Annotated in this window: 50 protein-coding genes and 1 pseudogene (1 of these 51 running past the window's edge); 10 read left to right on the top strand and 41 right to left on the bottom strand. The window is 40.6% G+C overall.

The window, feature by feature from the left end:
• Window positions 1-158 carry the 3' portion of a YciI family protein gene (locus ACFSBH_RS04525; protein ID WP_379596246.1) on the top strand. The gene continues 109 nt to the left of window position 1, outside the view, so 158 of the gene's 267 nt are visible here — the last part of the coding sequence; its start codon lies beyond the left edge, outside the window; its stop codon occupies window positions 156-158.
• Between the two features lie 104 nt (window positions 159-262).
• On the opposite strand, the gene hxlA is transcribed toward ACFSBH_RS04525, so the two are convergent.
• From hxlA to ACFSBH_RS04470, 11 genes and pseudogenes are all read right to left on the bottom strand, one after another.
• Window positions 263-880 (bottom strand): 3-hexulose-6-phosphate synthase, encoded by a 618-nt coding sequence (gene hxlA, locus ACFSBH_RS04520; RefSeq protein ID WP_251512675.1) that lies wholly within the window; start codon window positions 878-880, stop codon window positions 263-265.
• Window positions 877-1,827 carry a sugar kinase gene (locus ACFSBH_RS04515; protein ID WP_379596244.1) on the bottom strand — a complete coding sequence of 317 codons (951 nt, stop codon included), beginning with the start codon at window positions 1,825-1,827 and terminating at the stop codon, window positions 877-879. Before ACFSBH_RS04515 ends, hxlA begins: the two co-directional genes overlap by 4 nt.
• Window positions 1,828-1,850: 23 nt before the next feature.
• Entirely contained in the window at window positions 1,851-2,516 is a 666-nt protein-coding gene (gene rpiA, locus ACFSBH_RS04510; protein WP_379596242.1) for a ribose-5-phosphate isomerase RpiA, read from the bottom strand.
• A 23-nt stretch (window positions 2,517-2,539) separates the two neighbouring features.
• The gene (locus ACFSBH_RS04505) at window positions 2,540-3,826 is read right to left on the bottom strand and encodes a TRAP transporter large permease (RefSeq protein WP_251512681.1); all 1,287 of its coding nucleotides are present in this window, start codon (window positions 3,824-3,826) and stop codon (window positions 2,540-2,542) included.
• Entirely contained in the window at window positions 3,826-4,311 is a 486-nt protein-coding gene (locus tag ACFSBH_RS04500; protein ID WP_379596239.1) for a TRAP transporter small permease, read from the bottom strand. The genes ACFSBH_RS04505 and ACFSBH_RS04500 overlap by 1 nt, the downstream gene beginning before the upstream one ends.
• Window positions 4,312-4,330: 19 nt before the next feature.
• Window positions 4,331-5,347: a TRAP transporter substrate-binding protein gene (locus tag ACFSBH_RS04495; protein ID WP_251512684.1), complete on the bottom strand. Its 1,017-nt coding sequence runs from the start codon at window positions 5,345-5,347 to the stop codon at window positions 4,331-4,333.
• A gap of 1 nt (window position 5,348) precedes the next feature.
• Window positions 5,349-5,993 carry a bifunctional 4-hydroxy-2-oxoglutarate aldolase/2-dehydro-3-deoxy-phosphogluconate aldolase gene (locus ACFSBH_RS04490; RefSeq protein ID WP_379596236.1) on the bottom strand — a complete coding sequence of 215 codons (645 nt, stop codon included), beginning with the start codon at window positions 5,991-5,993 and terminating at the stop codon, window positions 5,349-5,351.
• Window positions 5,994-6,004: 11 nt separating this feature from the next.
• Window positions 6,005-6,562: a 6-phospho-3-hexuloisomerase gene (hxlB, locus tag ACFSBH_RS04485; RefSeq protein ID WP_251512688.1), complete on the bottom strand. Its 558-nt coding sequence runs from the start codon at window positions 6,560-6,562 to the stop codon at window positions 6,005-6,007.
• Window positions 6,555-7,583: a LacI family DNA-binding transcriptional regulator gene (locus tag ACFSBH_RS04480; protein ID WP_379596234.1), complete on the bottom strand. Its 1,029-nt coding sequence runs from the start codon at window positions 7,581-7,583 to the stop codon at window positions 6,555-6,557. The genes hxlB and ACFSBH_RS04480 overlap by 8 nt, the downstream gene beginning before the upstream one ends.
• A 278-nt stretch (window positions 7,584-7,861) precedes the next feature.
• Entirely contained in the window at window positions 7,862-9,319 is a 1,458-nt protein-coding gene (locus ACFSBH_RS04475; RefSeq protein WP_251512691.1) for an aminoacyl-histidine dipeptidase, read from the bottom strand.
• Between the two features lie 24 nt (window positions 9,320-9,343).
• A pseudogene (locus ACFSBH_RS04470) lies at window positions 9,344-10,734 on the bottom strand (YfcC family protein).
• 236 nt (window positions 10,735-10,970) lie between these two features.
• Here ACFSBH_RS04470 and ACFSBH_RS04465 point away from each other — a divergent pair.
• The 5 genes from ACFSBH_RS04465 to ACFSBH_RS04445 all read left to right on the top strand — a co-directional run bounded on the left by ACFSBH_RS04465 (window position 10,971) and on the right by ACFSBH_RS04445 (window position 17,228).
• Window positions 10,971-11,420, top strand: a complete 450-nt coding sequence (locus ACFSBH_RS04465; protein WP_379596232.1) for a hypothetical protein — start codon at window positions 10,971-10,973, stop codon at window positions 11,418-11,420.
• Entirely contained in the window at window positions 11,408-11,695 is a 288-nt protein-coding gene (locus ACFSBH_RS04460) for a YxcD family protein (RefSeq protein WP_379596230.1), read from the top strand. Before ACFSBH_RS04465 ends, ACFSBH_RS04460 begins: the two co-directional genes overlap by 13 nt.
• A gap of 389 nt (window positions 11,696-12,084) precedes the next feature.
• Window positions 12,085-13,794 carry a serine hydrolase gene (locus ACFSBH_RS04455; RefSeq protein ID WP_379596228.1) on the top strand — a complete coding sequence of 570 codons (1,710 nt, stop codon included), beginning with the start codon at window positions 12,085-12,087 and terminating at the stop codon, window positions 13,792-13,794.
• 21 nt (window positions 13,795-13,815) lie between these two features.
• Window positions 13,816-15,882, top strand: coding sequence for a glycoside hydrolase family 3 protein (locus ACFSBH_RS04450; RefSeq protein ID WP_379596226.1), 2,067 nt, complete (start codon window positions 13,816-13,818; stop codon window positions 15,880-15,882).
• 80 nt (window positions 15,883-15,962) lie between these two features.
• Window positions 15,963-17,228 carry an exo-beta-N-acetylmuramidase NamZ family protein gene (locus ACFSBH_RS04445; RefSeq protein WP_251512702.1) on the top strand — a complete coding sequence of 422 codons (1,266 nt, stop codon included), beginning with the start codon at window positions 15,963-15,965 and terminating at the stop codon, window positions 17,226-17,228.
• 194 nt (window positions 17,229-17,422) lie between these two features.
• Here the strand turns inward: ACFSBH_RS04445 and ACFSBH_RS04440 are convergent, their stop codons facing one another.
• From ACFSBH_RS04440 to ACFSBH_RS04415, 6 genes are all read right to left on the bottom strand, one after another.
• Complete coding sequence (locus tag ACFSBH_RS04440) at window positions 17,423-18,982, bottom strand: hydantoinase/oxoprolinase family protein (RefSeq protein ID WP_251512703.1); 1,560 nt, start codon at window positions 18,980-18,982, stop codon at window positions 17,423-17,425.
• Complete coding sequence (locus ACFSBH_RS04435; protein WP_251512704.1) at window positions 18,982-20,076, bottom strand: DUF917 domain-containing protein; 1,095 nt, start codon at window positions 20,074-20,076, stop codon at window positions 18,982-18,984. The genes ACFSBH_RS04440 and ACFSBH_RS04435 overlap by 1 nt, the downstream gene beginning before the upstream one ends.
• An 18-nt stretch (window positions 20,077-20,094) precedes the next feature.
• Window positions 20,095-21,411: a purine-cytosine permease family protein gene (locus tag ACFSBH_RS04430; protein ID WP_251512705.1), complete on the bottom strand. Its 1,317-nt coding sequence runs from the start codon at window positions 21,409-21,411 to the stop codon at window positions 20,095-20,097.
• Window positions 21,412-21,560: 149 nt separating this feature from the next.
• Window positions 21,561-22,166 carry a TetR/AcrR family transcriptional regulator gene (locus tag ACFSBH_RS04425; RefSeq protein ID WP_379596223.1) on the bottom strand — a complete coding sequence of 202 codons (606 nt, stop codon included), beginning with the start codon at window positions 22,164-22,166 and terminating at the stop codon, window positions 21,561-21,563.
• A gap of 493 nt (window positions 22,167-22,659) precedes the next feature.
• Window positions 22,660-24,729, bottom strand: a complete 2,070-nt coding sequence (locus tag ACFSBH_RS04420; protein ID WP_379596221.1) for a catalase — start codon at window positions 24,727-24,729, stop codon at window positions 22,660-22,662.
• A gap of 261 nt (window positions 24,730-24,990) precedes the next feature.
• Window positions 24,991-25,341, bottom strand: coding sequence for a hypothetical protein (locus ACFSBH_RS04415; RefSeq protein WP_251512709.1), 351 nt, complete (start codon window positions 25,339-25,341; stop codon window positions 24,991-24,993).
• A gap of 179 nt (window positions 25,342-25,520) precedes the next feature.
• Between ACFSBH_RS04415 and ACFSBH_RS04410 the strand changes: the two genes are divergently transcribed.
• Window positions 25,521-26,096 (top strand): low temperature-induced protein, encoded by a 576-nt coding sequence (locus tag ACFSBH_RS04410; protein ID WP_379596219.1) that lies wholly within the window; start codon window positions 25,521-25,523, stop codon window positions 26,094-26,096.
• A gap of 57 nt (window positions 26,097-26,153) precedes the next feature.
• On the opposite strand, the gene ACFSBH_RS04405 is transcribed toward ACFSBH_RS04410, so the two are convergent.
• The 3 genes from ACFSBH_RS04405 to xylA all read right to left on the bottom strand — a co-directional run bounded on the left by ACFSBH_RS04405 (window position 26,154) and on the right by xylA (window position 30,166).
• Window positions 26,154-27,203, bottom strand: a complete 1,050-nt coding sequence (locus tag ACFSBH_RS04405; protein ID WP_379596217.1) for an aldose epimerase family protein — start codon at window positions 27,201-27,203, stop codon at window positions 26,154-26,156.
• Between the two features lie 69 nt (window positions 27,204-27,272).
• On the bottom strand, window positions 27,273-28,772 hold the full coding sequence (xylB, locus tag ACFSBH_RS04400; RefSeq protein ID WP_379596215.1) for a xylulokinase: 1,500 nt from the start codon (window positions 28,770-28,772) through the stop codon (window positions 27,273-27,275).
• 71 nt (window positions 28,773-28,843) lie between these two features.
• A complete protein-coding gene (gene xylA, locus ACFSBH_RS04395) occupies window positions 28,844-30,166 on the bottom strand; it encodes a xylose isomerase (protein WP_379596213.1) in 1,323 nt (440 codons plus the stop codon).
• A 260-nt stretch (window positions 30,167-30,426) separates the two neighbouring features.
• Here xylA and ACFSBH_RS04390 point away from each other — a divergent pair, with 260 nt between their 5' ends.
• A complete protein-coding gene (locus tag ACFSBH_RS04390; protein ID WP_379596211.1) occupies window positions 30,427-31,044 on the top strand; it encodes a YesL family protein in 618 nt (205 codons plus the stop codon).
• A 43-nt stretch (window positions 31,045-31,087) separates the two neighbouring features.
• Here ACFSBH_RS04390 and ACFSBH_RS04385 read toward each other — a convergent pair whose 3' ends face one another.
• From ACFSBH_RS04385 to ACFSBH_RS04375, 3 genes are all read right to left on the bottom strand, one after another.
• Window positions 31,088-31,909 (bottom strand): carbohydrate ABC transporter permease, encoded by an 822-nt coding sequence (locus ACFSBH_RS04385; RefSeq protein ID WP_251512715.1) that lies wholly within the window; start codon window positions 31,907-31,909, stop codon window positions 31,088-31,090.
• Window positions 31,910-31,923: 14 nt separating this feature from the next.
• Complete coding sequence (locus tag ACFSBH_RS04380; RefSeq protein ID WP_251512716.1) at window positions 31,924-32,802, bottom strand: carbohydrate ABC transporter permease; 879 nt, start codon at window positions 32,800-32,802, stop codon at window positions 31,924-31,926.
• Window positions 32,803-32,914: 112 nt separating this feature from the next.
• Complete coding sequence (locus ACFSBH_RS04375) at window positions 32,915-34,225, bottom strand: extracellular solute-binding protein (protein WP_251512717.1); 1,311 nt, start codon at window positions 34,223-34,225, stop codon at window positions 32,915-32,917.
• 155 nt (window positions 34,226-34,380) lie between these two features.
• Between ACFSBH_RS04375 and ACFSBH_RS04370 the strand changes: the two genes are divergently transcribed.
• Both ACFSBH_RS04370 and ACFSBH_RS04365 read left to right on the top strand, forming a co-directional pair.
• Window positions 34,381-35,586, top strand: a complete 1,206-nt coding sequence (locus tag ACFSBH_RS04370) for an ROK family transcriptional regulator (protein WP_251512718.1) — start codon at window positions 34,381-34,383, stop codon at window positions 35,584-35,586.
• 110 nt (window positions 35,587-35,696) lie between these two features.
• A complete protein-coding gene (locus tag ACFSBH_RS04365) occupies window positions 35,697-37,310 on the top strand; it encodes a glycoside hydrolase family 43 protein (RefSeq protein WP_379596207.1) in 1,614 nt (537 codons plus the stop codon).
• A gap of 219 nt (window positions 37,311-37,529) precedes the next feature.
• Here ACFSBH_RS04365 and arfA read toward each other — a convergent pair whose 3' ends face one another.
• The 18 genes from arfA to ACFSBH_RS04275 all read right to left on the bottom strand — a co-directional run bounded on the left by arfA (window position 37,530) and on the right by ACFSBH_RS04275 (window position 57,255).
• Window positions 37,530-39,041, bottom strand: coding sequence for an arabinosylfuranosidase ArfA (gene arfA, locus ACFSBH_RS04360; protein ID WP_379596205.1), 1,512 nt, complete (start codon window positions 39,039-39,041; stop codon window positions 37,530-37,532).
• A 115-nt stretch (window positions 39,042-39,156) separates the two neighbouring features.
• Complete coding sequence (locus tag ACFSBH_RS04355) at window positions 39,157-39,774, bottom strand: YesL family protein (RefSeq protein WP_251512720.1); 618 nt, start codon at window positions 39,772-39,774, stop codon at window positions 39,157-39,159.
• Between the two features lie 37 nt (window positions 39,775-39,811).
• On the bottom strand, window positions 39,812-40,651 hold the full coding sequence (locus ACFSBH_RS04350; RefSeq protein WP_251512721.1) for a carbohydrate ABC transporter permease: 840 nt from the start codon (window positions 40,649-40,651) through the stop codon (window positions 39,812-39,814).
• Window positions 40,652-41,629 carry a carbohydrate ABC transporter permease gene (locus tag ACFSBH_RS04345; protein ID WP_251512722.1) on the bottom strand — a complete coding sequence of 326 codons (978 nt, stop codon included), beginning with the start codon at window positions 41,627-41,629 and terminating at the stop codon, window positions 40,652-40,654.
• Between the two features lie 65 nt (window positions 41,630-41,694).
• Complete coding sequence (locus ACFSBH_RS04340; RefSeq protein ID WP_251512723.1) at window positions 41,695-43,038, bottom strand: ABC transporter substrate-binding protein; 1,344 nt, start codon at window positions 43,036-43,038, stop codon at window positions 41,695-41,697.
• 604 nt (window positions 43,039-43,642) lie between these two features.
• On the bottom strand, window positions 43,643-44,863 hold the full coding sequence (locus ACFSBH_RS04335; RefSeq protein ID WP_251512724.1) for a Zn-dependent hydrolase: 1,221 nt from the start codon (window positions 44,861-44,863) through the stop codon (window positions 43,643-43,645).
• Window positions 44,856-45,563, bottom strand: coding sequence for an L-2-amino-thiazoline-4-carboxylic acid hydrolase (locus ACFSBH_RS04330; RefSeq protein WP_251512725.1), 708 nt, complete (start codon window positions 45,561-45,563; stop codon window positions 44,856-44,858). The genes ACFSBH_RS04335 and ACFSBH_RS04330 overlap by 8 nt, the downstream gene beginning before the upstream one ends.
• 300 nt (window positions 45,564-45,863) lie before the next feature.
• Complete coding sequence (purU, locus tag ACFSBH_RS04325; protein WP_251512726.1) at window positions 45,864-46,763, bottom strand: formyltetrahydrofolate deformylase; 900 nt, start codon at window positions 46,761-46,763, stop codon at window positions 45,864-45,866.
• A 213-nt stretch (window positions 46,764-46,976) separates the two neighbouring features.
• Entirely contained in the window at window positions 46,977-47,840 is an 864-nt protein-coding gene (gene dpaA, locus ACFSBH_RS04320; RefSeq protein ID WP_379596200.1) for a dipicolinic acid synthetase subunit A, read from the bottom strand.
• A 120-nt stretch (window positions 47,841-47,960) separates the two neighbouring features.
• Window positions 47,961-48,218 (bottom strand): (2Fe-2S)-binding protein, encoded by a 258-nt coding sequence (locus ACFSBH_RS04315; RefSeq protein ID WP_251512728.1) that lies wholly within the window; start codon window positions 48,216-48,218, stop codon window positions 47,961-47,963.
• A 65-nt stretch (window positions 48,219-48,283) separates the two neighbouring features.
• Window positions 48,284-49,435, bottom strand: coding sequence for an NAD(P)/FAD-dependent oxidoreductase (locus ACFSBH_RS04310; RefSeq protein WP_251512729.1), 1,152 nt, complete (start codon window positions 49,433-49,435; stop codon window positions 48,284-48,286).
• A gap of 42 nt (window positions 49,436-49,477) precedes the next feature.
• Window positions 49,478-50,830 (bottom strand): TRAP transporter large permease subunit, encoded by a 1,353-nt coding sequence (locus tag ACFSBH_RS04305; protein ID WP_379596197.1) that lies wholly within the window; start codon window positions 50,828-50,830, stop codon window positions 49,478-49,480.
• A 36-nt stretch (window positions 50,831-50,866) separates the two neighbouring features.
• The gene (locus tag ACFSBH_RS04300; RefSeq protein ID WP_251512731.1) at window positions 50,867-51,535 is read right to left on the bottom strand and encodes an aspartate/glutamate racemase family protein; all 669 of its coding nucleotides are present in this window, start codon (window positions 51,533-51,535) and stop codon (window positions 50,867-50,869) included.
• A 502-nt stretch (window positions 51,536-52,037) separates the two neighbouring features.
• Window positions 52,038-53,129, bottom strand: coding sequence for an ABC transporter permease (locus tag ACFSBH_RS04295; RefSeq protein ID WP_251512732.1), 1,092 nt, complete (start codon window positions 53,127-53,129; stop codon window positions 52,038-52,040).
• Entirely contained in the window at window positions 53,126-54,388 is a 1,263-nt protein-coding gene (locus ACFSBH_RS04290) for an ABC transporter permease (protein WP_251512733.1), read from the bottom strand. The genes ACFSBH_RS04295 and ACFSBH_RS04290 overlap by 4 nt, the downstream gene beginning before the upstream one ends.
• A gap of 16 nt (window positions 54,389-54,404) precedes the next feature.
• Window positions 54,405-55,337 carry an ABC transporter ATP-binding protein gene (locus ACFSBH_RS04285; protein ID WP_251512734.1) on the bottom strand — a complete coding sequence of 311 codons (933 nt, stop codon included), beginning with the start codon at window positions 55,335-55,337 and terminating at the stop codon, window positions 54,405-54,407.
• Between the two features lie 150 nt (window positions 55,338-55,487).
• On the bottom strand, window positions 55,488-56,120 hold the full coding sequence (locus ACFSBH_RS04280) for a response regulator transcription factor (protein WP_251512736.1): 633 nt from the start codon (window positions 56,118-56,120) through the stop codon (window positions 55,488-55,490).
• Window positions 56,056-57,255 carry a sensor histidine kinase gene (locus ACFSBH_RS04275; RefSeq protein WP_379596193.1) on the bottom strand — a complete coding sequence of 400 codons (1,200 nt, stop codon included), beginning with the start codon at window positions 57,253-57,255 and terminating at the stop codon, window positions 56,056-56,058. Before ACFSBH_RS04275 ends, ACFSBH_RS04280 begins: the two co-directional genes overlap by 65 nt.
• Window positions 57,256-57,671 lie beyond the last annotated feature (416 nt).

Genomic DNA, 57,671 nt, shown 5'->3' with positions numbered 1-57,671 from the left:
TTGCTAGAGGTCCATTGGAAGATGGAACAGGCGGGTTGGTTATTTATATTGCTGATAACTTTAAGGAAGCTAAAGAAATGGCAGAGAATGATCCGTATATCGTCCATGAAGCACGGGAGCTTTCCTTACATAAGTGGAATATGACGACTGGGAAATAATCGTTCTACTAAAATAACTACCCAAGTGAGGGATGCTGAGCTCCCTCACTTGGGTAGTAAAACTGTAAATAACTTTGACATGAATCAAAAAACTTTCAAACAGCTCAAGATATCATGTTCTTCATTTGCCGTGCTACTTCTTTCGGATTATCCGCACCTGTAATGGCACTGCCTACAATTACAATATCCGGCTTCTCTTGAATGATTCGAGGAAGTGACTCCAAGTTCACGCCACCGGCCACTGCAATTTTGAGGTCTAATCCTTTTACAAGGGAAAATAAATCAGTTTGAAAACCTTCCTGTTGCTGCCTGTCTTTTCCTAGATGCAGGCTGACTAATTGAACACCCACTTTCGATAGCTCTTCCATGCGATTCCTTGAATCGACTTCAAGTAAATCAATCATAATTTCGCCGCCTGACTCCTCAGCAACTTCAAGTGTGTCTTTAATAGTCAAATCAGCTGAAAATGCCATAACAGTAGTAATATCCGCTCCAGCAGAGAAAGCCTGTTTTGCTTCATGTTTACCAGCATCACAAGTCTTCATATCTGCTAAAATTTCATGGTTCGGATATCGGTTATGAATCTCCCTCACAATTGCCATACCATATTCTTTAATGACACCAGTTCCTACTTCAATGATGTCAATGCTTTCGCTCACCTCTTCGATTAATTGGAAACAACGATCCCACGAGAGCCTGTCCAATGCTAGTTGCAGCTTCATCGTTCGATCCTCTCAATCTCGCCGAGTTTTTCTTGTACTTCTTCATAATACGGGAGTCCCTCGTTATCTCCTACAACACTCACAACCATTGAGCCAATCGTATTACCGAAATGGAGCGTCTTTCCAAGCGGCCAGTCATTTAAAATTCCATAAAGGACACCCGCATTGAATCCATCTCCTGCACCTACCGTGTCGACGACTTTATTAGCTTTCACCGGTTTTGCATCAATGGTTTCACCATTGTAGTGCCCGACAGAGCCTTCACTGCCTTGTTTCACAGCGATAAAAGAGATGCCCATCGATTTCGCCTTTTCAATGATTACATTCGGATCCTTCTCACCAATGATGGTATCCATTTCTTCGGCACCAGCAAGCAGTATATCCACTTTAGGTAAGATGGATGATAAAACTTTCCTTGCTTCTTCTTTCGTCCACATCTTCAAACGAATATTCGGGTCAAAGGAAACAAGTAGATTATGTTTTTTCGCGAGTTCAATCGCCTTCTCCATCACTTCGATGTGAATATCACCAATAGCCGGATAGATGCCTGTAAGGTGAAGTATTTTTGCATCTTTAAAATATGCTTCATCCAGATCTTCAGGCGTTAATGTTAATGTAGGAGACTTATCACGATAATAAAATGTCCGGACATTGCCGTCCGCCATAATCTCCTTAAAGTTCAAGGAAGTTGGGTATCCGTCGACAAACTCAGTATGCGACATATCAATTCCTTCACCACGGGCAAAATTATAAATGTATTTTCCGAATTCATCATTGCCCAATCGGCTGATATAACCAGTTTTCAAACCAAGCCGAGCACAACCGATAGCGAGATTCAGTTCTGCGCCACCAATTTTCTTTTCAAATCCGTTTACAAATCTCATCGGCCCATTGGATTGGGGACTGAAGGCAATCATCGCTTCACCTATTGTTATAATATCATTCATATTCATCTATCTCCTTACAAGTTTTACTTGCTTAAAATTTCTACTTTACCTTCTCTGGCAAGAATGACTTTACTCGCCATCTCAGGGAATAGTCCCGTTTCAACTACCCCGGTCAAAGACTTCAATTGTTCATGGAGAGTCACTGGATTTTCAATTAAGTCGAACTTACAATCTAAAATATAATTACCATTATCGGAAATGAATACCCGACCATCCTTTTCCCTTAGTTCTGGGGTACATCCAAATGCAGCAATATACTCCATTGTCTTTTCATAACCGAAAGGAACTACTTCGACTGGTAATGGAAAGTTTCCCAACACGGATTTCACCTTTGATGAATCAGCAATGATTATCAATTCATCTGCAGCCTGATCAACAATTTTTTCTCTGACAAGGGAACCGCCTCCACCTTTTAAAAGATTCAAGCTTGAATCAACTTCATCAGCACCATCGATGGCAAGGTCAATCTGCTGTATTTTAGAGAAATCGGTTAATGGAATACCAAGTTCTTTTGCCAGTTTTTCCGTTTTAACCGAAGTCGGAATTCCTTTAATCTGAAGTCCCTGTTGCACCCGCTCTCCAAGTTTCCGCAACATATAGTTAACCGTTGAACCAGAACCTAGTCCAACTATCATTCCATCTCGTATATATTTGACAGATGCTTCTGCTGCTATCTGTTTATCCTCCATAGTAATTCACCTCTTAGCCGGTATTAAAATAATGCCGGGTTGATCAATTTTGGAATATAAAATGCAATTTGCGGGAAGAACGCCACAAACAGTAATATAACCAAAATAATTGCAATATATGGTATCACTGCAACGAAAGATCTTTCCACAGACATATTCCCGATCTTCGCTGCGAGTAATAAACATAGACCATATGGTGGTGTGATAAGACCAATCGCAAGTGTAATGACAACAATAAGACCTAGGTGCACAGGGTCTATGCCAAACTCAAGGGCTGTCGGCAGTATGACAGGAACAAATAAAATCATTGCTGGAATCGCATCCATAAACGTACCGATAAATAGGAAGAATCCAATGATAATCAAAATGAACAGCCATTTTGAACCGATATTGCTGTCAAAGAACTCTTGAGCCATAGCTCCTATCTGGTAATAACTCATCAGCTCACCGAGCGCACTGGCTGCTGCGAGAGCAAACAATGACAAGGAACTTAGTGCAAGCGTATCCATTAAAATCCCTGATAAATCTTTTACTTTTATCGTCTTATAATAGAACATGCAAACTATTAAAGTATAAATCGAAGCCACTGCAGCAGCTTCTGTTGCAGTAAAAAATCCACTGATAATACCGCCTATAATAATGACAGGTGTAAAAAGTGCTGGAATCGATTCTCCGAGTAATTTAAGGAATTTTTTAATTTCCACCCGTTCCGCTCGTGGATAATTGCGCTTAATCGCTACGATATAAACAAAAACCATCATTCCTACTCCTATGAGTATCCCCGGAACAATTCCACCAAGAAACAAAGCACCAATCGAAGCATTCGTCAGTCCAGCGAAGATAATCATCGGGATACTTGGAGGAATGACAACTCCTACCGTAGATGACGCAGCGGTAATCCCTACAGCAGTTTCTTTGTCATACCCTTTTTTCAGCATACTTGGAATAAGGATTTTCCCTACGCCTGCTGTATCTGCCTGAGCCGCCCCGGAAACTCCCGCAAACATCATGGAAACGAGAACGTTTGCATGGGCAAGACCACCGCGGATCGGCCCGACAATCGCTAAAGCAAGCTCAATCAACTTTTCGGAAATCTTACCGGAATTCATCAGATTAGCTGCAAGAATAAATAACGGAACAGCGAGTAGAACGAAGGAGTCCAGTCCGTTCACCATTGACATCGGCACCGTTGCTTCCGGTGTATATGGAATGCTGATAATACCAATTAAAGCAACGATCCCTATTACAAATGCAATCGGAACCCCAATAATCATTAACACGAGAAATATAGCTAGAAGTAAAAAGCCCATTACTCGATAACCTCCTTCGCTTTAACTGCTCTCACATGGTCAATCAGATGTGAAATGGAATAAACAATCATCGTCAGTGCCATAATTGGAATTGCAATCCACACGTAACCCATCTTCATTTCCGGCAATGTCGCCCATCTGTAGTTCCAAAACTCTGTAACGACCTGCAAGCCTAACAGGAAGATGACAAAATTGAAAACAATGAGCACTAAATCATTAAAAATGCTTAGTCCCGCTTTTTTCGCACCGGTCAATTTCTGTACAATAAAATCGAAGTTGAAATGTTCACGGCGATTAATCATAACTGCTGCACCCATGAATATTGCCCAAATGAATGAATAATTCGCCACTTCTTCTGTCCAGATGACGGAAATACCGAGATGTCTCGTTATAATTTGCAGTACAATGACAAAAACGAAGATGCATAGAAACAAAACACCAACAGTCATTTGTATTTTTTCCAAAGTGTTTACAAACTTCTTCATGTTTCTCTCCCCCTAACCCTTACTCTAAATCTCTGATCTTTTGAAGTAATTCTTCAGCTTCAATCTCCTTTACGAACTCATCTAAAATCGGTTCAGCCACTTCAATAAATGGTTCACGATCAATTTCGTTCACGACTGCACCTTCTTCAATTGCTTTTTCTTTATATTCAACATCCTGCGTATTAGTCGCTTCTCGTTCCGCAATCACCGATTCTTCGGCAGCCTTCAAAATAATTTCCTGATAGTTTTCAGGTAGGTTATCAAATTTCTCCCCATTAAACAAAACGAGTCTTGTCGTAAAGTCATGTGCAGTTTCCGTTATATACTTACCGTTCGGCGTTGTATGGTGCGCTTGCTGCACGAAGAACGGGTAAGCGTTTTCAGACGAGTCAACAACATCCTGCTGTAATCCTTGGTAAAGCTCTCCCCAAGAAATAGATGAAGGAATTGCACCTGTCGCTTGCCAGAAGTCAGAAATGACACCTGATGTTTGTGTCCGGAGAGAAACCCCTTTTAGGTCATCAATCGATTCCAATGGCTTTTTCCCATAGAAATGTCTGACACCAGCAGTCCAATAACCTAGTACTTTAAAGGAGTTATTCGACTTTTCATTAATAATCTCGGCCATTTCTTCCCCAACTGGCCCATCAATGGCACGAAGCCAGTGATCATAACTTTTAAACAAATAGGGTGCTGATAAAATATCAACTTCTCTAATACCTGTCTGTGTCATCAATCCCGGCGAAACGACTACGAGGTCGGCTGCACCCAACTGAAGTTTCTCGACAAGTTGGGATTCTTCTGTACCAATCGTTCCAGCATGGACTTCGACTTCAATTTTTCCGTCGGATTCATTTTCTACGACTTCTTTAAATTTCAATAATCCTGTCTGATAAGGATTATCAGGCGATGTCTGGTTATGAGCGGCAATCAATTTGATTGTTCCGTCCGCCTCCACTTCCAGTTCATCCGTTCCACAGGCAGATAATAAAAACACCATCAGCAATCCGAGTATGACCATAAAACTCTTACGCATGTTACAAACCCCTTTCGAATGCTTTCACTTTATCTGTATACTGTTTCGCAACAGCAGTTAATTTCTCGTAATCTTCTTTCGTATTCAATTTTCCTGCGTTTACGAGATTGCTCCCAATACCGACCGCAGCACTTCCCTTCGCAAGGTATTCCGTCATATTATCTAGCGTAATACCTCCTGTCACCATTGCTTTAACATGTGGCAGTGGACCGAGAATATTTTTTACATAATTTGGTCCAAATGTCTCCGCAGGGAAAATTTTGACCATTTTAGCACCGTGTTCATAGGCAGTTACTATTTCTGTCGGGGTGAGCACTCCTGGAATATTCAAGATCCCGTATCGGTTTGTCAGTTTCAGCGTTTCCGTGTTCAATGTAGGCGAAACGATGAAAGAAGCACCCGCCATAATGACAGCCCTTGCCGTTTCCGTATCTAGCACTGTCCCTGCCCCAATGTTCATTCTATCTCCGACATGTTTTACAGCTGTTTCAATGATGTGAAGGACCCGTGGTGTTTCTGCAGTAATCTCGACAGAATTGATTCCTCCTTCATGAAGCGCTTCCAATATAGGCACAATATTTTCTTCATTTGCTTTTCTGATAACGGAGACCACTTTCTCCTGTTGGATTTGTTGTTCTATACTCATTGATATCGCTCCTATTCTAAATTGGCGTGTTTTTGATTCAAACTTGTATGGCTGCTTTCGTCTTTATACTTTTCAAGAAGATAAACGATGACTGCATCGAGCAATAAATGTGCCGATTGGTCAAACTGATTGCCAAGAGGCTGGATCGTATCCGGTTCCATCCCTGTCCGCTTTTTTGTAGCAGCAGGGATGATGAGAAACTGGTCGCTGTAAGCACCTATTTTTGATGCTTTATTCGTTGTTACAAGCGCGGTTCTCGCATCAATTTCCTTTGCCTTCTTTGCATAGTTGACCAGCGAACCTGTACTTCCCGAGCCTGAAATAAGAATAAGCAGATCATCAGAAGCAATGCTTGGTGTGATCGTTTCGCCAACGACGTATACAGAATAACCCGCATGCATGAGCCGCATGGCAGATGTTTTCCCAATTAATCCGGAACGGCCCGTCCCTGCAATGAAAATCCGATTTGCCTCTCTCATGGCTTCGGCAAGTTGGATTGCTTCTTCGGAATTCACTTTGGCTAGAACTTCGCTGACTTCTGCAGCAACAGTATGAATGATATTATTCATTTTGCATCAACCTTTCTTCAGATGATTCTCTCACGATAATTTTTGGTTCGAAACGATGCACTTCCGGCTCGATCTTTCTATTTTTCCCTTCCATCAATTCGAAGAGGACTTGAACGGCTTTCTTCCCCATTTCAAATGTCGGTTGTTCAATTGTCGTCAGTGTTGGATTATAGATGCTTGCATAGGAAACATCGTCAATCCCGATAAGTGCCATTGTTTCAGGTATGTTTATGTCATTTTCCTTCGCATATTTCAATATTTCCAACAATGTCCGGTCATTAATCGCAAGTACCGCTGTTGGAGGATTAGGCAGGGCAAGAAAATCCTTCAACTTGTCCTTGATACTAGAAATTTTACCGTCGATAATGTAATCCGGATTATATTCCATATGATGTTTTTCCAGTGCTTTTTTGAATCCTTCCAACCGCTCCAGTCGTGGCGTCACTTTTGTCTCCAATGGAGGAGAAACCAATCCGATCTGGCGGTGGCCGTTTTTCACAAACTCATCGACTGCCAATTCAGCGGCAAGCTCATTGTCCAGTAAAATCGAATGGACAGGAACTTCTGGCAACAACCGATCCATAAAAACAACTGGATAATTACTTTTCTTGATTTCCTTATATAGCTCAACATTTCCACCAGTAGGAAACACGATAATTCCATCTACTTGTTTCGCTCGGAGCATCTCAATATATCTTTTCTCTTTGACTGGGTCATCTTCTGCATTACAGACGATGACATGAAAATCTCTCTTATTACAATAATCTTCGATAGCCCGAATAACCTGAGTCGAGAACACGTGCAAGATATTCGCAACAATGACTCCAATTGTGGAGGATGTTTTCTGTTTTAAACCTCTGGCCAGAATGTTCGGCTGATAATTCAATTCGATAATCGACTGTTCAATCCGCTTTCTAGTTTTACTGCTCATATAATCGAAGCGATTATTTAAATACTGGGATACGGTACTTTTCGACACGTTAGCATGTTTTGCTACGTCTTCAATTGTAGTTCTTTTCATACATTCACCTTTTTCATGTACTAAACCGATTTAGTAAACCGGTTTAGTAAGAGTTTACTATAAAAGAAAGCGCTTTACAAGGGGTTTTTATGAAATTTTGAATATTTAGGGTAAAAACGCACTCACATTGAGAAAACAATCCAATGTCATATTAATAGAAGAGATAACAATTAAGAGCCTTGTTGAGATTATACTCTACAAGGCTCTTGATAATTTAAATATTTATTAGAACGATAAAATAAATCAACATGTAAAATATTCAGGGACTAAAAAGTCACCTATTTCATCTCTCTCAACACAGCCACAAAGTACTCCCAATTATTCAACATCGACGGGATGCTCACATGTTCATTTGGAGTATGTACATCATACATATCCGGACCAATCGAAATGGCGTCTAAACCAGGAATTTTCTCAATGAAGATTCCACATTCGATCCCTGCGTGCACGGCGATAATTTCAGGATCTTTTCCTTCTCGTTCCTTATATACTTTTTCAAATAATTGACGTACTTTGGAATCTGGATTGTATGGCCATTCTGGATAATCAGAGGTGACTGTAAACTTGCAGTCTAGAATTTCAGCAACGAGCTTAGATTGATCAGCTATTGCATATTTGCGGCTTTTCACGGAACTTCTTGCATCACTTTCAATGATAATGGAGGAGTCCGTTGTTTCAAGTTTTCCTACATTAACCGAAGTCTCCACTAGCCCTTTGATATCCAAGCTCATATTCTGAATTCCATTCGGCAATAACATCAGTGCCTTAATTACCTTCTGTTTAGTTTCGTCCGAGAAACATGTCGCCGCTGAATTTTCGGCTTGCTTCAATTCAACGAAAACATTCGGATCAGAACTCGCAAACTCAAGCCTTAGAGTATTTGTCCACTCTTCTAATTTCTCACGTAACTTTGCCACTTCGGCTTCCGGCAATGCAATTGTAATGATTGCTTCACGAGGGATTGCATTAGATGCCATACCGCCGCGTACATGCTGGACGACAAATTTAAAGTCAGTGGATAAGTCATACAATAGACGTCCCATTAATTTAAGCGCATTTCCTCTTTCTTGGTCAATTTCCATTCCAGAATGTCCACCGATTAAACCTTTTACCGCTAGTTGGAAACTCACGTATTCCGAAGGCAGATTTTCTTCTATTAACGGTATCTCCAAAATGGTCTGTAATCCTCCTGCACTGCTGACCAATAGTTTACCGTCTTCCTCCGAATCAATATTGATTAAAATTTTCCCTTCAAAATGACTCGGATCAACGGATAATGCACCGTTCATCGTCGTTTCTTCTTCTGTCGTAATAACAACTTCTAATGCTGGATGTGGGATATCCTTTGCATCCAACAACGCTAATGCATAAGCAACCGCGACACCATTATCCGCTCCAAGTGTAGTATCTGTAGCGTGTAACATATCATCTTCAATTCGTAACTTTAATGGATCTTTTTTAAAATCATGGATGGTTCCATCATTTTTCTCGCAAACCATATCCATATGACCTTGGATTATAACGGCCGTTGCCTGCTCGTACCCTTTTGTAGCAGGCTTTTTGATAATAACATTCAGTGCTTCATCTTGAATGACTTCCAGTCCACGTTCATGTGCAAAGCCGACTAAATAATCACTGATTTCTTTTTCATTCCCTGAGCCTCTCGGGATCTGGGATATTTCATAAAAGTACTTAAATATTGGGTTCTCTATTAGTTCCTCTAAACTAGCATACATCGATTGTTCCTCCTTTTATCACAATTAGTATACCCACACAAATGAATGTACAACGAGAAGGAAAATTAGACCTACCGCATAAAGGATGAGGATTAACGGAATGAAAAAACGCGCCCATTTAATCCATGATAATCCTGCCAGAGCCAAACTAGCCATCAAATGACCATTGGTAGGAGTAAGTGCATTGGAAATTCCATCACCAATTTGGAACGCTAAAACGGCAGTTTGTCTGTGCACTTCAAGCAAATCAGCTAAAGGTGCCATAAGCGGCATTGTTAATGCAGCCTGTCCACTTCCCGAACTGACGATATAGTTGATGGCACTCTGTACACCAAAAATTCCAGCAACTGCAAATGTGGATGGAAGACCTTCAACTAACCCAGCTAATGAATGTACGATCGTATCAATTGTATTGGCATTTTCCAAAATGACTACTGCACCATGCGCCAATCCGACAGCAAGTGCTGCAACGACCATATCATTACAACCTTTAGTAAATGATTCGGCAATTTTATTATCATTCATCTTCGCAATGATCCCTACAATAACTCCCATGATTAAAAATAGGGATGCAATTTCCTTCATATACCATCCATATTTAATGATACCAAAAGGAATAATGATAATGGTAAGGAGAAAAGCGAGTAAAATAACAATTTTGCTTTTCGTTAATGAATGATTGGACGTCACTTTTTCACCTTGTGGAATCAACTGTCCATCACCATAAACAAGACTTCTCGCCGGATCCTTCAATACCTTTTTAGCATATCTCATGACATATAGACTCGCCACGATGATCAATACCGCTAGTAATACAATCCGGAAATGGTTTGTGCCACACCTAAGTTAAATGGATTTGTAACAGCTCCCGCATAGCCAATGGACGTACCAATCATTGGGGTGGCGACTGCAATGATTCGGTCAAATCCCAGTTTCAATAGGAAAGGCAGCAGGATAATCAAGTATGGAATACTCTCTTCCGCCATTCCAAACGTTGCTCCACAAATCGCAAAGAATATCATTAATATCGGTATCAGGTAAATTTCGTTACCATTGAGTTTTGTAATCAACCGGTTAAATAGTGCTTCAATTGCACCAGTAGCTGTTAAAATACCAAATGATCCACCAACGATAAATAATAAGAAGACGATATCAGCGCTATGCACCATTCCATCAAATACAGCAGTGAAAATATCTAAAAATCCAGCCGGGTTTGCTTCGGTTTCCTGATAGGTCCCATTGATGACGACCGTTCTTCCATCTTCATTGACTTCCCGTTCATATTCACCAGCCGGAATAAAATAAGTTGTGATTGCTAAAAGAACAATAATGCCAAATAAAATGATAAACGTATGTGGTATTTTTGATTTTTCCTTGAATTTCGGTTCTTGAGGTTCCAGTTTTTCAGCCAACATGATGTCATTCCCTACTTCCTGAACAATTTCTTTTTAACACGTTATCACTTCATCTAGGTAAAGCGTTAAAAGAATAAAGTAATTATATACGATACTATTCGGAAAAACAATAGAGTTTGTCGAAAATCGTCGAAATATTTATGGCATCCTCGACATCCAGCCAGACAAAATAAAGGAAGTTATATTATAATAGAAGTGTACTTACAAAATACGACAACCATAGAGAGGATCAAATAATGAAGAAAGTTATAGCTGCATTTTTTGCAATTACACTCATATTCTCACCGATTGGAGATTATGTTTTCCAAGATACAGGTACAACAACAGTTGAGGCGAAGCGATATAAGTCAGGTAAAAAATCGTTTAACCCAGGAAGCAACAATAACAACAACTCATTCTTCCAAAACAATAAGAAAGACTCTTCGGTTAATAAATCCACTACAAAACAAAACACAAATAATAAAGGCGGCTTGATGTCAGGCGGTCTCATGAAAGGTCTTATGCTTGGTGGACTTGCAGGATTACTGTTTGGCGGTCTGCTTGGCAGCATGGGTATTTTAGGTTCACTGATCGGCCTATTGATTAATGCTCTTGCCATTGCGTTCATCATTGCTATCGCAGTGAAGATTTATCAATTATTGTTCAAGCGGAAAAAGAAAGAGGATTCGAATGTATGGAGAAATTAATCCTTCCTGAACAAGATATCATTAATGCACTCTGTGTTTATGTTTCGCGTAAAAAGCAAATAAAGCCAGAAGAAGTCGAGGTCGAATTAATGTTTGACGATGACACTGGTTTTTCTGCAGAAGTATTTTGGAATGGCAGGAAGCAAGTCTTGATCATGTCTAATCTCATTGAAGCAATACGACTATGGATTGAGGAATATCTGAACGGAGATCCTTTTGCTGGGATTAAGTTAGAGTTGGATGATGAACAAGGGATTATCGCGCTTATTGGATAAATGGGGACATAGGTACAGGTTCTTTATCCTGGTTCACATAGGGGATGGAAAGATTACCGTCTCCTTGAGTGGAAAAATAATTAAGGATTTGTGGATTACCATACCCACAAATCCTTTTTCCATTTAAAAATCGACCTATTCATAAAAGGGACGAGGAACCTGTCCCTAGTCCCACCAAATACCCATTCCCCATTCGGTTACAAAGTTTCATAGACAATTACAGCTAATCGTTGTAAATTAAAATGTAAGCACTTTCAATTTTGCGTAAATATGGATAAAAATCTCTATTTTCATATGACAATCAACAAAAAAATGTAAAGGAGGTTTATCTATTTAGGAGTTTGGCACTTTAACATAATAGGGGCATGACCCCGATGAGGAGGAATAGGATGCAGAAAAAAAGGATGTCGCTTTTATCTACTGTCGTAATCACTTCCGCAATACTTTTTCATTCAACAACTGTAATGGGTGCAAACCATTCACCTATCCATTCGCCAACCATTGAAGTAAAAGAAGAAAAAGAAATCACAAACGTCCCCCATCCCCGCTTTTCTTGGGATAACCCGGGTCCGACTTCACCAGTTCTGCACCCTGGGTCCATTAAGGGAGCTGGCATGGTAGAGGGACCACTTCATGCAATCGATCAAACCATGAATTCTTTAATTGAAGAAGGCATGATGCCTGGTGCAGTCACATTTGTAGCGAGACGCGGACACATCGTCCAGCATGAATCCTATGGACATGCGCTTCTTTATAGTGATGATGCAGGCAACTATGTCGATAACCCGATTAAAATGAAGAAAGACACCATCTTTGACCTTGCTTCCATCAGTAAAATTTTCACAACAACCGCCGCCATGATTCTTTATGAAGATGGACACTTTAAACTCGATGACCCTGTCGCTGATTACATCCCGGAATTTGCCGAAAACGGAAAAGAAAATGTGACAATCAGACAGCTTATGACACATACTTCAGGATTTACCTCTTGGGTTCCGCTTTATACGATTGGTGAGAATAGAGAGGAACGTCTTCAATATGTATTCCAATATCCACTAGCAAACGAACCAGGAACAACATACACATACAGTGATTTGAACATGATTACATTAGGAGCTTTAATTGAACGTCTTTCTGGACAAGGGCTCGATGAATACGTTTTTGAAAACATCACGAAACCACTGAAAATGACTGACACGATGTATAACCCGCCTGAATCACTAAAGCACCGAATCGCTGCAACAGAATATCAACCATGGACAAACAGGGGTGTCGTCTGGGGAGAAGTGCATGATGAAAATGCTTGGTCTTTAGATGGCATCGCCGGACATGCCGGAGTTTTCTCCACTGCCCATGACTTAGGAAAACTAGCTCATATGTTCATCAATGAAGGCAGATATGGCGGAAAGCGCATATTACAACCAGAAACAATCCAGCTCTTAGTTGAAAACCAAATACCGGAATTTCCTGGTAATGACCATGGCTTAGGTTGGGAGCTTTCACAAGGCTGGTATATGGATGCGTTATCGGAATCGTCCACTCTTGGGCATACTGGTTATACAGGAACATCAATCGTCGTTAATTTAAACAACGATACGATCGCTATCCTTTTAACGAACCGTGTCCATCCGACTCGTGAGACGGTATCCACAAACCCTGCACGTCGCGCGTTGTCGAGACATGTGGCAGATGCCATCCCGGTCAAATTACCGAATAAACGAGGGAAGGCATGGTTTGCCGGCTACGGTGACGAGTTGAATCGGCCTCTCACTTTGGAAGTCGATATCAAACAGGATGCGACATTACGTTTCGATACGTGGTACCGAACAGAACAGGGCTATGATTTCGGATTTGTCGAAGTATCAGATGATGGAGAAACATGGAGTCCGCTCCGCACCTTTTCAGGTAGCAGTGTCGACTTTGTAAAAGAAACCTTGGAGATTCCAGCAGGGACAACTCATATCCGCTTCCGCTATCAAACTGATGCAACAACGAACGGACGTGGTTGGTATGTAAGCAATCTTCAGCTTGCAGATCCTAGTCAGCGAGAATTACCGATTAACATAACGGAAAACGAATGGGAAAAGAGAAATTATTAATATAAAGGAGAGAGGGAAACCATGAAAAGATTACTGAAAGCATCGTTCATCGTGTTGTTGGCCATTGCATTAAGTATTAGTCCGAGCACCATGAAAACGAATGCCAAGAAAAAGGATTCCGGGAAAGAATTGGTCATCCTCGAAAACGTTCCAGAAGTGGAAGCAGAAGTAGTGAATGGTGAAATACAGTTGCAAGCATTAAATGTATATGAAGATGGCCACTTCAAAACCACATCCGATAACTTGAGATGGAATTCCAAAAATAGAACCGTCGCCTTTGTAGATCAAGATGGTACGGTGAGCCTTACAGGTAAAAATGGACGTACATGGATTTCGGTGACAGATGGCCAATCTCAAGATGAAATTGGCATTCACGTGCAAAACGGCGAAGCGGAAATCATCCAAAAGAAAGGCAAAAAATATAATATCATCGACAATGCCATTCAAGGGATGACAATCGAAGAAAAAATCGGTCAAATGCTCATGCCTGACTTCCGAAAATGGAATGGCGAAAACGTGACAGAAATGCTCCCGGAAATTGAACAAATCGTAAAAGACTATTCATTAGGCGGCGTCATCTTGTTTGCAGAAAATGTCGTGACAACAGAGCAAACAACAAGATTAGTAGCTGCTTACAAAGAGGCTAGCGAGAAATATGGATTACTGCTGACGATTGACCAGGAAGGCGGAATCGTAACACGTCTCCAATCTGGAACAGACATGCCTGGAAATATGGCGCTTGGTGCTACAAGATCACCAGAAATAACAGAGGAGGTCGGTAAAGTGATTGGCGCTGAGTTACAAGCACTGGGAATTAATATGAACTTAGCACCTGTACTCGATGTCAATAACAATCCTGACAACCCTGTCATCGGTGTCCGCTCTTTTGGCGAATCACCTGAGCTCGTATCAGACCTGGGAATTGCTTATATAAAAGGGATTCAAAGCAAAGGCGTAGCAACGACAGCAAAACATTTCCCTGGGCACGGTGACACATCCGTAGATTCTCATCTTGGCTTACCGGAAGTTCCACATGATAAAGAACGTTTACTGGAAGTAGAGTTATATCCATTCCAGCAAGCAATGGAAGCGGATGTCGATGCGATTATGACAGCACATGTCACTTTTCCAAAGATTGATGATACAAAAGTAATCTCCAAAAAAGATGGTACGGAAATCTCTTTACCTGCCACCTTGTCGCATAAAGTATTGACCGGTCTCATGCGTGAGGAAATGGGCTATGATGGCGTAATTATAACGGATGCATTAAACATGCTCGCAATTGCTGACCATTTCGGTCCAGTTGATGCAGTCATCCGCTCCGTCAATGCCGGAACAGATATCATTCTGATGCCAGTAGGATTAGAAGAAGTCGTTGAAGGATTACTAGAAGCAGTGGAAACCGGAGAAATTACCGAAGAACGGATTGAACAATCGGTGAAACGAATTTTAACGTTGAAGCTGAATCGCGGAATTATTAAACCAGAAACCCCAACTCCTGTAGACGAATTGGTACGAAATGCGGAAGAGGTCGTTGGACAAGATTTCCATAAAGAGGTAGAGGCGGTAGCTGCGAAGCAATCGATTACACTTCTAAAAAATGATCAGGTCCTGCCGCTGCAAGCAGATGAAAATGAAAAAGTCGTTGTCGTCGGAAACACTTATATCAGCAAACTACATGAAGCTATCAGTGATTACCACGCTAACATAGAACTAATCACTGCTTCAGGACCATTGACTGACGCACAGCTCGAACAACTCTCAGACGCAAGTGCGGTCATCTTCGGATCCTATACGTTTAATGTCAGTGGACGTGACCCATTGAGTCCGCAAATGTTGCTTGTGAACCAGCTTATACAAGAAGTCGATGCTCCGGTCATTGGAGCAGCCATCCGTAATCCATATGACATTATGGCATTCCCTGAAATTGATGCCTATCTGACACAGTACGGATTTAGAGATGCAAGCTTTGAAGCAACAGCCGCAACCATTTTTGGAGAAAACAATCCAACAGGCACATTGCCAGTTACAATTCCTGACCAAAACGGCGATGTCCTATACGAATTTGGTTTTGGACTTTCCTATTAAGTTTAAGTGAGGGGATCAGCCCCCCTCCTCTTCACTGAGGGTCTGAGCTTCCTATTAAAATATTAACGGAGGGATCACCAATGAAAAAAATACTAGTCGCGTTCGTAACGCTTACGCTCGTTCTTACGTCCCTTACGATGGCTTTCGCAGACAAAGGAGAAAGCAACGGGAAAGGCAAAGGGAAGAAAAAGAGCTTCCAGTTAGGTGTGGAAGTTCTATTAGATGAACAAAAACATCTCATTGAAGGAAAACGTGTCGGCTTAATCACAAATCCTACCGGAGTCGACCAAGAATTAAATAGTATTGTAGACCGTTTGTATGAAGACCCTGATGTTGAGCTCACCGCCCTGTACGGCCCAGAACACGGCGTTCGCGGTGATGCACAAGCAGGTGAATATGTGGAATTTTATATTGATGAGTCGACCGGATTGCCTGTTTACAGTTTATATGGACAAACGCGTAAACCTACTCCAGAAATGCTGGAAAATGTAGATGTCCTCCTCTTTGATATCCAGGATGTCGGTACACGTTTCTATACGTATATTTACACGATGGCATACGCGATGGAAGCTGCAGCTGAAAACGATATCGAATTCATTGTCCTTGATCGCCCGAATCCATTAGGCGGACATAAAGTCGAGGGGCCAGTACTCGACCCAGAATACGCATCATTCGTCGGTAACTATCCGATTCCACTACGTCACGGGATGACAGTCGGAGAATTAGCAACATTGTTTAATGAGGAGTTCGACATTAATGCGGACTTGACCGTCGTTGAAATGAAAAAATGGAAACGAAATATGTACTACGATGATACTGGTTTGGAATGGGTTTTACCTTCACCGAACATGCCTACATTAGATACTGCCATTGTTTATCCAGGCGCAGCATTAATTGAAGGTACGAACGTTTCAGAAGGCCGCGGTACGACAAAACCATTCGAATTGATCGGTGCACCATTTGTAAACAGTAAAGATTTTGCAGCTGCATTAAATGATTTGGAGCTACCTGGCGTTACATTCCGTGCGGCATCCTTCACACCGACCATTTCAAAACATAGCGGAACATTAAGTCACGGGGTGCAGATCCACATTCAAAACGAGAAAGCCTACAAGCCAATCGAAACAGGGCTTCACATCGTGAAAACCTTGCATGATATGTATCCAGATGACTTTGAATTCCGTGCAGAAAACAGTGCAGGTATTTCCTTCTTTGATAACTTGATTGGAAACGGGTGGATTCGTGAGGCAATTGAGAATGGTGAATCCGTTAAAGAGATGGAAAAAAGATGGAAGCATGATTTGAAGGAATTTGAGAAGGTGCGGAGAGGGTATTTGTTGTATTAAAAAGGATAAAGGGACAGTTCACTGTCTGTTTCTGAATGATGAAACAGATAAGGAAACTGTCCCTCTTTCTATTCGATAAAGCTAATAAATCATTCTTGTTATCTAAGGGATTTTTTCAGTGACCTCAGCCTATCCCCTTATCCCAACCTTATCATAAAGGAAGCCTAACCTTTATATAGTAGGTATTGTTTTACTTATTGCTTCAACTCACCAGCTGCTTTCGCACGAATTCTTGTAGCATTTCCCGGCAAGTAAGCAAGTGGCACATCTTCAATATCTACAATGACTAGACTGTCTTCATCTGCCCCTGCATTCATCGCTTCAGCCATAGCTTCTTCTTTCGCCTGTTTAATTGCGTTATCTCTTCCAACCTCATCTAATAGATAGATTTTTTCTATTTGACCACTGACTTGGGAGATAGCAGAACCTATTGCATTGGCAACACCGGAATGTTCTGGTCGAAGGACAACGGATGCACCTTTCAATTCAGTCGGGAATAGAACACTGCCACCGCCGACAAGAATGACAGGAGTTGGTTCAGCACTTGTTTTCATACGATCTACCGCTTCTTCAACCATTTCAACCATTTTCGCATAAACACGTTCCAATAATGCTTTATCTAAATGCTCAACTTTTGAAGGATCACCAAGTTCTACTTTACCTAATGCAACGGCAACATCCGTTGTCGTTAATGTGTCGCCTCCAAAAATAAGAGCCTTCTCCGGCAATTGGTATCCGACACTATCAGGGCCAATTGTGAATTCCCCATTTTCCAAGATACGTACAATCGTTCCTCCACCAAGGCCGATTGAAACAAGATCTGGCATCCGGAAGTTTGTCCGCGCTCCGCCAATTTCAACTTCCAATGACGATTCGCGTGGGAAGGAATTTACGAGAACTCCAACGTCAGAAGTCGTTCCTCCAACATCCACGACAATAGCATCTGATAAATCAGCTAAATAGGATGCCCCACGCAAGGAGTTGGTAGGACCACAAGCGACCGTGAAAATAGGATATTTCACTGCATATTCGACGGACATTAACGTACCATCGTTCTGTCCAAAGAAAACTCTCGCCTGAATGCCTTCATCTTCTAGTGCCTTGAGGAATCCATCAGCAGCTGTTTTAGCGACTTGAACAACAGATGCATTCAAAATGGTTGCATTTTCTCTTTCCAACAGTCCGACTGAACCTACTTCAGAGGACAGAGAGATGGCAATATCTTGCCCCAATACCTCTGTAAAAATATCCCGAGCACGCTCCTCATGAACGGTAGCTACCGGTGAAAAGACAGATGTAATCGCTATGGAATCCACTTCGCCCTTTACGTCATGTGCTATTTGGTACAAGTGCTCTTCATCTAATGTTGTAATTTCCCGACCATCAAATTCGTGTCCCCCGCGGACTAGATACACATATTTTCCGAGCGCATTCCGCAAATCTTCCGGCACACCGACTAAAGGTTTTACCGCCAACGTAGCCGGAGCACCAATGCGGACTACCGCAATCTTATTTAATCCTTTTCGTTCCACAATTGCATTCGTGCAATGTGTCGTTCCAAGCATGGCATAGTGAATATTTTCACGGGGAACATCAGCCTCCGTAATAACCGCATGCATAGCATCGTAAATACCAGTAGTGACGTCTTTCGTTGTTGAAGCTTTTGTTTCCGAGATGACCTGATTGTTTTCATCTAATAGTACTGCGTCTGTGTGGGTTCCCCCAACATCGATTCCAATTCGATAACTGCTCATTATTTTTCCCCTCCTTTGTTCACCAGTTCCTCGACAGGAACAAAGTCAACATCATAACCGAAATATCCTGGTCCCACCGTTTCGATACCTTTTTTCGTGCGCCACTTTGGATGACATGGGATACCAATGATGACACAACGTGTACCATAACGGATGCCTTCCGTCGTGATGGGAAGTCCTGTTTCTGCATCAAGGACTGCAATTAGATCTGGTGTGACACAGACCACTTGCTCACCTTTCGTGGCTAGTAAGTGTTCATTTTGGAAACGGAGCTGTAGTGTTTCCCCTTTATCATTGCCGATTCCTTCAAACGTTGCTATTCCACGGGCAAATCCAGTCTCCGTTTTCCGGTCGATATCGGTAACCTTTCCACGGAATAACTCAAATCCGCCAACGGTTTTCAACACTTCTTGAATCGCATTCACATTATTTTCTTTTGCGAGACGGATCGTCTTTCCAATCTCTTCTTCCAGCCTTAAAATATTTGGGATTCCACTTTCCCTCAGTTGTTTTCCGCGCATGGAATACATCGCATTCATCACAGAGCCGCCCATTTCAATCGTAGCTGCTCGGGCAATCCGCTCGGTCCATACATTATCAATCGTTGTCAACAATGCGCTGTTTCCTTTTTCATCTGCAATTACTGCCGGAGTGGCAGAGATTCCATCCAAATAGAAAGTAACCATCTGTAATTCTGGAAATGCTCGTCCCATCCCATCTGCATCCACTACCGGTAAACCTAATCTTGCCGCCAGCGCAAATGGAAGCATGGAATTGACACCTCCCGCTTCAATTGGAAACGTGGCATAGATTTTTTCATCTAAATATGCTTCTAATTTTTGAAAAGCTTCAATCGCTTCTTCCCCACTCGGAACTTTCTCCAACATGACGGTCGGAGCACCCATCATGGAAGATGGGACGACGAGTGCATCGTCCGGTACTTCCTCTGGGTCTAACACAGTCACCGGGCCAAATTCTTCAATAGCCTGCAAAGCCATCAGTTTTCCAATGTACGGATCTCCGCCTCCTCCAGTTCCAAGGAGTGCGGCTCCTACTGCCATATCTTCAATCTCTTGTTTGCCTATTTTTCTCATTTATTATAACCTCCTAATTTATGCCACTTTTCTAGTCAAACGATCCTTGTCGTTAAATTTTTTTATGATCACTGCTCCGATTAGATAAACCAACCCGCTGATGACAAGGGAGTTGATGGAAGGGATACCAAGTGGAACAAAATATCCTGAAGCAAATCCTGCGACCCAAGCAATCAATGTAATTGGATGTAGGCTACCAATATTCTCTGGTAATGTACCTTCTTTTCTAGTTTCATCCAATGCTTGACGATGAGTTTTAAGGATGAAATATTCCACTAACATGATTCCAGCGATTGGTGGAACGAGTACACCTAAAAATACGAGAAAATCAACAAAATAATCGAGAATTCCTATTACAGAAAGCACTGTTCCAATAATTCCAATGACAAGTGTCACGATACCGCGGTTCAGTTTGATGTTGAACAAAGAATCAAAAATATTCGTAAAGCCAAGGGAAGAAGAATATAAATTCAGATTATTGATTTTAACCGTTGATAAAATGACGACAAGTGCACCGAACCAACCGGCTGTGCCAACCATTATACTAACGACATCATTGGTTCTTGCAGCAAGTGCAAGCAGAACAGCAATCATATTAATTCCGAGTTCACCGATAAGTACACCAATCGTTGCCATCCAAAAAACATCTTTTCCACTCTTTGCAAAACGGGTGAAGTCTGGAGTAATGACAGCACCGATGATAAATCCCCCGGCTACCATAGTGGCAGCTGCTCCCATCGTCAATGGCTCCCCTGCTGGCGTAGCACCAATCAAATCAAGGATAGAATGTTCGCTTAACACTTGATAAATCCCAAAGCCAACAGCGAGTAAAAAGAGAGGAACCGTAATCGAGGCCGTAATACTTAACAGCTTAAATCCAAAAATTACTAGTACGGTAACTCCAAGTCCAGTGATCGTCGCAGCGACAGGAAGCGATAATTTTCCACCCGTTGCTTGGACAATTCCATTCGCAAAAACGGAATTTTGAACACCAAACCAGCCGATACAGGAAATGGCAATAACTGCCCCAATAATACTTGATCCATATCTACCGAACCCGGTCCAGCGAGCTAATAGACTAGTAGATAACCCTTCGCGAGCACCTGCATATCCAAGCAGAAAACTAATAACTTGTAAAATTACACTCCCTAACATCGTCGCCCAGAATGCTTCCCAAAATGACATTCCAAACCCTAAGGATGCACCCAACATGAATTGTGAAATCGTCGCTAAAGCACCTACGCGAATAATAGTAATGCTCCATAGTGATTGTCTTGCTGACATCGGCACTCTTGATAATGAAAAGTCGTCTCCAATATTTGCTTTTTGTCCCATTGCCTTGCCTCCTAATGTTGTCTGATTTATTATTGTCATTCTCGCGAGAAGTAACTATCATAGCTTTCTAGTTTTGCTACATAAATCTATCAAAAATGCTGATGTCTTTTATACAAAACTTGTCATTGTTTTCTCAAGACTGACGTCACCTATTCAGAAAACGATTGCTTGATATATTTCTCATTGATTTCCTCACATAAAGATTGAATAATTTTTTCAGCAAGCGTTATTTGTTCCTTTAAGACTTCTCCTTCGTAAAGCTTAATTCCCCAGAAAACTCCATTCCCAATTAGGATAAATTGTTTAACGATGCAGTCCACTTCATTTGTAGCCATCCCCGGATATCTTTTTTTAAGGATGGATTCCAACGATTCTGTAAGCCAATCATTGTATCGCAGCATATGATTATGGAGATAATCGGATATTTCATCTAAGGGAGAAGTAACTAGGGAGATGTATGCATTCGTTCCCTGCATATCATCCGTATGATGATCTACAATCCCTTGAAGCATCGCGTTAAAAATCTCTTGAATTGGTTTATCTTTATGTTCCTTTAAAATGTTCTCCATTTTACAAAAGTGGTTGTCAAGCAGGTGCTGAAATGCAGCAATAAACAATTCTTCTTTATTTTTATAAAAATAGTATATCGATGCAGGTTTGATTCCGACTTCCTCTGCGATTTTCCGCATCGTCGCACCATTATATCCATAATTGGAATATTGATTAAGTGCTGCTTGTATTAGTTTGGTATGCAATATATCACCGCCTAACAAGTGTTAGGTGCAATTATATTCATTTTATTTTTTTCTGTCAATTAGTTTTTTGATAATTTTCGCTTGGTAAAATTTTATAGTTTTAATAGAAAGCGCAACCTATATTGAAAAATAGCCATTTTACAGAGTCCGCGAAATTTTCATTTATTTTTCTCTTATTTGCTTTTCGCATCATCACACTGTACTTCTATATTCCATTCGAAATAAAAAATAAATACATGAAGCTAAGGGGCGACTTTACAGTGAAACTATCCCCATCTTCTGGATGAATTTTCCAAAATCATGCCAAAAGAAAAGACACCCAAGTGGATGCCTTTTCTTTTATTACTTCCCTCTTACATTTCAAATGATTAGTTTGAATAGATTAAGTTCAAATCCCATACAAAAATCAAGCTACTATCCCATTTATATTGGAGTAGTAGCCTTTTTAAATACCTAATCATTTTTTTAAATCACATGACATAACTCTTGCTACTTACTGCCTCTCCCAAAAACGTCCCTTCGCAACCGCAGCTACAAACTCCTCTTCAAAGCCACTATTACCCTCAGCCAACACAACACCAACTAATTTTTCTTGGTCTTGTTCCGCTAAGTATTTCGCTCCTGTTGTTGCGATACCGATTGGCTTGAAGTATTTGTACTGCATATTTACAAATTCTTGGACTTGATCATCGAACTTCTGCTGATTTTTACTAGTGCCGCCTACAACATATAGACTATCAAAAAGAGTTGGATGGGTTGTCAGAAATGTATCCGTTACCTGCAGTGCCGTTCCGTTCGTCCCTTTCACTTCACCAAGCTGATCACTGACGATATGGACAAATGTCCCTTCTTCTTTAAGCGCTGAAAGTGTTTTTTCCACTTCTTCATCATTAAAGTCATCGCCGATCAATATTGCAACTTTTTTCGTGAATGCAGAAGGTGGTGTATTTGCAAGACTGATTGCTTCCGAACTTTCTGTTACCGGGACATGGGAACCTGTTGGAGGTTCGACGCCAAGATTTTCAGCAAGTGCCGTCGCCATGTCTTTATCCACATTCACCCACATGTTTACGTTTTGTTCACGTACAGATTTTGATTTTACTTTCTGCAGGTGGAATGTTAATGTTTCTAACAGATCTTTCTGCTCTACTGTTGTCAGGCTGTTCCAGAACATTCTTGGTTGAGAGAAGTAATCCTCAAACGAATCACTTGGAACTTCACTCGATTTATGTCCTTCGACCTTTTCAGGATAATGTCCAAACCCGCCTTCTTCTTCACTTGCTTCTCTTGGTGTATTTTCTTGTAGTGAATTCTTATGGAAATGGACTGGGTCCGTATCAATTGGATGTTTTTGATAGCTGTTTCTTGTATTTTGATTTCGTTCATTAAGCGGTCGGTTTACCGGAATATCGTTGATGTTTGCTGAGTTTTGACGGTAAAGCTCGGTATCCCGATATGCAAAGATTCTTCCTTGTAGAACTGGGTCATTTGTGAAATCAATACCAGGTACAAGGCTGGAAGGATCAAATGCTGATTGCTCTTCCTCGGCGAAGAAATTATCCATGAGTCGGTTCAATGTCATCTTCCCAATGGTTTCAACTGGTACAACTTCTTCTGGCCAAAACTTCGTATCGTCCAGAATGTCAAAATCATAATTCGTTGCATCTTCCTCTTCAATCAACTGAACACCAAGCTCATATTCCGGATAAGCTCCTGTTTGTACCGCTTGTATAATATCATTGCGGTGAAAGTCCGGATCAATTCCACCAATAATATTCGCTTCATCAAGCAACAGGGACTGGACACCTAATTTTGGTTGCCATTTGAAACGGACAAAAGTGGATTTTCCTTCGTCATTAACGAAACGGAATGTATTGATTGGCCAACCTGCCATTGTGCGCCAGCTTCTCGGACGTCCACGCATGGACATCAGCCACATGATCATATGTGCAGATTCCTGGTTATTTGCAACATAATCCCAGAAATTATCGTGTGCAGTGGTAGCTTGCGGAATATCCGTCATCGGATTCGGTTTTGCAGCATGGACCACATCCATAAACTTCATTGCATCTGAAACGATAAACACTGGAAATTGCAGAGATAACGAATCATAGTTACCTTCTTCCGTATAAAATTTTACAGCAAAGCCACGAATATCCACTGCCGTATCCTTTGACCCTTTATTTCCCTGGAATGTAGAAAAACGGGTAAATACTGGTGTCTTTCTGCCTGCTTCCTGTAAGAAATGGGCTTTGGTCAGATGTTTCAGTGATTTGTATGCTTCAAACTCTCCATATAATCCAAAACCTCTGGCATGTACCACTTTTTCCGGAATACGCTCCCGATTGAATGCTGTCTGTTTTCGATAAAAATGAACATCTTCATAAACTAGTGGACCGCGTTTTCCTGCACGTAAAGTTGTTTCCGTATTAGAAACTTTCACCCCGTTGTCGTCTGTCAGGTGACGGTCTTCACCTGTATTCTTTTTACGTTCCACCTCAAGTTGTGCATCTTTATGATCCATTGGTTCCTGTTCGTATCTGTCATCTTTTTCATTAGCCATGTCCATCCACATCCTTTAGCAAAACTTTTTGTAATCATTTGACACATTCCCGACCTATCCGTTTATTAAACTTGACTTTTTGGGCGGGTTGGCAAAGGTTCTGGGAGTATCGATTGGCATGAATTCTTTGATTGTTTATTGCAAAAAAAATAACCTTGCACTTCAGCTAAGCAAACGTGCAAGGTTATTTCCCGGGGAATATTGTCTGTTTTTGGAATACTTATCGACAAAATACGTCAATGAGACTCCATTATTTGGTATTCAGTAAAGAAACAAAGGGATATAAAGGAGTACACCAAGAATGAACATTGTCACGAGCAGCAAAATACTTTTCCATCGCTTTTTCCTCCAAAATAATAAGGAAACAATAATGCTCTGAATGAAAATTAGAGTCGCACCAATCATGACCAGCAGTAAAGAACCCATAAAAGTTCCTAACATATTTACGATAAGACCGACAGGCATTAGGGCGATTGTTAAGATTGCTGCTGGACTGTTTTTAATACGCTCCAGTATTTTTTTCTTATCCGACTCCGTATATTGATCATATTCAACGAGCGCAAACCAACCTGTAAGTACGACGATCGCTCCAAGCACCGAAAATGATCCCATAATCAACCCTCCTACTATCCTTCTATTCGTACTGATATTTAAAACTCCTCTATCTATCATTCTAACCAACAAACATAATTATGAAACTAAATGGCAACTTTCCACGCTATTCCTTCACTAACGAATAAATATTTCAACATCGGGTATAGACGATTAAACGCAAAAAGGAGGACTTTTTGATGGATAAAAAAATAATCGGCGGTGTATTCTCGGATGTAGCTACTACAGAACAAGTCATTACAAAATTGAAGGAACAAGGCTACACTTCCAATAATATTTCTGTATTTGTGCACGATAAAAGTAAAGCAAACGTTCTGGAAGATGAGACACGGACTGGAGTCATTACGGATGATGAAGGTCGTGCGAAAAATGCTGGTAAAGGAGCTGGTATCGGAGCTGCGACTGGCGGGTTGCTCGGAGGACTAAGCGGATTAGTTTTAGGACTAGGACTCTTAACCATTCCAGGTATTGGTCAAATCGCCGCAGCAGGTCCGATTGCGGCAGCACTGACTGGAGCTGGAATTGGTGCAGGCGGCGGTGGTATTGTCGGTGCTCTTGTTGGACTAGGTATTCCAGAAGAGCAAGCGAAGCAATATGAAGGTTTCCTTAAAAACGGAAAAATTATTGTACTAGTTGAAGCCGATGAAGAACATGAAAACCTTGTTTATGCCACATTCATGTCCCATGATACGGAAAATAGAGGTATGTATCCAGAGCATGCAACTACGAGAAGCAGACGTGCAGATAGATTTTAATTGTAATGAAAGGGAGATGTTGTCATGACATCTCCCTTTTAGTATACGTATTCCTCTTCATACCTGAACTCCAAATTTATACCTAGTAACAGAATAATATTTTTCACCCGGTTGTAAAAGGATGCTTGGAAAATTACTGTGGTGGATCGCATCAGGTGGAGCTTGAGTTTCCAGACAAATTGCAATGTGCTTAGAAGACTTCTTTCCTCCTTGCATCACCAAATCATCACCTAGATTATTAGATGTATAGATTACGACACTGGGCTGGTTTGTCTCCACCGTTAGTACCCTGCCGGATTTCTTTTCACTTAAAGTGATATTACTAGCATCCTCTTTCAGCATAAATGGATGGTCGAATCCATTCCCTGTTAACTCAATTTGCGGATGATTTGATTGGAATACTTCTCTCAATTCTCTTCCTCTTCTGAGATCAAATACAGTTCCATCCACTTCCAGCATGTTACCTGTCGGAATAAAGTTCTCATCCAACTCTAGAAAACGGGTACTATCCATTTTCAATTCATGGTTTCGTATGTCCCTTTTAAAGTTTCCCGATAAATTAAAATAGCTGTGATTCGTCAGATTGAGCAACGTCTTTTTATCGGTCTTACCTTCAATCATCTGGGTCCATTCATTTTTATCATTCAGCAAATAAGTTACGGTTGCTGTCACGTTTCCTGGATAGTTTTCTTCTCCATCCTTGCTCAGATACGTGAATTCAACTCCGATTTGATTTTCCTTTCTGAGTATCTTACCTTCCCAAATCTTTTTATGAAAACCTTCCACACCACCATGAAGATGATTTGGACCTTCATTTTCAGCAAGCTTATAGATTTCATCATCAAGTTGAAATGTGGCACCCTTTATCCTTCCAGCCACTCTTCCAATAATTGCCCCAAAGAAGGCAGGGTTAGATAAGTAATCTTCTACATGATCAAATCCGGCAACGATATTTTCAAAGTTTCCATCTTTATCGGGTGTTAAGATTTCAGTAACGATACAGCCTAGATTCAGAACGGTCATCTGTATTCCGTTATTATTTTTCATCGTATAAGCGATGATTTGTTTACCTTGTACACTGCCTATAACATTTGCAGAAACATCCATCGTCACCTCTCCTTTACATCACAATAGTAGTCCACAAGTAGAAAACCCGTGGACTACTGTAGCTCTATACTAATTCCTATATTCCATCAACTGTTCATTCAACTCTTTCGTTTTACCATATACCCCTTGGTAAATTTTAAAGAGCCCTTTATACTTCTCTACATTTTCAGGAATCGGAGTATACACTTTATCTTCCTTCAAGAAAGCATCAGCACAATCTTTTAATGAGCCAAACCAGCCACAACCATAAGCCGCTAGCATAGCAGCTCCCATTCCTGGTCCTTGTTCACTTTTCAGCTTGATAATATTCGCTTGAAAAATATCGGCTTGCATTTGCAGCCAAGTTTCATTTTTTGCTCCTCCGCCGATGGTGACAATTTTATCGATTTCCTTTCCATGTTGACGGAATATTTCTACGGACTCATTTAAGGAAAAAGTAATCCCTTCTAGAACAGCACGAGCAAAATGCTTTTTTTTATGTGTTCCATCCATTCCGATGAAACTTCCCCGAATTGTTGAATCGACGTGCGGGGTTCTTTCCCCTACAATATACGGGGTGAAGATCAAGCCATTTGAACCGATGGATACATCCCCCACATCAGCTAATAACTCATCGAAACTGATATCCTCAGCGAATGTATCCTTAAACCAGGACAAGCTATGCCCAGCAGACAAGGTCACACCCATCGTATAAAATGCACCCGGTGCCGCATGATTAAAGTAATGGACTTTTCCTGCAAAATCCTTCTCATCACTAGCTTCATAAGACAAGACGACACCCGACGTCCCGGTACTTACTAATGTTTTTCCGTCTTCCAAGATTCCCGAACCAATTGCTCCACATGCATTATCCGCTCCGCCAGCAAACACCTTTGTACGTTTGCTAAGCCCTGTAATTTCCGCAATTTCTTCCGTTATTGTTCCAACTTCAGCATGTGATTCCACAAGTGGTGGGCAAGCTTCTCGAGTGATTCCTAAGCTTTCACAGATTTCATTACTCCATGTTTTTTCAGCAACATCCAAGAGGAGTGTTCCTGCAGCATCAGAGTATTCCATGTGGAGTTCTCCAGTCAGACGATAGCGTACATAATCTTTAGGCAAGACAAATGTATTTACTTCAGCAAAGATATCCGGTTCTTGTTTTTTCACCCAAAGTATTTTAGGAAGGGTGAAGCCTTCTAACGCAGGATTTTTTGTAATCTCCAATAAGCGTTCTTTTCCAACTCTCTCATAAATCTCCTGACATTCTTCCGTTGTTCTCGTATCATTCCAGAGAATCGCATTCCGCAACACTTCATTTCGATCATCAAGCAGAACTAAACCATGCATTTGTCCCGAAAAACTGAGTCCTTCGATTTCTTCAGGTTGCCCTGTAAAATTTTTCATAAGTTCTGCCAGCCCAGCCATCGTTTGGTCCACCCAATCTTGTGGGTTTTGCTCACTGTATCCGGCCCTTTCCTGGAGGAGCGGATAAGACTTCGATACTTCCTGAACGACATCTCCATGCTGGTCCACTAATAATATTTTCACTGCACTAGTTCCTAAATCAACACCAATCACATATTTCATCTTTCCCCACCTGCTTTTCCTATAATAAAAGACGAAGTGGGCTACCTGTTCTTCGTCTTTTATTATTTTGGTTAATCGTTAAAAGTTGTCAATAAGTATTGATTAATCGTAGCTTTAATACTTTCCTGCTTACCAGATGCATGCTGGATATCCTTCAAATCTAACGCGTACGCTTCTAATTTCTTCAAGTCTGTATTACCTTCCACAATATCCAAGCCGATGCCTTCTGTATACGATTGGTAACGATCTTCAATAATTCCATCCAATACGTTATCATCGATTAAGCTCTGTGCCACTTTTAGACCGATTGCAAAGCTGTCCATACCCGCAATATGTGCATGGAACAGATCTTCTGGTGTAAATGAACCACGGCGTACTTTCGCATCAAAGTTCAATCCTCCGCGGCCTAAGCCACCATTTTTCAAAATTTCATACATGGCAAGTACGGTCGTATGCAGGTCAGTCGGGAATTCGTCGGTATCCCAGCCGAGTAACGGATGACCTTGGTTTGCGTCTACAGAACCTAGCATGTTATGGATTCTTGCATAATGCAATTCATGTTCAAATGTGTGACCTGCAAGTGTTGCATGGTTTGCTTCAATATTGAATTTGAAAATATTTTCTAAGCCATAGTGTTGTAAGAAAGCATATCCGCTCGCCACATCAAAATCATACTGATGAGATGTTGGCTCTTTTGGTTTTGGTTCAATCAGGAACTGTGCATCAAAGCCAATTTCATTTGCATAATCTTTTGCCATATGGAAGAAGCGCGCCAGATTATCCAATTCCAGCTTCATATTTGTATTCAAGAGAGTCTCGTATCCTTCACGACCACCCCAGAATACATAGTTTTCGGCACCTAATTCCTTTCCAACCTCTAAAGCCTTCTTCACTTTAGCTGCTGCATACGCAAACACATCTGCGTTATTGGATGAAGCCGCTCCATGGACAAATCGTGGATGACTGAAGTTGTTCACTGTATTCCAGAGCAATTTCGTCTTGCTGTCTTTCATGTAATCTTTGATCATCGCTACAATAATATCCAGGTTTTTATTCGTTTCCCTTAATGTATCCCCTTCAGGAGCGATATCCACATCATGAAAAGCGAAATATGGGGCATTGATTTTTTCAAAGAATTCGAATGCTGCTTCGACACGTGCTTTCGCTAAATCCAAACCTGTATACTTATCCCAAGGGCGGACGGCAGTGCCGACACCGAATGGATCGGATAAGTCCTCTGTAAATGTATGCCAGTAGGCAATACCAAAGCGAAGAATCTCTTCCATTGTCTTTCCACCGACTTTTTCTGTCGGATTGTAAAATTTAAAGGCTAATGGATTCGTTGATTTTGGACCTTCGTACTGGATTTTCTCAATTGTTTTAAAGTATGTCATGAATACACCCTCCTAATAATGTTGAAACTTCTTGAAAGTAATGTTTCTACTATTTGAATCACTCTACACTCAGTTAGTATAGCAACTGAACTGAGTTTCGGTTTTAATCCCTTATTTATTCATCTATCAATCTCTATATCTTTTAAAATCTCCCCGTTTATCCTCTTCCAACCATTTTCTTTGTTGTCTGGATAGATAAAGAGAATTTGATGTCGTATAATACTTGTACATCATTGACAATTTGAACAGGGGGAGATTATTTGAACAACGCAATGGGCAAGCTCTATTCCATATTCGAATGGATCACCAGATTTGCCTTCTTGAATCTGTTATGGATCCTTTTCACTTTGCTCGGTGGCGTCATCCTCGGATTTTATCCTGCGACCATCAGCATGTTTGCCATGGTCCGCGACTGGTTGCGAGGAAAATCAGACATCCCGGTCTTTAAGAATTATTGGAATTACTATAAACAGGACTTCTGGAAAAGTAACCTTTTAGGAATCTTTATTAATGTTCTTTTCGCTCTCATCGCCATAGATATTTATTACATTCAACATGCAAATGAACAACTTACCTGGACGTATGTCCCGTTATTCGCATTCATGCTGATTATCCTTATCTATTTGTTTTATATTTTTCCGAGCTTCGTGCATTACGACTTGAAGATTCTGCCACTCTTGAAAAATGCATTCTTAATTATGATCATTAGTCCGATACATAGTTTCTTGATGATGGTCTGTCTCATTTCCATATTTTTCATTATGCAAGCGGTACCAGCATTATTTTTTATATTCGGTGGTACAACCTATGCATTTATCACCACTTGGCTTAGCTTGCATGCTTTCAATAAAATTCAAGAAAAACAACAAGCAAACTGACCATTCACACCATTTCTTCCCAAGCGGCTGGAGTGGTGTGTTTTTACCCTTTCACAGCGCTGGCCGTGATTCCTTCCATGATTTTGTTGCTGAAGAATAAGAATGCTATGATGATAGGTAATACACTAATCACCAACGTCGCCCCTATCGCACCCCAGTCCGTCATATACTGTCCGATAAAGTTTTGGATACCAACAGTAAGTGTTTTATATTTATCGGAACTGATAAACGTATTGACGAATACGAATTCGTTCCAATTGTAAATCATATTAATGATCACGGTTGTTGACATGATTGGCATCGATATCGGAAGAATAATACTGAAGAACATGCGATGGATTGAACTTCCGTCAATGATCGCCGCCTCTTCAATTTCCCGAGGGATCGTCGTATAGAATCCGTATAAAATCATAACCGTAATCGGCAAATTATAAGTGACATACGTAATGACGATAGATAATGGATTATCAATTAAATTGACATTTAAAAACATGTTATACAAAGGAATCAAAGCGGAATGAATCGGAATCATAAGACCCATCATAATAATCCCTAGAACCAGCCCACTTAATTTCCATCTCATCCTCGTTATCGCGAACGTTGCCATACTTGCAATGAGCACCGTCAGTACTGTAGCAACAACGGTTATCCAAATACTGTTCCAGAAATATGTTCCAATCCCGCCTTCAAATACTTTTAAATAGTTCTCCCATTTCGGATCCAGCGGAAGCGCAAATGGATTACCCGCGAATATCTCTTGGTTTGTCTTTAAGGAAAACGTGAACAGCCAAATGATCGGGAATATCTGGAAGACAGCGACTAAACCTAAACAAATATAAAGTATCGTAAGACCAAGTCGACGCATCTGCAATCCTCCTCTTAGTATTGAATTTCCTCATTATTTGCGGTTGCTCGGCGAACAACGATTGTAACAATCAACGTTATGATCAACAGTAAGAAACCAATGGCACTTCCATAGCCGAAATCATAACTAGAGAAGGCTAACTTATACATGTACGATGCCATCACTTCACTAGCTCCGTTCGGTCCTCCACCTGTCATTACATAAATCAAGTCGAAGTATTTTAATGAACCGACAAAGGATAATACAATCGTAACTTTAAATACGTTCATCACTAATGGAATTTTGATTTTCATCGCTATTTGCAATGGAGACGCTCCGTCAATTTTGGCTGCTTCTATCAAGGATTCCGGGATGTTCTTTAATGCAGCGTAGTAGATTAAGATGTAGAATCCCGCATATTGCCAAATGATAGGAACAAATATTGCAAACAGCACAAGATCGTTATCTGCCAACCATGCTGGAGGATTATCCACTCCAAGAGACATGAGAATACTATTCAACATACCGTTTGAAGGGTTATACACTTTGATCCACAACTGAGCAATGGCAACAGAGGATAAAAGCATTGGTATTAAGTATATTTTTCTAAGTAGATTTGTACCTTTTAATTTAGACGCAAGTATTAATGCAACTGCTAAATAACCGATCAGACTAAGACCAGAAAATATCGCCAACAGGAAAGAATGCTTGGCACTTTGCCAAAACTTTGCATCTTGTAATGCAACAATATAATTATCTAGTCCGATAAACTCCATCGCCCCTATGCCGTCCCATTTCATTAACCCAAAATATCCTGAAAGAAATAATGGAATAAGGATTAGAACAGCTATCAAAAGGATTGCCGGGAGTGTATATAAGAAAATGATCCACTTATTGGACATCACTTTATTCATGATATTCAACCCCATGTTATCGATTTGGAAGTCCTTTTCTCTAAAACTGTTAGATAAGAAAAGGGCAATAGATGCCCTTCTCTCATCTGTTTTTCATAGTAAAACCAAGGCATCACTCTTGAGAAAGTGTTTCTTCATGCGTTTTTGCAAAGTCTTCAGGGGTTACTTCACCACCGAATAATGCTTGAATCATATCTAAATGTACTTGAGCGGCACTTGCACTCATTTGGACATCCGCATACAATGTGATATTTGTCGCTGCATTCAGATCATCTAAAACATCCACATACATTTGCGGGAGATCCAATGCATCGGTGTCTACCTTCGTTGCAGGGATAACCCCAACATCAGTCACCGCTTTTTCTCCCCATTGCTGCACGAAGTAAGAGGCGAATGTCTTCGCTTCTTCTTTGACATCCGAGTTCTCCGCTACAAATAGACCAACACCAGGTCCACCTACATAACTGTCCGTTGTTCCACTGCCATCAACCGTCGGGAATTTGAAGTAACCGACAGAGTCTCTGAACTCTTGCGGAACATCTTCATTTGTCGTAAAGTTCGGCAAGTCCCAAGTAGCAATCAGGTACATCGCTGCCTGTTCAGACATAAACATGCTCTTGGCTTCTTCGTCTGCAAGTCCATTAAATCCGGAAATGAATGAGTCAGCATCTACAAGATTCTGAATTTCTTCCGCAGCTTTCACTAATGCAGGGTCTTCGAAAGAGATTTCCCGGTTGATTGCTTGGGTCAAAGCATCTTTATCCCCGGCAATCCGATCTGCTAAGTACATGTACCACATCGAACCTGTCCACGCATCTCGGTTTCCAAGAGCGATTGGATTGACACCGTTTTCATTTAAGGTTGCAACAATTTCATTTAGTTCATCTAATGTTTCCGGTTCTTCCAAACCGTACTCATCAAAGATTTGTTTATTATAAAAGATTGTAGAGATATTCAACTCTAACGGAAGTCCATGAACACTATCATTAATTGTGAAGGCTTCTAAAGTTCCCGCTACAAAATCATCGGCTAATTCACCTTCAACTACATCATCAAGAGCAGCAAATTTGTTTCCGTTGACAAATGGCTCCATATAACCAGCAGCCCATGTCATCCCAACATCAGGCAATTCATCAGAAGTAGATAATACCGTAATTTTATCTTTATATTGCTCATTACTTAGTACTTCAAGTTCGATTTTAATATCTTCATGTTCTGCTTCAAAATCTGCAATAATTTCGTTTACCACTCGGTGATGCTGAGCAGAGCTTCCTTCAGGCCATAAGTGCATGAACTTTACTGTCTTTGCATCAGATGAACTAGTCGCTTCGGCTTCTCCCCCATCATCCCCGCTACAAGCAGCCAAAAACAAAGCCAACACCAGCAACATCGCAGGAAATGTAAACGCTCTCTTAAAATTCATCATTGAACCCCCTAAAAGTATTTTGATAGCTTATCCTCCTAAGCTTATTTTTATAGTAGCAGACAAAACATCGTTTGTCTAGTGGATGAACAAAGTTTGTAGTAAAGTAAAATTATGTGCTATACTATTCTCAAAACGTGAAAAGAGTTGAAAAGATGAAGAGTACTAAAACATGGAACCAGCAAGTTGTAAAGCAAGAGAACAAAGCTTTAGTTCTCGAAACAATCATAGCAAACTCTCAGATCTCAAGAGCGGATATCGCCACTTCCACCGGACTGAATAAAGGGACCGTTTCATCCTTAGTGAAGGAATTATTGGATGAACAATTAATTAATGAAGTTGGTCCTGGTAAATCCAGTGGAGGCAGAAGACCGGTTATGCTACTCTTCAATGAACTGTCTGGTTATTCCATCGGAGTTGACTTGGGTGTCAATTATATTCTCGGTGTGTTGACAGATTTAAGGGGCAATATCTGTCAAGAGAAAAAGACGAACATCAGTGATTTAACGTATGAAGAAATCTTGGAAGAACTGTTTGCAATCATTGACACACTCATTAAATCCGCACCATCCAGTCCATATGGAATTGTAGGAATTGGAGTCGGTGTGCCAGGTATCGTCAACAAAGATCAGAAAATTTTACTTGCACCTAATCTGAATTGGAAAAGCATCGACTTGAAATCAGAGTTGGAGAATAAATATAATCTCCCAATTGTTGTAGAGAACGAAGCGAATGCCGGAGCTTATGGAGAAAAGAACTTCGGCGTCGGTAAACACAACGATAATATCATCTATGTCAGTGTCGGCATCGGGATTGGTGTAGGTCTGATATTGAACGGTGAGCTCTATAGAGGGAATAATGGCTTTTCCGGAGAATTCGGTCATATGGCGATTGAAGCAGATGGAGCAAAATGCAGCTGCGGCAGCAATGGTTGTTGGGAACTATATGCATCAGAGAAGTCTCTGCTATTCAATGCTCAGCGATCTGATTTAAAAGAGACATTAGATGGTGAACTATCACTTGAAACCATCATGAAACTCGCGGAAAGTGGCAATGATACCGCTCAGCAATTATTCAACAGAATCGGTAAATATCTGGGAGTGGGCATCAATAACATCATCAATATCTTTAATCCTGAACAAGTCATCATCGGCAACCAAATGGCTGAAGCAGCACAGTGGTTGGAGCCTTCCATGATGGAATGGATCGAAGAGCAATCCTTATGGTTCAGCCGCAAAGATTTGACGATTGACTTTTCCGGTCTGCAAACGCATTCCACTGCCTTAGGTGTTGCGGCGTTTTCAGCAGAAAATTTCATTTCAAGCAAAGTGTTTCAGGAAAATAATAAATACGCCCTTTAATTCCTGGGACACAAGCTTGGCTTGTATAGAAAAGAATACTTATTGTCTAGTTGCATTAAATGAAAGCGCATTCCTGCGCATAAATAAAATATTAAATGAGGTGGAAATTCATGACAACGATTAAAAATCCAATTTTACCAGGTTTTAACCCAGATCCGAGCATTTGCCGTGTTGATGAAGATTACTATATTGCCGTATCAACATTCGAATGGTTTCCTGGAGTTGGAATCTACCATTCGAAAGACTTGAAAAACTGGCGATTAGTATCCCGACCGTTAAATCGACTCAGCCAATTGAATATGATGGGGAATCCAAACTCTGGAGGGATTTGGGCTCCTCAGCTTTCGTATAATGATGGAAAGTTCTGGTTGATTTATACCGATGTCAAAGTGACGGAAGGACGATGGAAAGACTGCCATAACTACCTCGTAACAAGTGAAACGATTGATGGAGATTGGTCAGAACCGATTTACCTGAACAGTTCCGGCTTCGACCCTTCCCTCTTCCACGACGAAGATGGCAGAAAATATCTTGCCAATATGTTCTGGGACCATCGTGTCGGCAATCATAATTTCTATGGTATTGTGCTGCAAGAGTACGATCCGGTTGAGCAAAAACTGATTGGTAAAAAAGAAATCATCTTCAAAGGCACCGATGTGAAGTTGGTGGAAGCACCTCATATATATAAAATTAATGACTACTATTATTTACTCACTGCAGAAGGTGGGACAAGATTCGATCATCAGGCAACCATTGCCCGATCTAAGAATCTATGGGGACCTTATGAAGTTCATCCTGAGAATCCATTAATTTCATCCTTTGCACACCCAAGAAATCCATTGCAAAAAGCTGGACACGGATCCATCGTGCAAACACATACAGATGAATGGTTCTTCGTACATTTGACTGGCCGTCCTTTACCGAACGAGGATCAGCCTCTACTTGATCCACGCGGTTTCTGTCCACTAGGCCGTGAAACAGCCATTCAGCGTCTCGAATGGAAAGATGATTGGCCGTACATTGTTGGCGGGAACAAGCCTTCCCTTGAAATTGAAGGCCCTGCGATTGAAGAAGTAAAATGGGAACCGGATTATGAGGAAAAGGATGATTTTGATTCCAACCAATTAAATCTCCACTTCCAAACATTACGGATTCCATTAGGAGAAGAGATTTTATCATTGAATGACAATCCTGGTCATCTTCGTTTGTATGGTAGAGAGTCTCTAACATCGAAATTCACCCAAGCCCATGTAGCAAGACGTTGGCAGCATTTTAATTTTACAGCGGAAACCAAGGTCGCTTTCAACCCTGAATCATTCCAGCAAGCTGCAGGTCTAGTAAACTATTATAATACTGAAAACTGGAGCGCTCTGCAGATTACATGGAATGAGGAAAAAGGTAGAATACTAGACTTGACGATATGCGATAACTTTACGTTTGAGCAACCATTAAGGGGTAATGAAATCGTTGTACCTAATGATGTGGAATATGTGTCCCTTCGAGTGGAAGTTAATACAAATATATACGAATACTCCTATTCATTTGATGGCGAAACATGGGAGAAGATTCCTGTACAGCTTTATTCTTACAAACTATCCGATGACTATATCCGCGGTGGCGGCTTCTTCACAGGAGCTTTTGTCGGAATGCAATGTCAGGATACATCAGGAGAACGTAAACCTGCAGATTTTGATTACTTTATGTATAAGCCGGTAGAGGAGTAAGTTATTAAATTAGTAATTGCATAATAAAAGATTATTGATCGAGCTAACTTGGAAGAACAAGCAAACCCATATGGTAGATTCATGTACATGAAAAGGGAGATGTTGTGATTGACATCTCCCTTTTTATTTAAGCACAAAATGTAGTTTTATAGAAAAAAAGACGAAGTCAGCTTTACCCGTCTTCGTCTTGTCATTATACTATTAAATTGCACCTTCACCCTACAGACTTACACCATTGGCATTACTCAACTGTCTTAACCGTATCATATTCCAAGACATTTTTGGCAGCACTCCGACTAACTTGTTATCTTCAATAAAAGATTGACCGTTAGAATGTGGTTTTACCTGCTCATTATCAAGTGTATTCGTAGCTTTCGCATCATCATTTTCAAGCACCACATGTTCTACTACTTCCATGCCTTCAAATGATCGAATATCGATATCAACTTTCAGCGTATTTTCCAAATGGCGATTTACGGCAAAAATGACGAGTTCATCATCCTCTTCGTTGTAAACAACTGAACTATCAAGATACGGAACGTCTGTAAAATCTTTACTATCATACTTCGGAGATTTAATGATTGGGTTCAGCGCAGTTCCCCTGCCATAAACCGAAGTATAGTAATATGGGTAGAAGATCGTCTGTTTCCAAATTCCCCCACCTGTTTCAGTCATGATTGGCGCAATAACGTTTACAAGCTGAGCCATACACGCAATCCTTACTCGATCCGAGTGCTTAAGCAGTGTGTTTAGCATTGATCCAACTAAAATTGCATCTTCAAATGTATAAATATCTTCTAGTTGTGGTGGTGCAATGGTCCATGGCTCGATTTCTTTGTCTTGATCATTGGAATGAAACCACACATTCCATTCATCAAAGCTTAACTTCATTGTCTTTTTACTGCGTTTTTTAGCCTTAATATAATCACAAGTAGCAATAACTGTTTTAATAAAGTTATCCATATCCAAAGTATTTGCTAAATAGTTTGCTGTATCATTGTCACGATTCCCATAATACTGATGCAAAGAGATGTAATCAACGAAGTCATATGTATGTTCAAGAGTTGTAGCTTCCCATTCAGGGAATGTTGGCATTCCTGAACCTGAACTACCACAACTTACTAACTCAATAGTTGGATCAACGAGCTTCATCACTTTTCCTGTTTCTGCAGCTAGACGACCATATTCATGAGCTGTCTTTTGGCCGATTTGCCACGGTCCATCCATTTCATTTCCTAAGCACCATGTTTTTATATTATGTGGCTCCTCGTATCCGTGTTGTTTTCTCAACTCACTCCAATACGTTCCTCCTGGATGGTTACTGTATTCCAACAAATTACGAGCAGCATCTATTCCTCTTGTTCCAAGATTAACAGCCATCATCACTTCTGCACCAACCGCTTTGGACCAGTCGACAAATTCATTCGTACCAACCTGATTCGTCTCTAAAGCATTCCAAGCTAAGTCTAAACGACGAGGGCGTTCTTCCTTAGGCCCTACACCATCTTCCCAATTGTAGCCTGACACCATGTTCCCGCCTGGGTAGCGGATGATTGGCACTTGTAACTGTTTTACTAGATCTATTACATCCTGGCGAAACCCATTTTCATCTGCAGTAGGATGGTCTGGTTCATAAACTCCTCCATAAACTGCTCTTCCTAATTGTTCAATGAAAGAACCATAGATTCTAGGATCTATTTCCGAAATCACAAATTCCTTATCTAACAACATCTTAGCGCTTATCATTTCTTTCTCCACTCTATTCCTTCCTCTCCCGTTATAAAATCTATGTATCTCTTTTTTACATTTGTAACTTTAAGTTTTTGATTTGCCTGCAAACATAGATCTATTCTGCGGCTTCCATCTTTTTGAATATATATTCTGAAATCCAAGACCAACATAAGATAGCAATACTAAAGCTAAAGAATAAAATCATTCCCGGAAATTCCAAGGATATATAGGTAACAGCAAACAAAAGAATTAATATGACTAACGTGTAATGAATTTTTACTACCCCGATTATCATTGCGTTTTTCAGATGCTGGATGATGGAAGCATTATAATGTGATAGTAATGGAAATGACCAAATGACTACAATAACGTATAAAAAAGTGATCAGGTAAAAAGCAGTGAGTACGATGATGGGAATTTCTCCAACGCTATTACTCATAACTAGATAGTTTAAATATAAAAGTAATCCCATTAAAGTGATTGACCAACCTAGAATATTTGCAGCGATGTATTCTTTACGATAAATCTGTTTAAAGGTTTTCCACATGGTGGTATTTTGATTTCCCTCTTTCCATGACCTGCATATACCTAAGGCAGCAATGGTCGAGGGGAAAATGCCGGCGATAAATAGACCCCGTATGGAGAATAGAATCCATAAGAGATTCAGTAATGCTAAGCGGGTTATCCAAGTAAGAATCGTATTCAGTGAACCAGTAATTCCATCTACATTCATCTACGTTACACCTTCTTCAAATCGTTATAACTTACTCTTATCCCTTTACACCACCAGTTGTAAGCCCTGCAACAAAGTAACGCTGGAATAAAGCAAAGAGAATGACAATAGGAATAACTGTCATCACAGCACCTGCAATTAAAATGTCATAGTTATTACCATAAGGGGTTAGCAATGTAGCCAAACCAATCGGCAACGTAAATAAATCACTGGATCTTACCACGAGTAATGGCCATAAAAAGTTATTCCAACTATGCAAGCCTTGTAGAATTGCCATTGCAGCAAAAGACGGTAACATCAATGGCGCCATTATCTTAAAAAATATTCCATACTCTGTACTTCCATCAATTCTTGCAGCGTCCATCAATTCTTTCGGTAGTCCCATCGCATACTGTCTAAAGAAAAATACTGCTGTTGGGGAAACTATCAAAGGTAACATGATACCAGTATAGGTATTGATTAATCTTAAATCGATCATCAATTGGTACAGTGGCAACAATAACACTTCAAATGGAATCATGATAATAATCAAAACAAATAAGAAGATCAAGTTTCTCCCTTTAAAATCATAAGATGCCAATGCATAGCCGACCATGGAAGAGAAAAACAACGAAAAGATAATAATCAGACCAGAAATAATTAAACTATTACCATACCACTTCCAGTATTCACCAGCTTGGGTAAATATATATAAATAGTTATCTAGTGATAGTTCACTCCAGTTAATGGAGAAAGTTATCCCATCTCTCATTAGTTCCGTAGAGGGACGAAATGAAGAGATAATTAAACTAATCAACGGAAACAATGCAATGAGGGCGATGATACCGATAATGATAGTGAGTAGCCATGTAGCCACCTTATTACTTTTCTTTTTCATTTATTCGTCACCTCGTTTAAATCCACCTGTTATTAATAAGTAGAGTATACTTACGATGAAAATGATTAATAAGACAATTACTCCAATTGCTGCTCCAAATCCCATGTCGTTTTGCTGAATACCTTGTTCGTATAAGTACCCTACTAAAGTCAACCCAATGTTACCCGGCGAATTACCTTGCCACAATACATAACTTTCTTCAAATACCCTAAAACCACCAATGATACTAATGGTAGTCACAAAAATTATAATAGGTTTTAAAGAAGGCAGTGTGATATACCGGAATTTTTGGAATACATTTGCACCATCTATATCTGCTGATTCATAAAGTTCCTTTGATATATTTTGTAATCCAGCCAGGAAGTAAAGAACGTTAACCCCCATCCAACGCCAAGATGCAATTAGTACCATTAATAACATTCCAGACCAGCCAGTATATTGCCAACTAATCGGATCAATACCAAATACACCTACAATCTGGTTAGCTATCGAACCTCCTGATTCAGCAAAAAATAGCCTGAAAATAATACCTGCTACGACTACGGATGTTAGCGAGGGAATAAACAAAGCAGATCGAAATATCGTTTTAAACCTTACTAACTTGGAGTCTAATAGTGTTGCTAAAATCATTGGTACTAATACAAGAATAGCTACTGTTGCTACTGTATATATCGTTGTGTTCGCTAATGCCTTGAAAAAAGCAGGGTTGAATATTCTTTCATAATTTTGAAAACCTATAAAAGTAACTTGACCAGGTAAAATCCTTTGAAAACTCATGACAAAGGCTTGAATTGTCGGATAAAGAGTAAGTATTAAAAAAGAAATAATAAATGGAGACACAAACACATATGGTACGACCTGTTTTGAATTTAAAAAGCTTTTAGCCCTTTTTCTTTTTTTCACTGGTGGTGGCTCTTTTCTATTTTTTCTTCTTTCAAATTCAAAGCCTTCAACATCATGTCTAACCTTATTTATCATTTTATCCCTTCTTACAATCATATTTTGGGAAAAAGGACAGTTTCCTGTCCTTTTTAGTTTACCTATTAATTTGCACTCTTCATTTTTTGACTGATTGTATCAGCTGACTGTTTTAAAGCCTCTTCCGGGGTTTGATTTCCTTCTCTTAAGACGCTGTGCATAATATTGGAATCAATCTCTGATAAAACATCGGGTGTATACTCTGATAGATTTATACCTGCAACGTCATCTTTAACTGATAATAAAATATCAAAGATATCTTCATGGAAATACTCATAGAACACATTATCTTCCCTTACTTCTGGTGCTTCCCATACGTCCCAACGTGGTGGGTCGAATCCAAGTTCAGTCCATAAATGAATGTTTCCTTCTTTTGATAGTTTGGCGTAATAAAGGAAATCTTTCGCTAAATCAGCATGCTCTGATTGACTGATTACTGCAGTACCCGTCCCACCCATTGCAACAGACTGGGTATCTGAGCCAGGTGCTAACGGCATTGGTCGAATTTGCATCTTTCCTTCTAGATCAGGCATATACTCCACAAAGTCTTTCATGTAAAACATAGGTATGACAATAGAAGCCTGTCCACCATTATTCATAAAACCGTAGAATTCCTCTGAATGGTAACCGCCACCAGGTGTGATCTCAGCAATTTCATGTTCATTAATTAAAGAATCAACAAATTCTAGTGCTTCAACAACCTCTGGACTATCAAGTGTTAGTTCACCTTCTTCATTAAAGAAGTCTGCTCCTTTTTGAGTAACGAACGGCCAAATACCGTACCAATTTGTTGGAATCGTTGTCATTGGTTTACCAGTTGCGCTGACAACTTGTTTACCAGCTTCAACATAATCATCCCAAGTTTCAATGGAGTCGATATCAACTCCAGCCTCATCCATTATTTCTTGATTGTAATAAACTACTGTTGCACCTAAGTGTGTTGGAGCACCGTAGTAATTACCATCCTTCGTATATATCCCTAGTCTTTCCTCTACAAAACTATCTAATTCTGGTTCAATTAATTCATTCAAGGGTTCTAATTGTATATCGCCTTTTAAAAAGTTCGAGAATTTAGCAATTTCAATATCTGCCAAGTCCGGTGCACCACTTCCAGATTGCAATGCAAGCAATAAATTATTGTGCATCTGATCGAACGGATATGTTTCTGCAGACAATTTTATTGGCCTGTCAGGATTATCCTCATTCCATCTCTCCGCAGCATTTGCAAAGTAGTCTGCATGTGTACCAGCAAAGGTCCAAAATGATAATTCAGTTGCATCTTCTATATCTTCCCCGGCCACTACAGTCTCGTCTGCGTCACTTGAAGTACTAGTTTCAGACTCACCATCAGAACATGCACCTAAAATAAATAGCATGAATACTAGCAACACCAAGAAAAACTTTCTCATTATTTTTCCTCCTTAGTAATAGTTTAATAGATTTTTATATTTACCTTTTCTTTCAGACTCAACCTCGCTGTACTGGTAGCTCCGTCTAATGTTAGACTTACTAATTCTTTCATCGGATAATCTCCTTTTTATGACTATTTAACAGAATTACTAGAAACCTTCTCTTATCGATTGCCAACCGGAACTTTGTCCCTCCAGTGCACTAAGAAAGCTTTCCAACTCCCTTCAAATTAAAATATCTTTCTATGGAGACCATATAAAATCAGTATTAAAAAGAAACAACTTTGTACAATCGGTAAATTAAGTGTATAATCATTTGAAAGCGGTGTCAATATAAAATATTCAATTCGCATAAAATTCACTATAATACAACTTCAAAACGTTTCTCTACATTGATCCGGAATATTACTTCTACCACAGTTTGGAAACGTCAGAGAGTGACTCTAGTAAAATATTTTTTAAAAACAAAAAAAGGAAGATGTCATGAAGGGCATCTTCCTTTTTCGTGTAATAATTATCCAGGATGCACTATAAAAGGAGTGACTTGGTAATTGTGAACTTCAGCATATTCACAAGAAACATCAGCATTCCTCAACAGGACCAACTACTCCCGATCCAACTCCAACAACGTTCTATACAGTACATTCCCCGCTTTTTCAATATCTTCTTCTGACGTGAATTCTTTAGGGTTATGACTGATGCCATCTTTGGATCTTACAAAAATCATTCCGATAGGCGCGACATGTTTAAATTGCATGCCGTCATGGCCGGCACCGCTTGGAAGGGAAATAGCTTCCCCATCCACTTCCTCTTGAATACCTTTCTTAATCGCTTCCTGGATACGAGAATCACAGAGAACGGGCTCCACACGTTGCAGTTCGTTAATTGTTAATTCTAAACCACGTTCATCGGCTACTTGATTAGCAAACGTTCTAATTTGCTCTTCAACCACATCTCTCTTCGCTTCATCAATATCCCGGATATCGACGTTCCATTGGACTTCTCCAGGAATGACATTTGTCCCGTTAGGTTTGACGTTCAGTTTACCGACAGTAGCTACAGTCGTGTCTGTGCGTGATGCGATTTTCTCAATTTCAGAGATGATGATACTCGCTCCGACAAGGGCGTCTTGCCGTTGGTTCATTGGGGTTGTCCCCGCATGTTCAGCGAGCCCCTTCAGCGTGAATTCAAGCCAAAGCGGGCCGGCAATTCCTGTCACATTTCCAACAGGCATTTCATTGCTTTCGAGTATCTTCCCTTGTTCAATATGGACTTCTAAATAAAGTTTAATATTGTCGATGATAGCTTGTTGGAAATTAGTATGCTTCAATCCTGCATCTTCCATCGCCTGTTTGATTGTAATCCCATTATCGTCTGTATATTCCAAATCGGCTTCGGTTAGTATACCAGCTGCTGCTCTGCTTCCAATCATCCCGAATCCAAAGCGACTGCCTTCCTCATCTTTAAATGAAATGACTTTTACCGGATGGTTCAGCCGCTCTCCCTTTTCGGTTAGAGAATGAATGACTTCAATTGCCGTCAGTACACCTAAAGCTCCGTCATACTTCCCACCATCTGGTACGGTGTCGATATGGGAACCAATGATGATAACCGGAAGATTCTTGTCGCCATCCAGGCTTCCAATCACGTTTCCGACTGCATCTTCCTCCACGGTTAAACCAGCTGCTTCCATATACTGTTTGACAAGCTCATTTGCCTCTCTTTCCGTTTCTGAATACGAAAAGCGGGTGACGCCACCATTTTCCGTGCCACCGATTGTTGCAAGTTCTTCGATATGTTTATTTAACCGATTACCATTAATCATTTGATTCATCCTTTAATTTGAATAAGAAGTGGCAGTTGCCTTCTCTTAAAATATATTTGTCATGCTCTACTTCGAATTTCGGGTTATATCCTCTCGCAACCGCTGGGTCGATCATTTGGCAATACAAAATGCCGTATTCATGCATATTATCATCTGCCCATTGTTGGCCAAAAGGACAAGCAGTGAAGTTTTGTTCAATGACTTCTGGTCGATATTCCGTCGTATATTCGAATAAATCGCTTCGTTCCATATCGTAGTTCGTTAAGTAGTTTTCAATAGTATTATTCTCACCATTCGTGCGTGCTCGCTGTGCGATTCCTCTGCCACGTTCTTCACCGAATGTCCGGACACCTTCCCTCACAGCATCTTTTCCATCCGGGCCGTACGTATCAACAACTTGTTTCGCAATCTGAGCAAAGAGCTTGGCCATTAAAGCATAGATTGTCAGGTTTTCATATTTTCTTTCCGTCTGGTGGTCTGCTGGAATATAGTCAAATAGAATATGATTTTCATTTTTCAACGTGGCATCTTTAGCAATCTCTTCTGCATCTTTGTAACCGAAGATTTCTAGACCTTTTCCAATCAATTCTTTTGCTTCTTCACCAAATTTTGCTACCACAGCTTTTTCAACATGTGTAAATAATCTTGCTGTGATTGCATGCATAGAAAGCGGTGGGATATTTATTTTCGCTTCACTCATTCTTAGCACCCCTCCATTCATTTACAAATTAAAATAGTAACAGTCGTCTGATAATTAAACTAACATCTTCTATTATATAGAAAACTAGATCTAAATTAAATGCATCTGATTAATAGAAGTTAAAGAACATGATTCCTTGTAAATAAAATAAACAGTAAAAGCAAGTACGTTTTTCATCTATATCCTACTGTTTTCAATTTAATGTCCCCGGATGAAAAACAGAAGCTGTCCTCATTCGGCAGCTTCTGTTTTTTGTTACCTATGAAAATTTAAATTGACTTGCATTTACGAGCACAACAATTAAAATACGATTGTCTTATTCCCATGAACAATAATGCGGTCTTCCAAATGCCATTTTACTGCACGGGACAGAACGCTGCGCTCAATCTCTTGTCCTATTTTCTTCATTGCAGCCACATCATCCCGATGATCCACTCGACCGATATCCTGCTCGATAATCGGACCTTCATCCAAATCATCCGTCACATAATGTGACGTGGCACCAATCATCTTCACTCCTCGTTGGAATGCGCGCTCATACGGCTTCGCACCAATGAATGCAGGTAGGAAAGAGTGATGGATATTGATTAACCGATTCTTGTATTCTTTTACAAAATCTGGTGTCAAAATCTGCATATAACGCGCAAGGACGACAAGATCAATATCATATTGCTCTAGTATCTTCTTTTGTTCCTCTTCTACTTGCTTGCGAATTTCAGGGTTTGCTGGAATGTAGTAAAATGGAATACCGCGTGATTCTACCATTTCTCTTACCGTTTCGTGGTTACTGATGACAACTGCAATATTAGCCATCAGATCTCCACTTTCCCACTCCCATAGGAGCTCAAGCAAGCAATGCGGCTCTTTCGATGCAAAAATCGCCACATTTTTTATATCATGCACATACATGAAGTCGTAATTCATTTCAAATTTATCTGCAATCAGAGAAAAATCCTTCTCCATGTTGCTTTTCTTTTTCAATAAGTCGGGACACTCATACTCGATACGCATGAAAAATTGCCCGCCCTCTGGATCTAGGGTATATTGGTCGGACGTCACGATATTGGCCCCGTGCTCATGGAGAAATTGGGATACTGTCGCAACTATGCCAGGTTGATCTGGGCATCGTATTAATAACCGTGCCCGGTTCTCATTTTCTTGTTGATATGCTTTTATTTTATTCTCTGAATAGGTATGCATGTTCTTCCCTCGCCTATAATTTATTTACTCACTAGACACTTTATGTAATTCTATTAAAAGCGTCAAGCAAATGAGCGCAAATCTTCACCATATCGGAAATCGTCGATGGAGGAAGAACTATTTAGATTTCCTTGCTCCTCTTTTCAGAACATCATTTCAATGTGATTGATAGTAAACATAACTTGTCAGATGCACCAACATCGCATTCCTTTTTCAAGCTAACAACCTGTACAAAACGTCGCTTATTATTTTTCCAGCTGTTTTTGGTGCGGTTTTACCCGGCAGTCCAAGAGCATGAATTGCTTTCAATCCCTTTCTATGAGCAAACTTGAAATCTATACCTCCAGGTTTGCTTGCGAGATCAAGAAGGAGAGTAGATATTTCAACTTGTGAAAGAACATGCTCATCTAAAATCAAATGAGGTATGGTATTGATACAGATATCAACCCCAGCCATATGTTCAGCTATCTCACCAATCTGAACCGGCTGCATTCCCATTTCAGTTATTCTTGCAAAGTCGGTATCTTTCCTGACAGCTACGCGGGTCTTGGCCCCTACATTCGCAAACAGTCTGGCTACCGTCATACCAACTCTGCCGAAGCCTAGCACCATTACATCTGACCCATGTATCGTAAAATCTGTCTCTTGAATGGCAAGATGTAACGTCGCTTCAGCTGTAGGAATAGAATTCATAATGGCAATGTCATCCCGGTCGGTCAAACATACCAGCTCTCTGTCCGCTAATCCACAGACCTCATCTAAATAGTCCGTTGAAATACCGGTGTATACGACACAATGCTCCGGCGTCTGTTTTAACATATCCAGTGATAGTTCCACAGATTGATCCGAATACACCGCTTCCACTTTACCTGCTTTATCTGTTCCGTTTAACGGGATTAAAATCGCATCAATTTGGCTGAAATCACCGGGAACTTCGTTATGGATATTGGAATCGGAAAATGTCAGTTGGTCATACCCATCTAAATAAATTACAATATCTTTTGCAGCCAATTGATTGATTACTTCTAGATACCTTTGGTCCCCACCTATGATGAAAAGTTTTGATCGCTTGGCCAAAGGAACACCTCCTTCATTCTTCAGTCTATTATTAGATGTAATGATTTATTAAAATGGATTGGTATTTCAATCTTAACAAATGATCGCAGCTTCAAGGGAGTACGAATAAAATTCAACCACCTATTTTTTTATGATGTCGCCTAATAGGACCGGCCGTATCGGGGGTTGCGCACGCTGGAGAACCGGTCTTGTATTACGTTGACAAGTTGCTAAGAGAATATTGCTCACCATCGGTTGGCAAACTCTTCCTTGGCAGTATCCCATCCCAACTCGAACCCTTTTTTTAATTCCCGGGAAACTGTTGCCCCCTTCCTCTATTGCACCTAGTATTTCTGAAAGGTAAACATCTTCACAACGGCAAATAATCGTGTCATCCATTTAAAAAAACCTCTTCCCCCAAATTCATTCATTTTTTCTGAACAAACCATATTCACTCCTCTTGCTTAAAATCGACTTAAAGAAAAGGAACGGATATCCATTTCAGGCTTTTCCCCGCATACAACTTGCGCCATGATTTTTCCTGATATAGGGGAAAGTGCCACTCCATCTCCTTCATGCCCAGCTGCGATATACAAGCTATCGATTCCGGAAACTGGACTCAAAATTGGCTTTCCATCCGGTGTATAGGGACGTAGACCAGTGAAGGACCGAATCATTCGGACTTTTTTCAAGCAAGGAAATGCCCGAATAGCTGCCTCACCTATCTTTCTCGTAATCTCTGGATTGGTTTCCGTTTTATCATATCCGATAAATTGTCGGGAACCACCAATTAATAGGGTGCCACTATGTGTTTGTCCAATTGCCAAACCTACTCCAAACGGATCTTTCTTATCATCCTCATGGTTTTTCTTTAATTTATTCGAAATATAGGAAGCACTGAGAATACCAACTTGAAGAAAGGATGGAAGTTTCTCAGACACAAGGATTTGTCCTTGCCTTGGAATAATCGGCACTTCCACCCCTAACGGCTTTAGCATCATTGGAGTCCATACCCCCATTGCCACTACAACTGCATCCGCATAGATCCGCTCCCCAGAAACTTCCACTCCAATCACCCGGTTATTATCTGTAATCAGACGTTTCACCGGTGAATTCAGTCTGATTTCCGCTCCAAGTTTTCGGGCAGCATTGGCAAATGCAAAGGAAACGTTCAACGGGTTGACTTCTGCATCCCCTTCCCACCAAGTGGAACCAATGATATCGTTTGATAATCCCGGTTGCCATTTCCTTGCTTCCTCACCCGAAATGAGCTTAACGTCAATTCCGGCTTTTTGCTGGCGCTCCACCATATGCTCCATTGCCTGCATTTCTTCCAGCGTTTCAATGATGATCATTCCACCACTTTTTCTATATTCAAGATCCACTTCCAGTTCGTCTTCCAGTTTTTCATAAATGTTAGCACTTTTAATGGCAAGCTCTAATGTTGGTCCAGGATTTTTTGATTGGAGCATAATCGCACGATCACAAGCTCCTGAAGTTCCCGACGCGATATCTTTTGCTTCCACTAGTGTGACTTCCACCCCGTATTTCGCAAGGTAATAGGCGGTAGATGTACCAATCAGTCCACCTCCTATTACGATTACTTTCTGACGCATAGGCACCCCCTACCACTCATATTTTAAGTCTCGCATCGCTTCTTAAATAAACCAGACGAGTAGTCCAATCGCTAAAAATAACAAAGAGTTTGGTAAAGCTAGGACCATCACTTTAAGTGGATCCACTTGTCTGTTGAGAATTCCACCGATTAATCCGCAAACAACAAATGCAGTCAGTCCAACAGGTGGCATATTCTGGCCGGCTGCTGCAATATGAGAAGCACCGAGTGAGATTAAAGTCGGATCAACATTCATACTTTCCATTATTGGCCCCAAAAAGGGAACGGTGACCGATTGGGCGGTTGTCTGGGAACCGGTGAGCATCCCAATAATCACCATGGAAGAGGCGCCCCCAATCTTCACCATCGAAGCCGTTAGCCCTTCTGTCATCATAGCTACCTTATCAATGAGACCAGATGCATAAAAGACCCCTACCATGATTCCAGCGCAAAGTTGGATTTGCACGGTTTGATTAACTTTTGACAATCCGCCTTTCAACACACCCTTTGTCTGATTCCGTACCGATGGGAAAATAAAACTGACAACAATCGCAACGATAATTGCTGTTACCACATGAAATGTCATCCCTTGTAAAATTGGAATCTCCTTCAGTGGATTCCAAATTGCTGCAAAAAATGCCCATTCCTCAAAAATATTATAACTAAACCCGGTATTAGCGATAACGATGGCAACTAACACAGCAAGCGGAATTAAGGTCTTCCAGCGTTCACGTAAAATTTGAGAAATCGATTTACTAGTTTTTAAATGGTCCGGCATCTTTCTTCCACGAACAAAACGGAAAGATTCTAGTATAGCGACAACTCCGATAATCGCGACCGTAAGATAGGAAAGTTTAATAACAGGACTCGGATCAATACCGACTAATGCAGAAGAAAGAAATACTCCTTGTGAAATCGGAGGCATAATAGAACCAATTGACGCCCCGACAAGAATGATCATCCCGATTTGTTCTGGTTTCACTTTTAATTCATGAAGTGAGTTAATAACGAGGAATCCAATGACTGTCGCAGCCGCTATCGCATCCCCTAAAAAAGAACCGGCGATAATTAGTGTAATGAATATTGCTGCAATCAGCCCTCTTGGCGAGTCGCCAAACAAAGACCGGAGACTATTTAAAGTCGTATCCATCGCCCCAAGCTTCACTTGAGACTCCGCATATAATGACCCGAAAATCGATAGCGCGATGACCCAGGACAACCGGTCAATTCCATCAACGAACGCCAGTAACGTTTCAAGCGGCCCAAGTCCGGAAATAATCGCCGAAGAAATAGAAGCAACCAACAAAGCTACCTTTATATTCCCGCCTATCTTCGGTATTTGCTTAATCAAAGCAATACTAAATAACAAGAGTAGCGGGATAAGGATTTCAAGCATCACCTGACCCCCTTGATTTATTATGATTTTCCCTTTCTAAAGGGCTTGATGGATATAATTTACCAAGGTTGTAATATCAAAAATCGGCAAATCCGTTACTTCTCTTAACGCCTGTTTATATGGCGGCATATTGGTACATTCCAAAATAATTGCTTTTAAGTCTGGATTTTTTGCAATCCATTCCGTCGTCACCTGTTGCATTTCTTCTGCAACAGCTCTTTCATCCAACTCGATTTCCTCTTCAATAATCGCACCTGCAAAAGCCGGCATATCTTCCAATCCTTCTACAACGATCGATTCGTTTCTGACGTTGACTCCCTTAAAATGTGCTGCTGTCAAACTCAATTTTGAAGCTGTCAGGACACCAATCGGTTCGCCGGCAATCATACTCACGAGCGGTATTTGCAATAAACTGGATGAGAAAAAAGGAACGGATAATTGGTTTTGTATCTCTTTTTGAAATAAAGCAAGAAATCCACAGCTCGTTGTAATTGCTTTTACCCCTTCATTTTCTAGTTCTCTTGCCGCTTTAACGAAGGATATAATTAACTTGGGGTCGCCTTGTTTTACTACCCGTGCAACACTCGCCCCTTTCACTTTTTTATAAACGACTGGAAAAGAAAAGGTATCGTGATTCCCAATGTCGCCTACTGGTCGATGGAACTTGGTATCCAACATGAGAACGCCAATTTTTGCTTGTGTCATCTGGACATCCCTGCACCTTTAATTAGCGGAAGCTTGAAACAGAAAATATGAACTAGATTCATCCGGTAACAGCACTTCCGACAATTTACTTGGGCAGTTATTTTCACCTCTCTTCTTTTCAATTTTTTTTAACATGTTTTCGACTCTATAAACGATAAAACTACAACTATCATTGAGGGAAAGTTTGATTACAAACTATGGATAACGCTTACATAAATATAATTATAAATATGATATTTAAACCCTGTTATTCCACAATAACTTTAAAAAATGGACGATTTAATAATAGACGTTCAACATATAATTACCGTTCTTAGATCCTGATTTCATGTAGCCTTTGTTATTTCCTCAACATTTCTGTCTGTACTATAGTTTCTCTTCATATATTTCATCTACATCTTGTTATAGAAAAACTAATAAGGATTTCTGGAATGTCCCCCCAGAAATCCTTATTTGCTTACTTGTCCCCATTTATCTACTTCATATGGCTTCAACCATGTTTCTACCTTCTCCGCTCCACCATGTTAATTCCAATCCCCATAGCGACGACACCAATCAATAACATGAACACAATCGGCAGAAGAATATCATTCCAATTTGCCTGGAATAACGTCACATCAACCATCGCTTCCACTGCATGGGACAGTGGAAAAATGTCGCCGATAAATTGTAAGACAGGGTTGGTGATCGTACCCGGCATCATATAGACGCCACTGACAACAGGAATAATCGGCAGAATGGAAGGTAAAATCATATAAAATTGTTCTGGCGATTTGACAAAACCGGCAATCAGCATTGCAACACTTACCATACTGAGTGCAAATACGGCAGCAATGGTTACGATCATGAGGAAGTTCCCTAAGTCATATCCCATTAAAAATTCATAGATGAGGAGAACCATCAATATTTGGAAAAAGCCTACAAGAAAGCTATAAATGAGATGCCCCATGTACATGCTCGTCTTGCTGACAGGTGATAGAATCATCCGGTTCCATACCCCACTCGCCTTATCGATGGTAATGCCATTAACTTTAAATCCGATCGTAAACATCGACGCAAACAGTGTAAATCCAAATAGTAATTGGATGCCCATATCATAATCTGCAATGGCCCCACCCTCCAATGACTTGGTCTCCACTTCGATCGGAGGATTTTTCATATATTCCTGTACTTCGGTTCTCAGTTCATCCATGTTTCCACTTCCTGCAACCGCCTGCAGCTGTGCTTCCTCAAGAAACACTTGATGAACTTCCTGCTCTATCATTTGAATACTCGGTTTATTGGAACTCGCAATCAAAAGAAAATCATCTTCCATGACGTGTACCGCTGCATCACTCGTTCCATGAATTACACCTTCACGGGCTTCTTCTTCATCTTTTATGACGAATTCAATATCACTGCTTTCATTTAACCGTTGCTCCCAGAATTCCTCTATTTCTTCTGATTCTGAACTGAATATGGCGACAGTCGTCTGGTCAATCCGCTCGGCATCGCCAAATATGACCGTTAACAGGATACTTATTGCCATGAAAAGTAAAATGATGAATGGTGCTCGTTTATCTTTCCAAAATTGAGCCAACATGACTGCTTTCATACGCTTCGCCCCCTTTTAGGAAAAGTGACATACCCAATTGCAAAAAAGACAACAAAGCTACCAAGCAAGAGGAGAGCACTTGGAATCAAGTTCTCTACTTGGCTCAATTGGATCCACTCGATCATCGCAATTTGTGTAATGCCGTTTGGTACCCAAGCCCCCATGTTTTGAAGCATCTCTGGAAGTCCTTGGATCGGGAAGAATCCTCCACCGATTAATCCAAAGGTTAAGACAACGAGTGACATGATTCCGTTTGCCATGTTCATATCTTTTATATTTAAAGCTAAGCTCGTGAATAATGCGGCAAGTCCAGCTATCGTTAAGGAATATATCGTCATCATCACAAAGAATCCAATCCAGAACTCCATCGATTTTCCTTCAAACACACCTAGTGCTATTTGTGCGACACCGATTGTAAGCAGCATTTGCAGCCAAACTAAACAAAAGGTGGCAAACATCTTCCCTAACAGAAAATGAATCGGGTTGCTGTTTGAAAGGATGATACGATCAAAGACATGCTCCCGTTTTTCGGTGTATGTTTTAATCGCTACTGTTTGAGATAGGAATAAAGCAAATAGTGCAGTCATTGCAACCGTCAAATATTGCAGCATCGTGTATGGTTCCACATTCTCCATCACTTCCCTGCCACCTGTCGGTAAATCAGGTTCGGTCCACGCACCCTCTGTGATACTTCCAAGCGCAAACTGATAATTCATCGTGCGGAGGAATTGATCCATTATATTTTGTAATGTCGTTACTTCGGAGGATCTTTTTTCTGTCATAATAACAAGTGATGCATTGGATGTCTCCCCCAATGCGAGTGAGGTTAATACATCATACGTAAATCCTTCTGGTATACGAATAATTGCATCAAGGTGTCCATTTTCCACTCGAGTCATCGCTTCCGATTCACTGATATCGTGTAAGTGAATCCACTCTTTCATATCATCGTTTTGAAGAAAGGATACGATGATATCACCAGGTGCAAATAGTGCTGCCTGCTGCATGAAGCTTTGCTTTTCTTCCTCTGATAGTTCCATACCTGTAAGCAACACTTCAAACTGCTCTATTCCCGCTGCAGTATCATCCTCTTGGATTAGCGCTACTTCTAAGTTCGTCGAATGATCATCTACTCCAAATATACTGGAGAATGCAAAATTCAAAACGACGATCAGTACAATCGGCAGCAACAGAGCTAATAAGACCTCTTTTCTGTCACGCCAAAACACAAGTACATCTTTTATAAAAAATGAATCCATATCTTTTCCCTCCCCACTAATCTCTCAATGTTTTTCCAGTTAAATGTAAAAACACATCCTCGAGACTTGGTACTTCTTGTTGGAAGTGAATCACTTGGATATGATGTCTTTCAGCAGCATGCACTAACTCACTTAACATATTGCTGCCTTTTTTCGAAATGATGCGGACACCATCTCCCGTTTCTTCTACACGGCGTACATGTTCAATCGCGCGGATTGCTTCCAGGAAGTTTTCACTGATTTTGCTGAATTGGACTTGTAACGTATCTTCACTGGATAAAATACTGAACAGCTCGGATTGGGTACCGGAAGCTACGATTTTACCGTGGTCCATAATGTACACGCGATCACATAATTGCTCGACTTCTTCCATATAGTGACTCGTATAAAGCACCGTCGTTCCTTGCTCTACATTTAATCTGCGCACGGTCTCCAGAATATGATTTCTTGATTGCGGATCAATACCGACCGTCGGTTCATCGAGGATAATGATTTTTGGATGATGCAATAATGCGGCAGCGATATTGACTCTCCGCTTCATCCCTCCGGAGAAAGTCTTCACCAAATCCTTCTGCCGTTCTGCCAATCCAACGAGATCCAAGACTTCTTGAATACGGGATTCCAGCTCTGCTTTCTTCACCTGATAAATCTTGCCAAAAAACTTCAGATTCTCATATGCCGATAATTCCTCATATAAAGCAATTTCCTGAGGAACTACCCCAAGCACTTTACGGATATCTGCCGGATTTTTAATCGTACTTTTCCCATTCAAAAGCACATCACCAGAAGTCGGCTTCATCAAGGAAGCAATCATGGAGATCGTCGTTGATTTCCCCGCTCCGTTCGGCCCAAGCAAACCAACAGATTCCCCTACATCAAGATACATATCAATGCCATCTACGGCTTTCTTTTCTTTAAATGTTTTGCTCAAACCCACTGTTTCAAGCATAACGAAACACTCCTTCATATGAACTAAATGTCTTACCTTCTTTACTGTATAAAAAAAGAAACAGTACAAACACTGTCTCTAGTCACGATTGCATAAAGTAAACATTACTTTCATCATTTTAATTCATTTTTCCATTACTTATTCCTGTCATCACACCAAATTATGGCGTATCGCATAAATCGCAAGCTGTGTCCTATCCCGTAAATCCAATTTGCTCAAGATTTGACTCGTATTATTCTTCACCGTACCTACTGATATCGCTAATCTTTCCGCGATTTCTCCATTACTCAATCCTTCCCCGATACATTTTAGAATCGCCCGTTCTCGTGGTGTCAGGGTAGGATCGGCTTCGTTAGTTTCATCCTTTTTCAGTAGAAGTGGCATTACTTTGGCAGCGACCTGGTCTTCAATTGACAATCCCCCAGTCAGTGCACTGCGTATCGAACGATGCAGAGATTCCGTGTCCCCTGTCTTTAAAATATAGCCGTTCACACCACTCTTTAACGATTCCAAAACATACTGATTATCGTCAAATGTCGTGAGAATCAATGTTTTCATATTCGGCCAACGTGAATGGATGACTTTCGCCGCTTCAATCCCATCCATCACTGGCATGCGGATATCAAGGATAACAATGTCAAATACATGTTTCTCACAAAGAAAGATCGCTTCTTTTCCATTACCCGCCTCCCCAGTCACTTTCATTTCCGGGTCGGACTCAATCATCATTTTTAAACCTTGCCGTACCATCGTCTGGTCTTCCGCTAATAATATTCGAATCATTGTCATCCCCCATATCTATTTCTAATGTCCCGCGCACGATGAATTGATCATCCGTTTGATACACTTCCAACTCACCGCCATGCTTCTCGAGACGTTCACGCATGGATTTCAACCCGAACCCTTCCTGAAACTTCCGATCCGATGTAAAACTATTGCTCACTTCAAAACGGAAAATTCGGCCGCCCGGTGCTTCAAATGAAATTTCCGCTACTCTCGTATCACTGTGCTTCATTATATTCGTCAATGCCTCTTGGACGGAACGATAAATGACGAAGGATTGCTCCCCCGATAGTGGTGCTGAGAACGCCCCATGTTTCACAGAGAAGTGGAACCTCATAAAACTCTCTGTTTCCAGTTTGCGGATTAATCGCAGGATGCCTGCCACACCTCCAGGCTCTGAAGCTTTCAGCGATTTTACAGCCCTTCTCGTTTCTTCCAAACTTTCACTTGCGAGCTGTTTCAAAACTTGTACTTTTTCCTTATCCTGTTCTTGCACTTGAATGCGATAAGCCTCAAGCTGCATGAGGAGGGCTGTCAGCTTATGTCCGACTGAATCATGGATTTCATGCGCAATCAGCATCCGTTCCTCCTGCCTCGCCATTTCTTCCTCCGTTACATTTCTCCTTCTTGCATTCCGGTATTCACTGATCAGCACATCGTAACGGACCTCCAGATCATCTTTGCGCTCCTGTGTTTTCTTATAATAAATGAATCCTGTGACTAAGAATAAAATGTAAATGATGACAAAACCTTGTGTGATTACGTTTAGTCCGGATAGTAATAAAGCAATAAGTAAACCTGCGAGGACGATACCTGACTGAATTAAACTCGCTCGTAACGACAGACGGAAAAAACCTTCTGCCAGATTTAATGTCAATACCAATAGAAGAAATGGATTGAATTCCGAAGCATTCCCGGGGTTAAAGATCAGAATCGCCAAGATACCATTTATACTGAGAAGTACTAGCAATGCTTTCGGTCTTTTTGCGAATAACGGGAAAATAAAAAGCAGAATAAAATAAAGGGCTGTACCTAACAATTTCCCCATCATCTCTTCGATCGGCTCATTCATATAAAGAATTGCCAACGGCCAAATGAGGAAATTCATACCTAGCCATATCCAATAGATTTTCATGTTCTCCGCTCCTTCACTCTGTTAAAAACGTAGCATAATAATAGTTGGAAGTCTAGAAGGCTTGAAGAGGAAGGCGAATAAAATTAATGGCAGCTTAGGATGCTTAATCTGATGGGAATTTCATGATGTTTAAAATGAGGTGGAATGATACTTCCATGTATTTTATTCATGACAAGAGAAGAGCTCTATTGCATGTTTTACCTCTAAACGGAAGCTGTTCGTGACTAGAGAACTGTTCTATTGTAAGTTTTACCGTAAAACAGACGCGATTCACGATAACGTCCTTATAATTGTGTAAAAAGGTATAAAATAATAGGTCATCTTCCAGACCCATGTTAAAATATTTTCGACCAAGAAAACAACACATGGAGGTAGGAAAAGATGACCCAAATAAATATTACTATAAATTTAGAAGA

The organism is Oceanobacillus luteolus (assembly GCF_042678205.1).
Lineage (GTDB): Bacteria > Bacillota > Bacilli > Bacillales > Amphibacillaceae > Oceanobacillus > Oceanobacillus luteolus.
Note: the sequence above shows the minus strand (reverse complement) of the source record. Positions and strands in the feature narration are given on the sequence as shown.

Bases quoted from the DNA above. Each gene is read 5' to 3' on its own strand.
- hxlA (WP_251512675.1), bottom strand. From the start codon at position 880: ATGAAGCTGCAACTAGCATTGGACAGGCTCTCGTGGGATCGTTGTTTC.
- ACFSBH_RS04515 (WP_379596244.1), bottom strand. From the start codon at position 1,827: ATGAATGATATTATAACAATAGGTGAAGCGATGATTGCCTTCAGTCCC.
- rpiA (WP_379596242.1), bottom strand. From the start codon at position 2,516: ATGGAGGATAAACAGATAGCAGCAGAAGCATCTGTCAAATATATACGA.
- ACFSBH_RS04505 (WP_251512681.1), bottom strand. From the start codon at position 3,826: ATGGGCTTTTTACTTCTAGCTATATTTCTCGTGTTAATGATTATTGGG.
- ACFSBH_RS04500 (WP_379596239.1), bottom strand. From the start codon at position 4,311: ATGAAGAAGTTTGTAAACACTTTGGAAAAAATACAAATGACTGTTGGT.
- ACFSBH_RS04495 (WP_251512684.1), bottom strand. From the start codon at position 5,347: ATGCGTAAGAGTTTTATGGTCATACTCGGATTGCTGATGGTGTTTTTA.
- ACFSBH_RS04490 (WP_379596236.1), bottom strand. From the start codon at position 5,993: ATGAGTATAGAACAACAAATCCAACAGGAGAAAGTGGTCTCCGTTATC.
- hxlB (WP_251512688.1), bottom strand. From the start codon at position 6,562: ATGAATAATATCATTCATACTGTTGCTGCAGAAGTCAGCGAAGTTCTA.
- ACFSBH_RS04480 (WP_379596234.1), bottom strand. From the start codon at position 7,583: ATGAAAAGAACTACAATTGAAGACGTAGCAAAACATGCTAACGTGTCG.
- ACFSBH_RS04475 (WP_251512691.1), bottom strand. From the start codon at position 9,319: ATGTATGCTAGTTTAGAGGAACTAATAGAGAACCCAATATTTAAGTAC.
- ACFSBH_RS04465 (WP_379596232.1), top strand. From the start codon at position 10,971: ATGAAGAAAGTTATAGCTGCATTTTTTGCAATTACACTCATATTCTCA.
- ACFSBH_RS04460 (WP_379596230.1), top strand. From the start codon at position 11,408: ATGGAGAAATTAATCCTTCCTGAACAAGATATCATTAATGCACTCTGT.
- ACFSBH_RS04455 (WP_379596228.1), top strand. From the start codon at position 12,085: ATGCAGAAAAAAAGGATGTCGCTTTTATCTACTGTCGTAATCACTTCC.
- ACFSBH_RS04450 (WP_379596226.1), top strand. From the start codon at position 13,816: ATGAAAAGATTACTGAAAGCATCGTTCATCGTGTTGTTGGCCATTGCA.
- ACFSBH_RS04445 (WP_251512702.1), top strand. From the start codon at position 15,963: ATGAAAAAAATACTAGTCGCGTTCGTAACGCTTACGCTCGTTCTTACG.
- ACFSBH_RS04440 (WP_251512703.1), bottom strand. From the start codon at position 18,982: ATGAGCAGTTATCGAATTGGAATCGATGTTGGGGGAACCCACACAGAC.
- ACFSBH_RS04435 (WP_251512704.1), bottom strand. From the start codon at position 20,076: ATGAGAAAAATAGGCAAACAAGAGATTGAAGATATGGCAGTAGGAGCC.
- ACFSBH_RS04430 (WP_251512705.1), bottom strand. From the start codon at position 21,411: ATGGGACAAAAAGCAAATATTGGAGACGACTTTTCATTATCAAGAGTG.
- ACFSBH_RS04420 (WP_379596221.1), bottom strand. From the start codon at position 24,729: ATGGCTAATGAAAAAGATGACAGATACGAACAGGAACCAATGGATCAT.
- ACFSBH_RS04415 (WP_251512709.1), bottom strand. From the start codon at position 25,341: ATGGGATCATTTTCGGTGCTTGGAGCGATCGTCGTACTTACAGGTTGG.
- ACFSBH_RS04410 (WP_379596219.1), top strand. From the start codon at position 25,521: ATGGATAAAAAAATAATCGGCGGTGTATTCTCGGATGTAGCTACTACA.
- ACFSBH_RS04405 (WP_379596217.1), bottom strand. From the start codon at position 27,203: ATGGATGTTTCTGCAAATGTTATAGGCAGTGTACAAGGTAAACAAATC.
- xylB (WP_379596215.1), bottom strand. From the start codon at position 28,772: ATGAAATATGTGATTGGTGTTGATTTAGGAACTAGTGCAGTGAAAATA.
- xylA (WP_379596213.1), bottom strand. From the start codon at position 30,166: ATGACATACTTTAAAACAATTGAGAAAATCCAGTACGAAGGTCCAAAA.
- ACFSBH_RS04385 (WP_251512715.1), bottom strand. From the start codon at position 31,909: ATGCGTCGACTTGGTCTTACGATACTTTATATTTGTTTAGGTTTAGTC.
- ACFSBH_RS04380 (WP_251512716.1), bottom strand. From the start codon at position 32,802: ATGAATAAAGTGATGTCCAATAAGTGGATCATTTTCTTATATACACTC.
- ACFSBH_RS04375 (WP_251512717.1), bottom strand. From the start codon at position 34,225: ATGAATTTTAAGAGAGCGTTTACATTTCCTGCGATGTTGCTGGTGTTG.
- ACFSBH_RS04370 (WP_251512718.1), top strand. From the start codon at position 34,381: ATGAAGAGTACTAAAACATGGAACCAGCAAGTTGTAAAGCAAGAGAAC.
- ACFSBH_RS04365 (WP_379596207.1), top strand. From the start codon at position 35,697: ATGACAACGATTAAAAATCCAATTTTACCAGGTTTTAACCCAGATCCG.
- arfA (WP_379596205.1), bottom strand. From the start codon at position 39,041: ATGTTGTTAGATAAGGAATTTGTGATTTCGGAAATAGATCCTAGAATC.
- ACFSBH_RS04355 (WP_251512720.1), bottom strand. From the start codon at position 39,774: ATGAATGTAGATGGAATTACTGGTTCACTGAATACGATTCTTACTTGG.
- ACFSBH_RS04350 (WP_251512721.1), bottom strand. From the start codon at position 40,651: ATGAAAAAGAAAAGTAATAAGGTGGCTACATGGCTACTCACTATCATT.
- ACFSBH_RS04345 (WP_251512722.1), bottom strand. From the start codon at position 41,629: ATGATAAATAAGGTTAGACATGATGTTGAAGGCTTTGAATTTGAAAGA.
- ACFSBH_RS04340 (WP_251512723.1), bottom strand. From the start codon at position 43,038: ATGAGAAAGTTTTTCTTGGTGTTGCTAGTATTCATGCTATTTATTTTA.
- ACFSBH_RS04335 (WP_251512724.1), bottom strand. From the start codon at position 44,863: ATGATTAATGGTAATCGGTTAAATAAACATATCGAAGAACTTGCAACA.
- ACFSBH_RS04330 (WP_251512725.1), bottom strand. From the start codon at position 45,563: ATGAGTGAAGCGAAAATAAATATCCCACCGCTTTCTATGCATGCAATC.
- purU (WP_251512726.1), bottom strand. From the start codon at position 46,763: ATGCATACCTATTCAGAGAATAAAATAAAAGCATATCAACAAGAAAAT.
- ACFSBH_RS04315 (WP_251512728.1), bottom strand. From the start codon at position 48,218: ATGGATGACACGATTATTTGCCGTTGTGAAGATGTTTACCTTTCAGAA.
- ACFSBH_RS04310 (WP_251512729.1), bottom strand. From the start codon at position 49,435: ATGCGTCAGAAAGTAATCGTAATAGGAGGTGGACTGATTGGTACATCT.
- ACFSBH_RS04305 (WP_379596197.1), bottom strand. From the start codon at position 50,830: ATGCTTGAAATCCTTATCCCGCTACTCTTGTTATTTAGTATTGCTTTG.
- ACFSBH_RS04300 (WP_251512731.1), bottom strand. From the start codon at position 51,535: ATGACACAAGCAAAAATTGGCGTTCTCATGTTGGATACCAAGTTCCAT.
- ACFSBH_RS04295 (WP_251512732.1), bottom strand. From the start codon at position 53,129: ATGAAAGCAGTCATGTTGGCTCAATTTTGGAAAGATAAACGAGCACCA.
- ACFSBH_RS04290 (WP_251512733.1), bottom strand. From the start codon at position 54,388: ATGGATTCATTTTTTATAAAAGATGTACTTGTGTTTTGGCGTGACAGA.
- ACFSBH_RS04285 (WP_251512734.1), bottom strand. From the start codon at position 55,337: ATGCTTGAAACAGTGGGTTTGAGCAAAACATTTAAAGAAAAGAAAGCC.
- ACFSBH_RS04280 (WP_251512736.1), bottom strand. From the start codon at position 56,120: ATGATTCGAATATTATTAGCGGAAGACCAGACGATGGTACGGCAAGGT.
- ACFSBH_RS04275 (WP_379596193.1), bottom strand. From the start codon at position 57,255: ATGAAAATCTATTGGATATGGCTAGGTATGAATTTCCTCATTTGGCCG.